The sequence below is a fragment of the Nonomuraea sp. NPDC051298 genome (assembly GCF_055586305.1).
The window spans coordinates 169210-222387 of record NZ_JBVJIM010000010.1 but is presented as its reverse complement, the minus strand read 5'-3'; the positions used below and the strand labels follow the sequence as shown (position 1 = coordinate 222387).

Sequence of the window (53178 nt, the reverse complement as noted above, 5' to 3'; positions counted from 1 at the left end):
CAACATGGAGAGCCGTTACCTCTACCGCGTCATCATGGAGGGCGGCGCGCGCTGCGCCTTTCTGGTTCTCGATACGGAGAACGGAGAGATCTTCTCATCCAACGCCGACGGAGAGACGTTGGGAAACGGGTGGCTGTCTCTGGAAGAGGGCGAGACGCGGCCCGTCACGGACTCGGAGGGCTCCGCTGAAACAAGCGAGATGAGCAGATGGGAGTTCGCTCTCGTCTCCAGCAACGTCAGGAGTGGCTGGGTCAAGGAAGGTACGCCGCCGACGAAGGTCACCAAGTACTACGGCTGAGCCGGGATGCCCCTCTATGCACCCGTGATCCACTTCTCAAACGGTCAATCAGATCCAGAGGTACAGGCCGTGGCCGGCGCGTACGACCGGGTCCAGCCAGTCGAAGAACTCCTCCACCCACGTGTCCCGCCGGCGTCGTCGGCGGCTCGAGGCGGCGGGTCGAGGTCGGGCACGACGGGCGGGGGCGGCAGGGCGAACACGTGGTCGCGGGCCTCGATGAAGGCGGGTTTGCGGGTCCAGGCGTTCGTGCGGTCCTCGGTGGCCCGTGCCGTCGCGAGGAGATCGGCTTGGGTTTCGGCGAGCAAGCGGCTCGTGTCCCACGTACGCAGCCGGTCGTGGTAGTGACGGAACCCGCCGGCAGTCGTCTCGGCGTACCAGTGCCGCCATCTGCCCGACCACTCTGCCAGCTCGTCGGGGAGCAGCGTCGCCCAGGCCGCATCCCGCCACTCGGGCGGAAAGATGGGGTTGATTTCCCGCATGTTGGAAGAGAAGCTCGAAGCGCTCTCGCAGATGATGGCCGAGCACATGGCCATGTCGTTCCCAGCCGACTTCTGCGGCCTCGACATCGAGGGCCAGGACATGGTGATGCTCGACGCGGACGCCTACGGCTTCGCCGGAGGCGTCCTCAAAGGCTCGCTCAGCGAACAACACCGCTCTGGCCTGACGCGGCTGACGTCGGTGTTCGAGGACGTTCTCCCAACAATCGACGGCGAGTATGCGATCAGGTACTACACCCATGTGCGCGACATGGCCGTGTTGGCCGCCGAAATCGAGAGCCTGTGCCACTAGCTCAGGTTGAAAGTACGGGCCAGCGACCGCACGGCAGGCGACGGGCGGGTCTCCTCGTTCCGAATACTCTCAACGAGGTCTCGCGCGACCGCCTGGTGGCGGAACCACACCTGTGACAGCTCGCGGGCCTCCAGCAGCCGCTCAGTGGCCGCGACACGGTGTCGAGCATCCAGGTGGGCCTGGGCCACGTCGATGAGGTGACGGCCGTAGGCGATGCCTTCCAGGCTGCCTGGCTGAATCCGCCTGGCGGCCTGCAACGCCATGGCGGGCTCGTGGAGCACGGTGTAGGCGTGTGTCTCCTGCTCTGCCACCATGGCCGGGCCGAACCGGCTGTTGTAGATCGTGACCGTGTCGCGCAACCGTTCGGCACCGGCAGCGGCCAGGGCTGCGTACTCGGTGATGTCCCGCCCCGCCGCTGCCGCCGGGGCGATGGCGCTGAGGAGAAGTTTGCCCCAGGCGGCGATGTGCTGAGCAGGCGCGGAAAAGGCGGGCTCGATGCGCGTGGCCATGGTGGTGGCCAACTGCTCGGCCTCGGTGAGTCGGGCCTGGTGGAGGAGGACCCACACGTACGTGGCGTGCAAGCAGGCCCACAGCATTTCGTCGTCGCCGCCGTGTGCTGTGGTGATGGCGCGTTCGGCGCCGACGGCGGCCAGGTCTTCCCGCCCAAGGTGAACCATCACGGCCGCTGCCAGGTCGTACGCCATGGCCAACGGGGAGACGGCGGCGGCACCGTGAACGACGTGCGAGAGGCGCGCTTCGGCGAGCAGGCCCGGCAGGTTGGCGATGAGAGTGGGGAAGTCTCCGCGCCAGTAGGAACGGCACGCCTCCCTCACCGCACGCTCGACGTCGGGCAGAGGGGTGGGTTCGCCGTCCAGGCCGTCGTCCAGGCCGGGCAGGAGCGACGGTGTGAGTAGTGCGTCCCGCAGGGCCAGGACGCTCCCACCGTCTCGGTCAGCGCCGAGCTGATCGCGCCTGCCCACCAGCCTGGACAGCTCGACGTCGAGAGCGTTGGCCAGGCGTATGAGCGAGGTGAGTTGGGCCGATCGTCGTTGCCCCTGCTCCAACTTGGCGATCAGGTCCCGTGAAAGGCCTGCTCGCTCGGCAAGTTCTTGTTGAGTCAGGTCACGGTCTCGTCGTACGGCGCGGAGACGCGCGCCCAGCGTATTGGCATCGGTCATAGACCCTGCCGCCTCTCCTGCATGCCTTCATCCACAGGCTACGGCGCAGAACTGTCGAACGCCTCTGTCGCCATCGCCAAGGTCTTCAGAGCGTCGTGAGTGCGTCCGCCAGGTCTTCCGTGCTGGTGACGATGAGGTCCGCCCCCGCGCCGATGCGAACGAGTGCCTGGTCGAGCAGGTGGGGATTCGGCTTCATCAACGAGGGGTCCGCCGCCGCCCGCGCGGAGACGTGTTCCGCCAGACCGCCGAGCCCTTCCCGGTCCAGGTAGGCCGACACAGCGGCCACGGAGTCGCTACTGACGATCGCCACGGGAACTCCTCAGCCGCGTGCCTGTTCCATTCGTGGCCAAGCAAGTCAGAGGCGCTGGAAGGTCAAGTGAGACCCAAACTGAGACCCGGATAGCAAAGGGGCCGACTTGGATGGGGTCGGCCCCTTTGCGTTTACTGCCTCAACCAGGCGCGGAGGATAGGGGATTTGAACCCCTGATAGGTTGCCCTATACACGCTTTCCAAGCGTGCGCCCTCGGCCACTAGGCGAATCCTCCGCCGACGAGCTTACCGGACTTCTCGGGGTGTGCGGACCATGTTTTCGCCGGGGATCGCGGGGGTGGAGCGAACACTGCGGCATCCGGCTAGACTGTCGAAGGACCCCTCGCGCGGCGTCATCCTGTGAACCTCCCCAGGGCCGGAAGGCAGCAAGGATAAGCGGGCTCTGGCGGGTGTGCGGGGGGTCTCTTCGTTGGGAGCCCCCTCGCAGGCGGGATGGTCGTATGAGCCTTGCGCTTTACCGCAAGTACCGACCCGGGACCTTCGCCGAGGTCAAGGGTCAGGAGCACGTCACTGACCCGCTGCGGCAGGCGTTGCGTACGGGCCGCATCAACCACGCCTACCTGTTCAGCGGCCCTCGCGGATGTGGCAAGACCTCCAGCGCCCGCATTCTGGCGCGGTCGCTCAACTGCGAGCAGGGCCCCACCCCCGACCCGTGCGGCGAGTGCGAGTCGTGCGTGGCGCTGGCTCCGACCGGCCCGGGCCACCTCGACGTCATCGAGATCGACGCCGCCTCCCACGGTGGTGTCGACGACGCCCGCGACCTGCGCGAACGGGCGTTCTTCGCCCCCGTCTCCGCGCGCTACAAGATCTACATCATCGACGAGGCGCACATGGTGACCCGCGAGGGTTTCAACGCGCTGCTCAAGCTCGTCGAGGAGCCCCCGCCGCACCTGAAGTTCATCTTCGCGACGACGGAGCCGGAGAAGGTCATCGGCACCATCAAGTCGCGTACGCACCACTATCCGTTCCGGCTGATGCCGCCCGCGACGCTCCGGGGGCTGCTGGAGGAGATCCTCAGCTCCGAGAGCGTGCCCTTCGAGCCGACCGCGCTGCCCCTGGTCGTACGCGCGGGCGCCGGTTCGGCCCGTGACTCGTTGTCGATCCTCGACCAGTTGCTCGCCGGGGCCGAGGACGACGGCATCACCTACGCCAAGGCCGTCTCCCTGCTCGGCTACACCGACGGCGACCTGCTCGACGAGGTCGTCAACGCGTTCGCGGCCAGAGCCGGCGCGCAGGTCTTCCACACGGTCAGCCGGGTGATCGAGGGCGGCCACGATCCCCGCCGCTTCGCCTCCGACCTGCTCGAGCGCTTCCGCGACCTGGTGATCCTGGCGAACGTTCCCGAGGCGGCCTCGAGTGGTCTGCTCGACCGGCCCGCCGACGAGCTGGAGCGCCTGGTCCAGCAGGCCGCGTCGATGGGGCCGGCTGAGCTGACCCGGGCCGCCGAGGTCTTCAACGCCGGTCTCACCGAGATGCGCGGGGCCACCTCGCCGCGACTGCTGCTGGAGTTGATGTGCGCGCGCGTCCTGCTCCCGGGGGCGGCGCAGGGGGAAGAGGCGCTGCTGGCCCGCATCGAGCGCCTCGAACGTGGTGGCGCCGTCGCCCAGATGGCGGCGCGTGCCTCGGCTTCGGCCGGAAGCGGGCCCTCCGTGGTCGGTCCGGTGGGCGTTCCACGGCCGCAGGCGTCCGCGTCCGGTGCGCAGGCTTCAGGTGCCCAGGCTTCAGGTGCGCAGGCTTCGGGTGCGCAGGCTTCAGGTGGGCAGGCTTCGGGTGAGCGGAGCGTGGCACCGGCGGTCGTGGCGAGCGCGCCTGCCGGGACCGCGTCGTCCCTCGCCGCGCCGCCCTCCGCTGCGTCGGCCCCCGCTGTGCCGTCCACCGCTGTGCCGTCGCCTGCCGCGCCGAGTGGGGATGACTGGCCCGAGCCCGCGCGTCCCGGGGCGCCCGTCGTGTCCGCGCCTGCGGCGTCGGCGGGCGGGGCGTCCGCACCCGCGTCGCAGGCCGCCGCTCCGAGCGGGGGCGGTGCCCCGGTGGCCGGGGGAGCGGGGGCCATCCAGGGGCAGTGGGCCGGCGTACTGGCCGCGCTCAAGCAGCGCAGCATCGTCGTCTGGGCCAACGTGAGCACCAACGCCCAGGTGGTGGGCGTGGAGGGCAACCTGGTCACGCTCGGCTTCACCCAGGTCGGCGCGATGAAGAACTTCACAGGAGGCGGCAAGGACGCCGTGGTGGCCAGTGCGCTGGGCGACGTGCTCGGCGGCACCTGGCGCGTGGAGGCGGTCGTCGGAGGCTCCGGGCCTCCGCCCGCCTCCCGTGGTGCCGCCCGTCCCGCCTCTCATGGCGCGGCGTCCGGTGGTCACGGGCCGGTGACCGGGCCTCAGGGTGCTCCGGGGTCTGTCGCGCCGGTTTCCCCGGCTGCGGCGGGCGGTCAGGCCGCAGGAGGGCAGAACGCGCCGGGGCCCCAGGGACGTACGGCCTCGCACGGGGCGTCCCGTGACGACCGGAGCGGTCAGGACCCCGACCAGCCTCCGGCCGCCGCCGCGACGGCCGCACCGGCACACCAGACCACCGACGAGTCCTGGCCCGACGCGCCCGACGATCCCGGCCTGGGCTCCCCGCCCGGTCCCGACCCGACGGAGACCGTCCCGGCGACCCAGCAGGCGGCCAACGGGGGTGCCACGGGCGCCGGGCTGGCCGCCGCGAGGTCGGCGGCGAAGGCGGCGGCTCAGGGAGGCCCACGCGTCCCGGCCGCTCGCAGCGCCGGCGCGGGGGCCTGGCCCGACGCCATTCCCGGCCGGGCCAAGGGGGCCGAGTCCGACGAGGTCGACCCGCTCAACGACGCGGACGCCGACGTCGACGCGGTCTCGGGCATGGCCCTGCTCGAACGGGAGCTGGGCGCCCAGGTGATCGGCGAGATCGACCACACCTGACCACCCACCTGACCACCCACCTGATCACCCACCTGATCACCCACTTGATCGCACGCCTGATCACACGTGTCCGGTCCTTGGATCGCCTCGCGGGCCACCCTGGCCGGGTGAAGGGCGCGTTGAATCACCGGTACTCGGCCCGCTCTGGCCGGGTGATGGGCGAGCCGAAGCAGGCGGGTCGACGCCGAGTCGGATGAGCCGACGCCGAGTGGGGCGGGCTGAATCAGGCGAACCCAGGCGAACTCGGGCGAACCCAGGTGAACGGCCTCAGGACAGGAGGCGGGAGCGGGCGGCCGCTGAGCGGGGGTCGGTGGACGGGAGGGCCGCGAGACGTTCGAGCACCTCGTAGTCGTCGCGCCCGCCGCTCGTCTGCGCGTACGCCCACAGGTCCTCCGGCGCCCCCCGCCGCAGCAGGCAGGCGCGTACCTGCGCCTCCAGCTCGTCCCGCTCCCGCCGGATCTCCTGCGACTCCGAGCGTGGCAGCAGCGGCCCCGGGTACGCCCGCGCCAGCGGACCCGGCTCACCGGCCGACAGGAGCCGGCCCAGCGTCAGGAAGTCGGCCTCCACCGGGCACGTCAGCCGGTACGGCTTGGCCGCGATGGCCTCCCCGAGCTGCGCGCGCAGCCGGTGGATCTCCGCCCGGATCGTGACGGGGTTGCCGTCGTCGCCGTACAGGTGGCAGGAGAGCTGTTCGGCGGTCAGCCCGTGCGGGTGCAGGGCGAGGAGGGTGAGGATCTCCGCGTGCCGCAGCGAGAGCGGCCGGTCGCGGTCGCCGAACGTGGCCGAGGGCGACCGTTCGCCGAGGAACGACAGGGTCAGGACCGGCGGCGCGGCGGTGGCCGAGGGGCGCAGGAGGAAGCCGTCGGAGAACGGTTCAAGCAGGGCCGTGGTGCCGTCGCGCAGGATCATGCGCCGGCCGGGCACGTGGACGGCCCGCTCGCCGAGGTGGACGCGTATGCCCAGGTCGCCGGCAGGGTCGCCGGAGATGACGCGGCCGGTGGCGGACAGCAGGACGCCCGGCCGCCCGCGCAGGGACTCGTAGCGGCGGCGCAGGCGTTCGTCGCGCTCGTGCATGCGCAGGGCGAGCTGCGTCTCGGCGAGCTTGGCCGTGGCGGCGACCAGGGCCACCGTGGCGGGGTGCAGGCTGCGGGCGGTGCCGCTGACGTCGACGCAGCCGATGACCCGGCCGGAGTCGGGGTCGATGATCGGGGCGGCGCTGCACGACCACACGTGCAGCACGCGCATGAGGTGCTCCTCCGAGTAGACGTGTACGGGCCGGCCCGTGGCCAGGGCGGTGCCGATGCCGTTGGTGCCGACGCTGTGCTCGGACCAGTGGTGCCCGTCGGTCAGGCCGATCTGGTCGGCGCGGCCCATGGTGGTGTGGTTGCCGTCGCGCCACAGCACCCGTCCGTCGCAGTCTGTGACAATCATGACATGTCCGGACTCGTCGGCCAGGCCGGACAGCGTCTGCGCGATCATCGGCAGCAGCGGGCGCAGGGGGTGCGCCTGACGGAGGTCCCTCATGTGGGACAGGTCCACGGCAAGTGGGGCACTCTTGCCTTCCGGGTCGATTCCTGCATCCAGCGAACGCCGCCAGGATGCCTTGATCAGGCGGCGGGGCGACTGCGGCGAGGTGAGACCCGTGGCCGCGGCTTCGTGCGCCCCGCGCAGCAGGCGGGAGTACGCGTCTAGGTGGGCGTAACTCATCGGTCACTCCAAGTAGTCATCTAGAGCATCCGTCCTGCGCGCCGGAAGTGCAACCCGTTCAAGGGGGATTGCGGAGAGTGATTGAACGAAAGCAACGTGTGTGCAACGTTCCGCTGACTAGCGTCTCGATCCAACGCGTCGGCGTGGTGCGGCCGCTCCGCCGGCGTGATGGCCGGGTCTCGGACGCTGGAGGGGGGCCGAGACCCGGCCAAAACACGCCGACGCCCGACAGAACCCGAGAAGTCGGGATCGGGGCGGATCGCCTGTTCCGGAGGGAAAACACCCGCAACGGGCGGCGCATGGGGCCGGGTAGGTCGTCCCATACAGGAACCGGGTACGAAACAGGGGGACACCCCAGTACATGACACCGCCCAAACACCGTAGGCTCGTGGCAGTCAAGAACGCGGAGCCACGAGGAGCGCACGACGGTGAACCCAGGGGATGTCAACCTGCAGCAGCTGCTGGAGCAGGCCCAGCTCATGCAGCAGCAGCTTGTGAGCGCCCAGCAGGAGCTCAACGACGCGCAGATCGAGGGCTCGGCGGGCGGCGGCCTGGTCACGGCCGTGGTCAACGGCTCGGGCGAGCTGCTCGAGCTCAGGATCGACCCGAGCGTGATCGACGCCGGCGACGCGCAGGACACCGCCGAGACGATCGCCGACCTGGTGATCGCGGCCGTCCGCGACGCCGTGCGCGCGGCCGCCGACCTGCAGCAGGAAAAGCTCGGCCCGCTGGCCCAGGGTCTGGGTGGCGGCGGCCTCGGACAGTTGCCAGGGTTCTAGGCATGTACGAAGGGGTCGTCCAGAACCTGATCGACGAGCTTGGCCTGCTGCCCGGGGTCGGTCCCAAGAGCGCGCAGCGGATCGCGTTCCACCTGCTGGCGGCCGACCCGGCCGACGTCAAGCGGCTGGCGCACGCGTTGCTGGAGGTCAAGGAGAAGGTCCGGTTCTGCCGGGTCTGCGGCAACGTGGCCTCCGAGGAGGAGTGCCGCATCTGCCGCGACCCGCGCCGCGACACGCACGTCATCTGCGTGGTGGAGGAGCCGAAGGATGTCGTGGCGATCGAGAAGACGCGCGAGTTCCGCGGCACCTACCACGTGCTCGGCGGCGCGATCAGCCCGATCGACGGGGTCGGCCCCGACGACCTGCGCATCCGTGAGCTGATGACGCGCCTGGCCGACGGCCGCGTCACCGAGCTCATCCTCGCCACCGACCCCAATCTCGAAGGCGAGGCGACGGCTACCTACCTCGCCCGTCTGGTCAAGCCGATGGGCATCAAAGTGACACGACTGGCCAGCGGTCTGCCTGTGGGCGGTGACCTCGAGTACGCCGACGAGGTCACCTTGGGCCGCGCGTTCGAAGGACGGAGGCTGCTGGATGTCTGACCAGTGGAGCACCCTCGCGGAGGAGATCTCCGGGCACGCGCAGAACTACGTGGACGGGCTGACCAGGGTGGCGGGCGGCGAGGGCGGAGACGCCATCTGGTCGATCCTGCTGGTGGAGGTCGCCCAGGTGAGCCTGGCGGGAGCCAAGCTGGGCGCGAACCGCGACGTCATCCTCGCCGGCAACTACGAGCCGCCGATGAGCGAGGACCCCGACATCGACGGGGTCCGCACGTCGCTGGCCGAGCGGCTGGAGGCGGTGGACGACTACGCCGAGGTGTTCGATCCGTACAAGGACACCGGCGTCACCCCGTACCGGCTGTCGGACGACCTTACGGCGGTCGCGGCAGACCTCATCCACGGGCTGCGCCACTACCACGCCGGCCGTCCGCACGAGGCGCTGTGGTGGTGGCAGTACTCCTACTTCAACACCTGGGGCAACCACGCGGGCGCCGCGATGCGCGCGCTGCAGGCCCTGGTCGCGCACTCGCGCCTCGACGTGGCCGAGGAGGCCACGACGGTCTGAGCCCGCCGCGACGACCCCTCGCGACGGCCCGCCGCGACGCCCCGCCCGGAGCGGGTCCGGGCACGTCACAGTCTGATCATCCACATAATGGTACGAACCATCAGGCCCGTAAGAGGCCCCCGTTAGACTGGCAGCTCATAGTCCAAACCGGGAGACTCTCGTGGCGCTCGTTGTGCAAAAGTACGGTGGTTCGTCCGTCGCCGACGCGTCCTGCATCAAGCGGGTCGCGCAGCGGATCGTCGCGACGAAAAAAGCCGGCAACGACGTGGTCGTGATCGTCTCCGCCATGGGCGACACGACCGACGAGCTGCTCGACCTGGCCGAGCAGGTGTCGCCGCTGCCTCCGGGCCGCGAGCTCGACATGCTGCTGACCTCGGGAGAGCGCATCTCGATGGCCCTGCTGGCGATGGCGATCGCCAACCTGGGGCACGAGGCCCGCTCGTTCACCGGCTCGCAGGCAGGTGTGATCACCGACTCCACGCACGGCAAGGCGCGCATCATCGACGTGACGCCCGGCCGCATCCAGGAGGCGATCGACCAGGGTCACATCGCGATCGTGGCCGGCTTCCAGGGCGTCTCGCAGGACACCAAAGACATCACCACGCTGGGCCGGGGTGGCTCCGACACCACGGCCGTGGCACTGGCGGCGGCGCTGAACGCCGACGTGTGCGAGATCTACACCGACGTCGACGGCATCTTCACCGCCGATCCGCGCATCGTGTCCGCGGCGCGCAAGATCCCCAGGATCTCCTACGACGAGATGATGGAGATGGCGGCCTGCGGCGCGAAGATCCTGCATCTGCGCTGCGTGGAATATGCTCGCCGATTCGACCTGCCGATTCACGTACGCAGCTCTTTCAGCACCAAGGAAGGCACGTGGGTCGTCTCCGACCCTTACACCGAAGGAACCGAGATGGAGCAGCCGATCATCTCCGGCGTCGCACACGACCGGAGCGAGGCCAAGATCACTGTTGTCGGGGTTCCCGACAAGGTCGGCGAGGCTGCCTCGATCTTCAAAACCCTGGCCGACGCCGAGATCAACATTGACATGATCGTCCAGAACGTCTCCGCCGCCGCCACGGGGCGCACCGACATCTCCTTCACGCTGCCCACGGCCGACAGCCAGACGGCGCTGACGTCGCTGAAGAAGATCCAGCCCCAGATCGGTTTCGAGTCGCTGTTGTTCGACGACCAGATCGGGAAGGTGTCGCTGATCGGGGCGGGCATGCGCTCGCACCCGGGCGTCACCGCGACGTTCTTCGCGGCCCTCGCCGACTCGGGGGTCAACATCGAAATGATCTCCACCTCGGAGATCCGCATCTCAGTGATCGTCGAGCAGGACGGCGTCGACGCGGCGGTGGCCGCCGCGCACCGCGCCTTCGATCTCGACGCCGACCAGGTCGAAGCCGTGGTGTACGGAGGTTCAGGAAGATGAGCGAGAGGCCCAGTCTGGCCCTGATCGGGGCGACCGGAGCCGTGGGCACGGTCATGCGTGACATCGTGTCGACGCGGGAGGACGTCTGGGGTGAGATCCGCCTGGTCGCCTCGCCGCGCTCGGCGGGCAAGGTCCTCCAGGTACGCGGCGAGGACGTCGTGGTGCAGGCCCTGGCCCCCGAGGTGTTCGACGGCATCGACGTGGCCATCTTCGACGTGCCCGACGAGGTGTCGGCCGTCTGGGTGCCGATCGCGGCCGAGCGCGGCGCCATCGCCATCGACAAGTCGGGCACGTTCCGCATGGAGCCCGACGTGCCGCTGGTGGTGCCCGAGGTCAACCCGCTCGACGCGGGCAACCGCCCGCGCAACATCATCTCGACCCCCAACTGCACGACGCTGTCGATGATGGCGGCCATGGGGGCGCTGCACGCCGAGTTCACGCTCACGGAGCTGGTCGTCGCCTCCTACCAGGCGGTGTCCGGCGCCGGTGTGGCCGGTTCCGCGCGGCTCTACGACGAGGCCGAGGCGCTGGCCGGCGACCGTACGGTCGGGCAGGCTGTCGGCGACGTACGCAAGGTGCTGGCCAACAAGCTGCCGCAGGAGTCGCCGTTCCCGGCGCCCATCGCGTTCAACGTGGTGCCGTGGGCGGGCTCGGTCAAGGCCGACGGCTGGGCCTCCGAGGAGCTCAAGCTCCGCAACGAGTCCCGCAAGATCCTCGGCATCCCCGACCTGAAGGTCTCCGCGACCTGTGTCCGCGTCCCGGTGGTGACCACGCACTCGCTGGCCGTGCACGCGCGGTTCGCGCGCGAGATCACGGTCGCCGACGCGCACCGCGTCCTGGAGGCGGCGCCGACGGTGGTCCTCATGGACGACCCGGCCAACGGGGTCTACCCGACGCCCCTCGACGTGGTGGGCACCGACCCGACCTACGTGGGCCGCATCCGCCAGGCGATCGACTTCCCCAACACGCTCGACCTGTTCGTGTGCGGTGACAACCTGCGCAAGGGGGCGGCGCTCAACGCGGCGGAGATAGCCGAGCTGGTCGCTGCCGAGTTCTGATCTGGTTCCCGTGGCTCTCCAGTAGGTCTGTCGAGGGTGTGGCGCCGTGCGCATCGTGCGGCGTCACACCTTTTCCTCGTGCGGGACGGCTTCCCGCACGGTGCGTGCGGGCGGGCCCTGTCACCGGAAGAGGATGTCCCAGTGGTCGCTCTCGTCGGCGAACGTCGTGCCCGAGGCTGACTTGTAGAGCCGGGCGCCGTCGCCGCGCACCCCGGCCTTGTCATGGTTCTTGGTGATGTGCCGGTCGATGCAGGCGTTGTGCGATATGTCCAGCTTGTAGCCGTTGCCGTGGCTGAACTGGCCGGGCGCGTGGCCCCGCTCGGTGCCGCCGGTCACCATGATCGGGCAGCCGCTCTCCTGCTTCAGCTCGATGACCTTGGCGATGGTGCCGGTCCGTACCGAGTCGAGCGAGGTGCAGTGGTGCTGGTGCTTGCTCACGCAGTTGCCGGACGACTTCGTCCGCAGTCCCGCGCTCTTCAGCCATCCCTCCGCGCTCGCGTGGGAGAGTTGAACGGCGGCCCTCCTGGGCAGGACCCGCGCCAGATCGATCTGAGCGCGCTTGTGGGCGACGCGCGTGCGCGCCCGGGGCATCTTGGCCACTCCGGCGCGTACGGGCTTCTTCGGCGCTCTGGCGGCCATCGGCGGCGCCTGGGTCACCTGAGCCAGGGCCGCCTCCGCTACCTCCGCCGCCTCCGCCGGAGCCGCCAGTGCCGCGGTGATGACGTCGGCGCGCTCCTCGACCGTGGGCTTCCAGATCTGCTGAGCGCGAACCTCGTCGGCACGGGCCAGGGCGTGCGCCTCGCCGGCGCGGTGCGCCTCGCCGCGATGGCGGGGAGAGCCGCTCCGCGTCCAGCGGGAGTCGCCGAACAGCCACCGGGAGTCGAGCGTCGCCGGCCAGTGCCGCATCATGTCGAGCCGCTCCCCGGCCACCATGAGGCTGTCGTGCGCCCAGGCGCCGGCCCTGCCCGCGCCCATCTCGTAGGCACCCATCTCGTAGGAGCCCATCTCGTAGGCGTCCGTCAGGAGGGTCGCGGTCGTGCCCCACTGGGCGGGGTCGTCCTGCCAGCCGGTGGGCCTGGCCTGGTGAAGGCCGCCCTGAGCCGCCGTCCCTTGGGGGTGGGTGGCGGCGAAGGCGGTCGAGGCCAGCGCGATTATGGTGATCTCAATGCCGAGGAGCGCGACTACCAGGAGGCGCACTGTTCCACGTATCCACATGTCGATGCCTTTTCGCGGAAATAGCCCTTCCGCCTGAAACGACAATCCCACTAAACACTGGAGATAACTCATGCCGCGAGCGCAACTTTGCCTTGTGGCGGTGATCACCGTGCGGCTTCATGACCGAACCACGATCCACGACGTAAAGTGACGAACGTGTCCGAAGCCCGAAACCGCGGATCGGAGAGCACCCGAGAGGTCATCGTCGAGACGGCCTTGCGACTGTTCAGGGAGCGCGGCTTCGACGCGACCACCATGCGGGCCATCGCCGCCGAGGCGGGGGTGTCCGTGGGCAACGCCTACTACTACTTCGACAGCAAAGAGGCGTTGATCCAGGCGTATTACGACCGCGCCCAGGCCGAGCACGAAGCGGCCTGCGGGGAGTTCCTGGCCACGGAGGAGTCGTTCGCGGCCAGGCTGAGCGGGGTGTTGCGCGAATGGGTACGCGTCTCCGAGCCCTACCACGAGTTCGCCGTCAAGTTCTTCAAGCACGCGGCCGAGCCGACCAATCCGCTGAGTCCGTTCAGCGAGCAGTCGTCCCCGGCCAGGGAGGCGTCCATCGCCATCTATCGGGAGGTCGTGGAGGGCTCGCGCGACCGGATGAACGCCGAGTTGCGCGAGGAGCTGCCCGAGCTGCTGTGGCTGCTGTCCATGGGGATGGTGCTGTTCTGGGTGCATGACACGTCGCCGGGGTGCGCGCGTACGTACCGGTTGATCGAGGTCACGGTGCCGCTGGTGGACCGGCTGGTGGGGTTGTCGCATCTGCCTGGGCTGCGGGGGATCACGAAGGACTTCATCGCGGCGGTCCACGAACTGCGCGCCTAGAGGGACATACCGAGCGGTTGGTATGGTGCCTCCAAACGCTGGAGGCCGTGTATGACGCAGAACTGGGGCATGACCATCCCCTTCCACGACCGCTCGCTGTCCGCGTCGCAGGACCTCGTCGCGGAGCTGCCCGCGCTCGGCTACACCGACGCGTGGTCGGCCGAGGTCAACGGGACCGACGGGTTCGTGCCGCTGGCCATGGCCGCGCAGTGGGCGCCGGGGCTCAGGCTGGGCAGCGCCATCGTGCCCGTCTCGACGCGCGGGCCAGGGCTGCTGGCGATGTCCGCGGCCACGCTGGCGGACCTGGCGCCCGGGCGGTTCGTGCTCGGCATCGGCGCGTCCTCTCCTGCGATCGTCGAGCGCTGGAACGCGGGCACGTTCGCCAAGCCCTACGCGCGCACCCGCGACACGCTGCGCTTCCTGAAGAAGGCGCTGGCCGGGGAGAAGGTCTCGGAGAGGTACGAGACCTTCGAGATCAAGGGCTTCAGGCTGGAACGGGCGCCGAGCACGCCGCCGCGGATCGTGCTGGCGGCGCTGCGTCCGCGGATGTTGCGGCTGGCCGCCGAGGAGGCCGACGGCGCCATCACCAACTGGCTCGCCCCGCGCGACGTGCGCAAGGTGCGGGCCGAGCTGGGCCCGGACACCGAGCTGATCGCCCGCCTGTTCGTCTGCGTGGACGAGGACGCCGAGCGCGTACGCCAGACGGCCCGCTGGATGCTGGCGAGCTACCTGACCGTCCCCGTGTACGCGGCCTTCCACGACTGGCTCGGCCGCGGCGCGGTGCTGCGCCCGATGCAGGAGGCGTGGGCGGCCGGGGACCGGCAGGCCGCGCTCAAGGCCATCCCCGACGAGCTGGTGGACGACCTCGTCGTGCACGGCGACGCCGCCACCTGCCGCGCCCGGATCCGGGAGTACGTGGCCAACGGACTCGACACCCCGGTGCTCGCCCCCATCCCCGGCGGGGACGTCCCCATCGACCAGGCGGTACGCGATCTGGCCCCGAAAGCGCGGGCATAGGCGACCGGGGAGGGCAGGAACTCCTGTCCGTTCCGACGCGTTATATCGTGAGAATCCGGGGGTAAGGGGGAGCACATGATGGCGAAGACCGCACGGGCGGCCGCGGCGTGGCGCACGTACCGCGAGGTGACCAAGCCCGGCTCGCCCAAGCTGGCGACCAGGATCCGCGCCGTCCCGCGCATGGTGCGCGCGGTGGTGCGCGGCGACTACGCGGGCCTGGGCAAGGGCAAGCTGGCCCTGCTCGGCCTGGGCGTGGTCTACCTCGTGTCGCCCTTCGACGTGGTGCCCGACTTCCTCGCGCTGATCGGGGTGGCCGACGACTTCGGCGTGCTCCTGTGGCTCGTGGCCGCGCTGCTCGGTGAGAGCGGGCGCTATGTCCAGCACGAACGCCAGGTGATCGAGGGCCACCTCGAAGAGGCTTAGATCTCCTCCATCCGCAGCCAGGCCCGCGAGGGCAGCGGGTGGCCGAAGAGACGGGCGGCGTTGCCGTAGGCGACTCTGGCGATGTCGGCCGGTGGGAGCGTTCCGAGGTTGCGGGCCACCGCCTTCTGCGTGTCGGGCCAGGTCGAGTCGGAGTGCGGGTAACCGCTCTCCTGGAGCACGTGGTCGAGGCCGACCGCGAGCCGCACGCCCGACAGCGCGTGGTCGTCGAGCGTCCCGAAGAAGAAGTTGCGGCGCAGCACCTCGCTGGGCTTGAGCCCGCCCTCCCACGACGCCTCACCGGCCACGGGGTGGTCGAGGGCGTAGTCGGCGCGCTCGGCCAGCATCGGCAGCCAGCCCACGCCGCCCTCGACGATGAGGATGCGCAGCGACGGGAAGCGCAGCGGCAGCCCCGACCAGAGCCAGTCGGCGCAGGCGAACATCGCGCTGGTCGACATCAGCGTGGTGATGGCCTCGATGGGCGTGTCGGGCGAGGGCACGGGCGACCAGGACGAGTCGCCGGCGTGCAGGCAGACCACGGTGCCGGTCTCCTCGCAGGCGGCGAAGAACGGGTCCCAGTGGCCGGTATGGATCGACGGCAGCCGCAGCCTGGTGGGGAACTCGGGGAAGACGACGGCCTTGAAGCCCCTGGCGGCGTTGGCGCGGATCTCCTTGGCGGCCACGTCGGGGTCGGGCAGCCACGGGAGTTGCAGGCCGATGATCCGTTCGGGGTAGGTGCCCGCCCAGACGTCGATGTGCCAGTCGTTCCACGCCCTGACCAGGGCAAGGCCCAGCTCCTGGTCGCGCGTCCTGGCGAACGGCATGCCCGCCTGACCGGCCAGCATGCCGGGGAAGCAGAGCGCGGCCCAGATGCCCGCGATATCCATGTCGCTGACGCGGGCCTCGATGTCGTGGCAGCCGGGGCGCATGTGCTCGAACCTGACCGGATCGAGCGTCCGTTGCTCTCTCGGTTTGCCGGCGCCCACGTCGATGCCGGCGCACGGGTACGTCGCCCCGGCGTAGCGCCAGACCTGGTGACCCGCCTCCGTCTCGACGACCTTGGGCGCGACCTCGGCGTATTTCTCCGGCAGACGCCCGTCGAACAGGTCGGGAGGCTCGATCAGGTGATCGTCGGCTGAGACGATCACGTAGTCGCGCCGCCTGGGGTCAGGTTCGGGGAGCAGCGGCGTAGTCACGCACGTAACCGTACGACGACGGCATAACGTCGAACAAGCTGCGACGTATCCGTTGGGTTCCGAGATTTGTGACCCGGGACCGCCGGGAGGGGGATGACTGGCGATCCCGGGAGAGCCGGGCCCGTCTCGCGCAGGAACGGTCCCGCATGCTCACTACCCCTCTCCGTTCGAGTCAGTCAGCAGATGGCCGCGGAGTTCCTCGACCGTCGCGGGAGAAACCTGGAGCACCCGGGCGACGTACGCCTCCGCGGAGCCGTGCCGGGCCCTGAGATCGGCGAGGAAGAGCCGCATGGCCTCGGCGGGCGCCCGGCCGAGTCCGGGCCACACGGGCACGTCTGGGTGCCTCCTGCCCCAGTCGGCGATGACGCGTTCGGCGGCCAGGCCGGTGAGCGCGTAGTCCGCCACGATGTCGTCCTCGCTCACGCCCGCCAGCGTCAGGACCAGCGCGGTGAGCACCCCCGTGCGGTCCTTGCCGGCGGCGCAGTGAATGACCACGGGGGCGTTGTCGGCCCGCGCGATCGTCTCCAGGGCGGTCCTGAGGTTGCCGACGCCGTCCTCGCTCACCTCCAGGTAGCGATCGGCGAGGTAGCGGGCGACGCCCAGCTCCTCGTCGTAGGCGTCGACGTCCCAGGGGCGGCCCTCGATCGGCAGGTTCGTGTAGTGCTGGCCCTCGGTCTCGGGGGCCCGTCCGTTCCGTTCGACCTCGTACGGGTGCCGCAGGTCGATCACGCTGCGCACGCGCAGCGCGCTGAAGGTCGCGAGGTCGGCTCCCTGCAGCCGGCCGAGCGAGTCGGCGCGGTAGAGCCGCTGCCACCGGACGGAGCGCCCGCCCTGGGCGGCATATCCGCCTACGTCGCGGAAGTTGCGGAGGTGGGTGAACTCAATGTGGCGGATCACCCCCAATACCTTAATTGGCGGCGGTCTCCGCATTCTGCGGCCCGGCCGTCTCAGTGCTCCCGGCGGTCTCCTGGGCCCTGCGTTCGGCCACCTCGCGCCGGATCAGCAGCGCCCATCCGGCGACCGCGATCCCGATGAACATCCACCACTGCACGCCGTAGGCCAGGTTGAGCCCGCCGCCCGAGCCGACGTCGGGCGCGGGCACCGGGTCGGGCGCGGCGGCGGGCCTGGGCTGCTGCTCGGTCAGCTCGACGTATCCGCCGACCAGCCGGTACGGCAGCCCCTCGCCGATCCGGCCGGCGTCGATCAGCAGCACCTGCCCGGCCGGCAGGCCGGAGAGGTCGCGGATGCCGCTGGACTCCTCGGTCTCGCTGGTCCGGAGCCGTCCGGTCACCGTCACCTGGCCGGTCGGCGGGGCGGGCACCTCGGGGGCGGTGTCGGCGGTGGCGCCCGCGGGGACCCAGCCCCGGTTCACGATCACGGCCGTGTCGCCGCCGGTGACCAGCGGGGTCAGGACGTAGTAGCCGGTGCGGCCCTCCTGCGGGCGGCGGCGTACGAGCAGGGCGTGGGCGGGGTCGTACGTGCCGGTGACGGTGACCTTCCTGAACCGGTCGTCCTCCTTGACCGGCTGCCCCGGCGCGGCCAGCCGCCCCAGGAGCACGGGGGCGGCCTCGATGTTGGCGGTGACCCGTTCGCTGTTGGCCGAGCGTTCCTCGAAGCGCCCGAACTGCCATCGCCCGAGGAACACGAAGGCGGGGATGACCAGGAGCACCACCACGTGGAGTGCGATCCAGCGGGGCGTCAGCAGGAACCGGTACACGCCTTCCAGGTTAGGGACAGGGAGGGGTGCTCCCCAACGCGACCTGGGCTCAGGCGCTCCTGAGGTCGGTCGCGGGCCCCGGCACGGGGGTGACCTCGCGCGGCCCGCCGACCTCGTGGCCCGCGGCGCAGCGGAAGCGCAGCTCGACGGGGGCGCCGCAGTCGCGATGGGTGAGCAGCACCGGCGGGCCCTGCTCGCCCGTCAGGTGTTTGTCCCCCCAGTGCATGAGCGCGACCAGCAGGGGATAGAGGTCGCGGCCCTTCTCGGTGAGGCGGTATTCGTCGCGCTGCCGCTGCCCCGGCTCGCGGTAGGGCTCTTTGCGCAGCAGGCCCTCGTCGACCAGCCGGGCCAGGCGGGCGCTGAGCACCTGCCGGGGGGCGCCGGTGGTGGCCTGCATGTCGGCGAACCTCCGTACGCCGGTGAACGCCTCGCGCAGCACCAGGAAGGTCCACTTCTCCCCGACGATGTCCAGGGTGCGCTCGATCGAGCAGTTGTCCACCCGAAAACCCATGCGGGATGGCACGTTCATCCACGTAGTATATCTGAGTTCAATTGACAGACCCAGCCTTTCGGTAGAGGCTGGGTCTATGCAACGAACTCAGATTCTGCCGGCCCGCCCGGAGGACGAGGACCGGATCCGGCGCTTCCTGGCCGGGTTGTCGCTGCACACCCGGACGCTCCGGTTCTTCACCGGCGTCTCCGTCACGGCCCCCGGGCTCGTACGGGTGCTGCTCGCCCTGGACGAGCGCCGTGACGCGCTGGTCGCCACCACCGACTGCGGCGAGATCGTCGGCCACGCGATGAGCTACCGGGGAGACCGGTCGGACGTGGAGATCGCCGTGGTCGTCACCGACGAGTGGCAGGGGCGCGGGCTGGGGCCCCGGCTGGTCGACACGTTGCTGCTGCGGGCGTCCGTACGGGGTGCCAGGACCGTGGGCATGGACGTGATGGGCGAGAACCGGCGCGCGCTCAGGCTGGTCCGCCGCCTGTGGCCGGATGCTGAGATGAAGATCACATCCGGAACGGTGGAGGTGACCGCTAAGATCGACGAGGCTGGCCTATTTGCGGAACAAGGTTCTGTTGGCACACCATTGACAGTGTGAAGAGTGCCAAGAACGGACGCGACGGCCGTACCCGGATCATCGAGGGCGCCCTGCGGCGATTCAGCCAGGACGGGGTGTCGGCCACCACCCTGGCCAGTCTCCGCGAGGAGAGCGGCGTCAGCGTCGGCAGCTTCTACCACCACTTCGCGAGCAAAGAGCACGTCTTCGGCGTGCTGTACGCCGAGATCCTCGACGCGTACCAGAAGTCCTTCCTCGCCGAGTTGGTCCGCCACGACAGCGCCCGCGACGGCATCGAGGCCATCGTCGCCTTCCACATGCGGTGGGCCGGCGAGCACCCCGAGCGGGCGCGGCTGCTGATCAGCGAGCGGCCCCCGCGCAAGCACGAGCCCGGCGGCACCGAGGTGGCCGAGGCGCGGCGCGGGTTCTTCCGGCAGGTCTCCGACTGGTGGCGTCCCCACATGAAGAACGGCCAGCTCCAGCCCGTGCACGCGACCATGTGCTACGTGCTGTGGCTCGGGCCCGCGCAGGAGATGTGCCGGCTGTGGTTCGCCGGCGCGCACGCCCCCACCGAGGAGGAGATCAAGGGGCTGGGCGAGGCCGCCTGGCAGAGCCTGCGCCAGCCTCCCGCGTGAGCACCTGGCAGAGCCTGCGCCAGCCTCCCGAGTGAGCGCCTGCGCGGGGTTCCGCCCTGCGCGGGGAGCAATGATCCGAGCACCGTCTGTGGTGTTATTGTCGCAAATGTGAGACGACCTCGGGCGCTGGTGCTGCCCACCTTGCCGGAGAGCGCGCTCGCCCGCCTGGGCGAGATCGCCGATCTGACCGAGGTTCCCGCACGACCGAGCCTCGGCTTCACCGACGAGCAGCTCGCCGATCTGGTCATCGAGACCGGCGCGACCGTGCTCATCACCGACGGCGACCAGGTGCGCGCGTCGGTGCTCGGGCTCCACCTGGACGTCGTGGCCACCATGGGACCGCCCGCGAGCGTGGACCTGGCGCTGGCCGCCGAGCGCGGCGTGACCGTGCTGCACGCGGCGGAACGCGACCCGGAGGCGGTCGCCGAGCTGACGCTCGCCCTGCTCTTCGCGGTGAGCAGGAACATCGTCGCCGCCGACCGCGAGGTGCGCAGAGGGCGCGTCTACCACGGCAGGGTGCCGCCCGCCCAGCGCCACCGCGGTCGCAGGCTGACCGGCAGGACGGTCGGCATCGTGGGCCTGGGCCGCGTCGGCCGGGCCCTGCGCTGGCGTTGTGAGGGCCTGGGCATGCGGGTGATCGTCTGCGACCCGTTCGTGCCCGAGGCCACCCACACGCTGCCCGCGCTGATCGCGGAGGCCGACGTGGTGTCGCTGCACGTGCCGCTGACCGAGGAGACGAGGGGCCTGTTCGGCTACGCCGAGTTCGGGGCGATGCGCCAAGGGGCGATCTACCTCAACACCTCGCGCGGGGCGTTGCACGATCTGAAGGCGCTGGTCGACGCGCTGCAATGGGGCCGGGTGGGCGGCGCGGGGCTCGACCACTTCGAGGGCGAGTGGCTCGACCGGGCCCATCCGCTGACCCGGCTGCCGAACGTGGTGCTGACGCCCCGGCTCGGCGAGGCCACCGGGGAGAGCCGGGAGGAGCTGGCGGACAAGCTGGTGGAGGACATCGCGCGGCTGCTGCGCGGGGACCGGCCCGCACAGGCGCGCGCGCCCGCGTAGACCGGAGCGCGACGGTCCGCGCGGGTCAGACGGGCTGGCGGAGCCGAACCGGGACGCGCCAGCTCGCCCGGTCGAGCGAGATGTCCAGCCGCAGGTCACCGCGTTGCCTGCGCAGCCCGGGCACGCGGACCCGGTCGAGCACGTCGAACCTGCCCCGGTGCGGATAGCCGAACCCCAGCTCGCCGGGCAACACGCGCAGGTCGTCGCGGTTGCCGCAGCGCGGGCACGTCCACGAGACCAGGTCGCGGCCGCGGTTGTAGTCGGAGCAGGCGCTGAAGTACTCGTCGGGCCCGAATCGGGACCCGCAGGCCAAGCAGGGGATCAGCATCGGTCCGCTCCTCGGGGTGACGTGCCGGCCCCCTACAGATACCGCGCGTCACTTGTTCCCCGCTTGCGGAACGCTTGGGCGCGTACGTAACAGTATGAGCACCGTCGACACCAGATCATGCGGGGGAGCCCGCGGTGAAAAGATGGTCCTGTGGAACGACTGCGCCATCATCTCCTCGACACCGGCTACACGATCGACGGCGTACGCGAGCGCCTGGGCGCGGTGGCCGCCTCGGCCCTGGCCCGCGAGGAGCTGACGCCGGCCCTGCGCGCGACGGCTGACGGCGATCCGCTCGGCACGCTGATCCGGCTGTGGTGGCTCGGCGTCCCCGTGCCCGCCAAGGCGGTCGCGCCGGAGGTGCTCGCGTCGGGGCTGGTCGCCGCCGAAGGTGACCAGGTCAGCGCCACCGTCCACCTCCAGCCGTGGGAGACCGGCGGCTACCTCGTCTCCGACCGCAAAGTACGCCCGGGCGACCCCGCGCTGCGGCCCGACCACGTGGTGGGCGCCGGCGGCGCCTCGGCCAACCTGGCCCAGCTCGTCAGCCGCCGCCCGGTGGGCCGCGCGCTCGACCTGGGCACCGGCTGCGGCGTGCAGGTGCTGCACCTGGCCGGGCGGGCCGGGCGGATCGTGGCCACCGACGTCAATCCGCGGGCGCTGGAGCTGGCCCGGCTGAGCTGGGAGCTGTCCGGCGTCGAGGGGGTCGAGGCGCGGACGGGGCCGATGTTCGAGCCGGTCGAGGGCGAGCTGTTCGACCTGGTCGTGAGCAATCCGCCGTTCGTCGTCGCCCCGGCGCGCGAGGGCAGGCTGACCTACCGCGAGTCGGGCGCCGAGGGCGACGACTTCTGCCGCGACCTCGTCCGCCGCGTTCCCCGTCACCTCAACCCCGGCGGTCAGGCCCACTTCCTGGCCAACTGGCTGCAGGTCGAGGGCGAGGACTGGCGCGACCGCGTGGGCGGCTGGCTGCGCGAGACCGGCTGCGACGCCTGGGTGGTCCGGCGTGACGTGCAGGACCCGGCCGAGTACGTCGAGCTGTGGCTCAAGGACGCCGCCGAGCAGGGCACCCCGGCCTACGCGGAGCACTACGACCGCTGGCTGGCCTGGTTCGAGGAGCGCCGGGTGGAGGGCGTCGGGTTCGGCTGGATCACCATGCGGAACTCCGGCACGCTCGACCCGGTCGTCCGCGTCGAGCACCTCTCCCACCAGGTCTCGCTGCCGGTCGGCGACTACGTCGACGCGGTCGTCGACGCCATCGCCGCCGCGCATCGGGTGACGGGGCTGGACGGCGCGCGGCTGCGTACCGTGGCCGGGCTGCTCGACGAGCGCGTGAGCCTGCCGGGCGCGGAAGACCCCATCCGCATCGTGCTGCGCCAGACGCAGGGGCTGCGCCGCAGCAGGGAGGTCGGCACGGTGGAGGCCGCGCTGGCCGGGGTGTGCGACGGCGAGCTGGCGCTCGGCCCGCTGCTCAACGTGATCGCCGAGCTGGTGGGCGACGGTGAGCTTCCTGACGCCGACGCGGTCCGGCCGCTCATCGCCGAGGGTTACTTCCTGCTTTGATCCGGTGTTGATTCGACGTTGACACCGCGGGTGGAGGCTCTGGGGAAGACACGGACCTGGGGGGTTCGAGGGCCGTGTCAGGTCCGGCCGGTCGTCTGAGTGAGGCGGCCGGCCGCCGCGCGGAGCATCCGGATGACCGGGCCCCCTAGCGACGCGTGGTGGCCAAGGATGGCCGGCCGGGCTGCACACATTCGATCACGACGATCTTCGTGACTCCCTAAGGACAGCCTTGATCAACCATGTGTGGATGACACGTCTGGACGACGAGCTGTACTCAGGACTCGACGACGGACTGGCCGGCGGACTCAGCGGCGGGGCCGGTGGTGGGGCCGGTGGTGGGGTCGGTGACGGGCCGGGCGGGGACGTTGTCGAGCAGGACCTTGAGATCGCCGGCCTCGGGGGCGCCGAGCCGGGAGAAGATCTCGAAAGCCTGCCGTAGGCACTCGCGGCTGCGGGTCGTGCTGCCGAGCCCGTGCAGCGCCTTGCCGAGCACGGTGAGCGAGAGCGCCTCCCCGTAGGGGTGGCCGATCTCGCGGGAGACCACGAGGGCCTCCTCGGCGTGGCGTACGGCGTCGGGGTAGCGTTCGGCGGCGATGAACGTCTCTGCCAGCCTCGAGCACACCCGCTGCTCCCAGACGCGCTGCTTGCCGGCCCGGAAGAAGGCCAGGCACTCGGCGTGGTGGTGGACGGCCTCGGTCAGGCGGCCCACGCGGCTGAGCACGACGCCGAGGTGGTAGCGGGCGCGGGCGGTGCCGGCGCCGCTGCCGATCTCGGTGAAGATGGCCAGGCCCTTCTCCGCGGCGGTGATCGCGTCCTCCGGACGGTTCAGCCCCAGGTGGTCGCGGGCCGAGTAGCTGAGGACGAGGGCCTCGCCGGCGGGCACGTCGTTCTCGCGGTAGAAGCGCGTCGCGGCGTCGAACAGCGCCAGCGCCTCGGTGTGGCGGCGCTGCCTGCCGACGACGACGGCCAGCGCGTTGAGCACCTCGCCGGTGACGATCCGCTCCGCGCGGGCGCGCGACAGCTCGTCCACGATCCTGAACTGCCGCTCGGCCTCCTTGAGCCGGTTGCCGGCGAACAGCACCCGGCCCAGCACGTAGCGGGCGCGCAGCTCGCCGGCCTGGTCGCCGAGTTTTTGCGCGGTGGCCAGCACGGCGCGGGTGCTGTGGTCGAACTCGCGCGTGTGGGTGCCCGACTCCAGCAGCGGCTCCATCGCCACCAGCAGGTCGGCGGCGGGCAGGAGCTGCTCCGCGGTACGCGCCGCCGCGGCGGCCTGGCTGATGGCCGCGAACAACGAGTCGCCCTCGGAGATGAGCCAGGCCACGGCCTCGTCGGCGGAGGTGAACGTCAGGCCGCTGCCGACCACCACGAGGTTGCCGGGGATCATGCTGCCCTCGTAGGCCAGCGTGTGGGCGGACCGCGCGGAGGCCAGGTAGAAGCCGAGCAGCCGGCGCAGCGCCATGGTCTGGGCCTGGGGCCGTTCTGACTTGTCGAGGGCGCGGCGGGCGAACAGCTTGAGCAGGTCGTGGAAGCGGTAGCGGCCGGGCGCGGGGGCCTCCAGCAGGCTGGCGTCCACGAGCGACTCCAGCATCTCCTCGGCCTCGAACGCGCTCATCGACAACACGGCGGCGGCGGCCCCCGCGGAGATGTCGGGACCGGTGGGCAGCGAGAGCAGCCGGAAGGCGCGCGCCTGGGCGGTGGTGAGCTGGCCGTAGCCGAGCGCGAACGTGGCCTCCACGGCCAGGTGCCCCACCCGCAGCTCGTCGAGCCGGCGCTGCTCGTCGGCGAGCCTGGGCACCAGGGAGGCGACGGTCCACGAGGGCCGCGCGGCCAGCCTGGCGGCCACGATGCGCACCGCCAGCGGCAGGAACCCGCACGCGGCCACCACGTCCATGGCGGCGCCCTGCTCGGCCGCGACCCGCTCGGCCCCGGCCACCGCGGCGAAGAGCCGCAGCGCCTCGCCCGGCTCCATCACGTCGAGGTCGACGAGCCGGGCCGAGGGCAGGTCGGCGAGCTTGACGCGGCTGGTGACGATGGCCGCGCAGCCCGGCGAGCCCGGCAGCAGCGGGCTGACCTGCTCGGCGTCGCGGGCGTTGTCGAGCAGGACGAGGATGCGGCGCTCGGCGAGGATGGAGCGGTAGAGCGCGGAACGTTCCGCCGCGCCGTCGGGGATGACGTCGGGCGGGATGCCGAGCGCGCGCAGGAAGCCGCCGAGCGCCGACTCGGGCGCGGTCGCTCCGTCGGTGTAGCCGCGCAGGTCGGCATAGAGCTGGCCGTCGGGAAAGACGTCGTCGAGCAGGTGCGCCACGTGTACGGCCAGCGCCGTCTTCCCGACCCCGCCGATGCCGGAGATGGCCGCCACCGGCACGCCCTCGGCCGACGACTGGGCCGACAGCAGCGTGCGCAGGCGTACGACGATCTCCTTGCGGCCGGTGAAGTCGCCGGGCGCGGCGGGCAGTTGGGCGGGCCTGGGGAGTTCGATCGGCGGCTGCGGCTCGTCCGCCTCCGCGGGCTCCTCCCGTGGCACGTCCTGGTGGACCTGGACGGGCGCGGCGAGTGTGGGGTCGGCGGCCAGGATGCGCTGGTGCAGGGCGGTCAGCTCGGGGCCGGGCTCGATGCCCAGCTCGTCGATGAGCGCCTCGCGCGTCTCGGTGAACACGTTGAGCGCGTCGCCCTGCCGGCCGCAGCGGTAGTAGGCCAGCATGAGCTGGGCGCGCAGCCGTTCGCGCAGGGGGTGGTCGGCGGTCAGGGCGATCAGCTCGGAGACGATCCTGGCCTGGTTGCCCAGCTCCAGGTCGACGTCCATGAGCGTCTCGACGACGCTGATGCGCCGTTCGACGAGCCGGTCGCGCTGGTGCTCCGCGTACGGGCCGACGGTGCCGGCCAGCGGCTCGCCCTCGAACAGCGCCAGCGCGGCCCGGAGCGCCGCGGCGGCCTCGGGGAGCCGGCCCGTCTTGCGGGCGGTCTCGGCCTGGCCGATGCCGCGTTCGAAGCGGGTGAGGTCGAGCGCGTCCTCCGGCAGCAGCAGCGCGTAGCCGCGGCCGATGGAGGTGAGCAGCTCGGGCCGGGAGCGGGCGGGCCTGCCGGGTTCGAGCACGGTACGCAGCCTGGAGACGTACGTGCGCAGCGCGCCCAGGGCCCGCGGCGGCGCGTCCTCGCCCCACACCGCGTCGATCATCTCGTTGGGGGTGACCGCGTGGCCCGCGCGCAGGAGCAACATGCCGAGGATGGAACGCTGCAGCGGGGTGCCCAGGTCGAGCTCCTGACCATCGCGCCACGCGCGGACAGGACCGAGCACGGCGAACCGCAGCCCGCCCTCATCGCTCTGACCAGCCATGCCGTCTGTCTCCCAGCCAATGGAATGATTTGTTACCAAATGATAGATCCCGAGTCGCTCGTCACCTAGATCCGGGTTGATCCGTTAACCGACTCGTTGATCCGCCTTTAATCAGGTGTTGAGCCCGCCCCTGGATGCTGAAGGTCGGCCAGGCGTGACGCACATCGCGGGGGCGTGTGTCATGTAGAGCGCGCGGAGGCCGCGAAAAATACCGGCCCCGCCCTGGGAATCGGGCGGGGCCGTGGGTGGGTGGTTTCTCAGGCTGCCTCGACCAGTCCGAGCCTCATGAGCAGGCGGTCGCGCACGACCGGCCATTCGGAGTTCAGGATCGAGTAGAACGCGGTATCTCGGACCGTGTTGTCGGCGCCTCGGGTATCCGCTCGCCGCACCCCGTCGAAGTGTGCGCCGAGGGCCTCGATGGCGGCCCGGGATCTGGTGTTGCGTACGTCTGCTTTGAGGGTGATGCGGTGGACGCTCCACGTCTCGAAGGCGTGCGAGAGCATGAGGAACTTGCTCTCCCGGTTGACACCTGTGCCCTGGGCGCTGGCGGCCAGCCAGGTGTAACCGATATCGGCCACGGACGGAATGTCGCCCACCGCACCGCGTGTACCCGGCGGCCAGGGCATGGGGCCCTGCCAATACTCCAGGTGCATGAGACGGGTGGCACCGACCACGCGGTCGGTGTTCAGCCACCGGATGGCGAAGGGCATGGTGCGGCCCTCCGCCTGCTCAGCCATGGCGGCCTCGACGTACGAGACCACCTCGTCCCGCCCATTCGGGACACGAGTGAAGGCATAGGTGGAGCGGTCTTCACTCGCCGCGGTGACCAGGTCATCGACCACCGCGAGGCTGAGAGGTTCCAGGCGCACGGAGCGCCCGGACAGGGTGACAAGAGCGGGCATGAGCACATGATGGGGGCTGCTCGCCGCGCACGTCACCAGGCAGTTGGCCCCAACTTTCCGCGTCGTTCGCGGGCCCCGAGTTTTCGCAGGTCAGAGGCCCCTTTTGGGGGATGGTAAACCCGCTCTTGGGGAAAGATTCGCCTAACCGTGACATGGGGCCGGGACGAGCGCGGGGTGCGGTTCGCCCACCACGCCGTGCCGGATCAGCGACAGCCCCTTCAGACCCATGGACAGATAGTGGAGATTGTCCGCGATCCAGGGGAGTTGGAGTGGATCGGGGCTGGTCAGGGCGGCCTGCCGCTCCTCGGGGGTGTCGCCGTAGAGCAGGCTCACCGCGACGCGTACCCGGGCGGCCGCGGGGTCGTCGCCGAAGGCGTGTCCGGGCAGGACGCCGATGCCGTGTTCCTCCAGCAGCAGCTTGGTGATCTCGACGGAGCCGCCGAGTCGCAGGTGGCTCAGGTCGGGGTAGAGGTAGAAGCCGCCCTGGGGCACGGCCACGCGGGCGCCGATCTCGGCGAAGCGCTCGTAGACGGCCCGCGCGACCAGGCCGTGCAGCCGGCGGCTGCGGACGATGCGGTCGGTCAGCTCGGGCGGGTCGCCGAAGGCGTACGCGGCGGCCTCCTGCACGGGAGCCGCGGGCGCGGACCAGATCTCGCTGGCCACGGCGAGCAGGCGCCTGCGCAGCGCGTGCCCGTTCTCCGGCAGCCGGGCCACGCCGATCCGCCAGCCGCCCAGCGCCAGGCTCTTGCTCAGCCCGGTGGTGATGATCGTGCGCTCGGGCGCGAGGTCCGCCGGCGAGGTGTACGGCAGCGACGGGTCGTGCATGAGATCGCGGTAGATCTCGTCGGAGATGATCATCAGACCGAGGTCGCGGGCGACCCGCACCAGTCGGGCGACGGTGGCCGGCGTGGCCAGGCGCCCGGTGGGGTTGTCGGGCAGGGTCACCAGCACGGAGCTGACCGTCCTGCCCTCCGCCCTTGCCCGGCGCACTTCCGCGGCCACCAGGTCGGGGTCGGGCACCCCGCCCTCTCCTGGCGGTGCGGGCACCAGGATAGGACGCGAGCCCACGAGGTCGGCCTGTGCGGCGTAGCTGACCCAACTGGGCATCGGCAGGACGATGTCGCCGCCGATCGCCAGGAGCAGGCCGTACAGCAGTGACTTGCTGCCGGGGCCGCAGACGACCAGTTCGGGGTCGGTGAGGAGTCCCCGTCGTGTCCAGTAGCCCGCCGCCGCGGCCCGTAGCTCGGGCGCGCCCGCGACCGGCCCGTAGCCGTTGCGTTCTGAGGCGGCGGCCAGCCTGTCGCGCAGCGCCGGGTGGACGGGCAGACCTGCCTCACCGAAGGCCAGGTGCAGCACGCGCTCCCCGGCGCGTCGTCTTCGCTCGATGTCCTCGTTGGCCGCCAGGGTGGCCGACAGAGTTACGGTCATGTTTGTCACGTTCCCAGCGTGGTTGGATGAAGGCATCAGCACAAGCGAGGCTTTTTGTGGGTAGGCATAAGGAAGTCTGATGCTCGAATTGCGGCGTTTGGTCCTGATCTGCGAGTTCGCGAGGAAGGGAAGTATCGCGGCGGCGGCCGAGTCGCTCGGGTACAGTCCTTCGGCCGTCTCCCAACAGCTCGTCGCGCTCGAACGCGAGACCGGCACGGCGCTGATCGACCGGACGGCGCGCAGCGCCGAGCTGACCGACGCGGGCCGCCGGCTGGTCATGCACGCCGAACGCATCCTGTCGATGGTGGAGGAGGCCGAGTCCGACCTGTCCGCGCACGCCGGCACACCGTCGGGGCGGGTCGTGGTGACCGCCTTCCCGACCGCGGCGGTGGCGTTCGCGCCCGCGCTCGCCCGCTCGCTGCGCCGCCACACCGAGCTGACCCTGCGGCTCGGGCAGAGCAGGTCGGGGCGCGGGATGCGCGAGGTGCAGTCGGGGGAGGTGGACATCGCGCTCGTGGACGACTGGTACGGCCGCGTACGCGACAGCGAGAGCCTGCGCGTCTTCCCCCTGCTGAGCGACCCCCTGGTGCTGGTGGTGCCGCGCAAGCACCGCCTGGCCGACCCCGACGTGCCCGTCGTCCTGCGCGAGCTGCGGGACGAGCCCTGGATGGCCACGCCCGACGGCGAGCCCTCGCGCCTGGCGGTGGACCGGCTGCTCGTGGACGTGGGCGGCACCCGGCCGACGCCGTGGGAGTTCGAGGGCCTCGGGACCATTCTGTCGCTGGTCGCCAAGGGCATCGGCATCGCGGCCGTACCCGCGCTGGCGCTGGCCGCCGGAGTGCGGGGGCTGGCCGTACGGCAGTTCCCCGGCAACCCGGTGGGGCGCGACGTGCACGCGGTGGCGCGCGGCTCCAGCGTGCACCGGCCGTCGGTGTCGGTGACGCTGCGGGCCATCCACGTGGCCGCCCGGTACATCGCGGCCGACCTGGAGCCGGTGCGGCCGGCCGAACGGGCACAGAACAACAGACCGGCCGGTGACGACCCGCTGGCCGACCCGGTGCGCTCGGCGAACGACGTGGGCCGCTCGTTCGGCGAGTGACGACGGCGGGTCGCGCGGTGCGGTGCCGTCCTTCGGTGTGCGGCGTGCGAAGTCGCCGGACGCGGTAGCGTCTGCGCTCATGGTGCCGACGTACGACATCGAACAGCTCCTGCTCTCCCAGCCCAGCACCCGCACGGTCGCCGGCGTCGACGAGGTGGGGCGCGGCGCGTGGGCCGGTCCTGTCACGGTGTGCGCCGTCGTCACCGACCTGTCCGAGCCGCCGCCCGGCCTCACCGACTCCAAGCAGGTCTCCGAGGCCAGACGCGGACCCCTGGCCGACGCGCTCACCGGCTGGGCGGCGGGCATCGGTTTCGGCGAGGCCACCCACCGGGAGATCGACACACTCGGCATGACCGAGGCCCTGCGCCGGGCGGCACGCAGGGCGCTGGAGGCGCTGCCGGTGCGCCCCGACGCGGTGATCCTCGACGGCAAGCACGACTACATCGGCGCGCCCTGGCCGGTACGCCTGGAGGTCAAGGGCGACGCGGCCAGCATCTCGGTCGCGGCGGCGTCGGTGCTGGCCAAGGTGCGGCGAGACGCGTACATGGCGACGATCGGATGCGCCGACTACGGCTTCGCCGAGAACGCCGGCTACCCCTCGCCCCAGCACCAGGAGGCACTGGCACGGCTGGGGCCGACCCCGCACCACCGGCTCTCCTGGTCCTACCTCGACGACCTGCCCCGGTGGCGGCACCTGAAGCGGCACCGCGACCCGCTGGTGGGCGAGGGCCAGGACAGCCTCTTCGCCTGACCGCCGCGCGCGCGGACGGTACGCATCCGCGGCGGTGTTCGGCCATCATTCGGGGAATGCGGATCGGGATCTTTGTCGTCGCGGGGCTGTTCCCCGGCCAGGAGTCCGGGAAGGTGCTGGCGAACGCGCTGGAGTGGATCGTCGCGGCCGAGGAGGCGGGCTTCGACGACGCGTGGATCGCCGAGCACCACTTCATGCCGTACGGGGTGTGCCCTTCGCCCATCACGCTGGCCGGGGTGGCGATCGGCAGGACCACCCGGATCGGGCTCGGTACGGCCGTGAGCGTGCTGTCCACCCAGCACCCCGTGGCGCTGGCCGAGCAGGCCGCGATGTTGCACCACCTGTCGGGCGGGCGGTTCACGCTCGGCGTGGGCAGGGGCGGGCCGTGGGTGGACCTGGAGGTGTTCGGCACCGGGCTCGAACGCTACGAACGGGGCTTCGGCGAATCGCTCGACCTGCTGGTCGCCGCGCTGTCGGACGGCTCGGTGGCCGCGGACGGGGAGTTCTTCCGCTTCAGGGAGGTGCCGATGGTGCCGGCGGCCCGCCTGCGGCCGGTCGTCGCGTGCACGTCCGAGGGCACGGTGGCGATGGCGGCCGAGCGCGGGCTGCCGATGCTGCTCGGCCTGCACATCGGCGACGAGGAGAAGGCCGCCGTGGTCGGGCGGTACCGCGAGCGCGGCGGGCCGGTGACGGGGCACGTGGCGGCGGGGGTGGCGTACGTGGCCGACTCCACGGCGGCGGCCGTCCGCGAGCTGAAGGAGGCGATGCCCGCGTGGCTGGGGCCGGGGCTGGCCGGTTACGTGCCGGTGGACGGCCGGCCGCGCGCCAGGCGGGACGTCGGCGCGTACGTGGACCTGCTGACGCGGATCCACCCGGTGGGGTCGGCCGAGCACTGCGCCGAGACGCTGCGGCGGACGGCCGAGGAGACCGGCATCGAGCACTTCGTACTGCTCGTGGAGGGCCTGGGCGAGCACCGGCGGACGCTGGAGAACATCAGGAGGTTCGGCGCCGAGGTGCTCCCGCTGCTGCGGCCTGGAGAGAACTGGTAAGGGGCGAGCCGGCCGCAGGGGCCGGCTCGCGGGGTGGGGCTCAGCAGTCGACGAGCTCCGGTTTCTGGTTGAGGATCTGAGCGCGCGGGGTGACGAAGTCGGCCAGGGCCTTCGTCGCCGCCGGGTCGAAGACCGCGACCCGGTGGCAGTTCTGGAAGGCCAGGCGCACGCCGTGGTGACGCTCCAGCGCGCCGCGCATCGAGTCGCTCGCCAGGCAGCGCAGGAGCTGGCCGCGAGCCTCCTCGGACGGCGGCGGCACCTCGTTGTCGGCGAACTCGGCCCCGCTGTGCTCACGCTGCTTGACCAGCTCGCTGATCAGCGACCACGCGTAGGGAAGTGAGTCGCGGACGCAGGCGAGGAACGCCGCGTCGTCCACCTCACCGGCTCTGGCCTGGTCGAGCAGATCGTTCGGAACGGTCAGCGACATGCTGTCTCCTCTCGAAGGGGTCGAATCGGACGTTAGGTCCCCGGAGCGGCCCGCTCCAGAGTCCTGGCGGGAACACTCGTGTGGTCAGCGGCCGTAGACGAAGCCGGGGTCGACCTGCTCGGCGAGGTCGAGACCGGTGCGGTCGTCGGCCCACGCGCGGGCGTTGCGCAGGTGGAACTCCACCGTCTGCCGGCCGAACCTGGCCCAGTCTTTGACCTGCTCGTCGAGGGTCTTGTGGAGCAGCGCGAGCGCGTCGGCGTTGGCCGGCTCGAGGTCGTCGAGCGTGAGGTGGCGGCCCTGCTCCATCGCGCGGACGGCGGCGGAGTGCTCCATCCAGGTGAGGAGATCGTCACCCACGTGCTCGCGCAGGAACTCGACGTCGGACTCGCCGTGCACCTTGTTGCCGATCACGGCCAGCGCGACGTCGTATCTGGCGGCGTGGTCGCGGTACTGGCGGTAGACGCTGACGCCCTGCCTGGTCGGCTCGGCGACGAGGAAGGTCAGGTCGAAGCGGGTGAACAGGCCGGAGGCGAACGAGTCGGCGCCGGCGGTCATGTCGACCACGACGTATTCGCCGGGGCCGTCGACCAGGTGGTTGAGCAGCAGCTCCACCGCGCCGACCTTCGAGTGGTAGCAGGCCACGCCCAGGTCGTCCTCGCTGAACGGGCCGGTGGCGAGCAGGCGCAGGCCGTCGGGGGTGGTCAGGCCGTAGGGGTCGGCGGCGAGGTCGTCGAAGCTCAGGATGGTGGAGCCGCGGCCGGGCGGGGTGGTCTTGACCATGGCCTCGGCCGAGGGGATGCGCGGGTTGGCGCCGCGCAGGCGGTCTTTGATCTCGGTGAGGTGGGCGCCGAGCGGCTCGGGCTGGGCGTCGAGGCCGAGGACGAGGGCAAGGTGCTGGTTGATGTCGGCGTCCACGGCGACCACGGGGGCGCCCTGGACGGCCACGTGCCTGGCGAACAGGGCCGACATCGTCGTCTTGCCGCTGCCGCCCTTTCCGACGAACGCCACTCTCACTGCGGTCCTCCCGATGGTGATGAAAATCGTTTCCGTTCTGGACGGTCACCATCATGCCACAGCCGGTGCACGCCGGCGGAGCTTTCCCGGCCCGGGAGGTCACCGGGAGCGGACGGGGTCCCGGTCGCGGTGGGTATGCGCGATCAGGCGCAGGTGGTGTCGAGGTTGATGGGGACGTTCGGGCTGAGGGCGGGGCTCGGGGACGGGGCGTAGGGGTCGACGGCCGTCCCGCTGGGCTCCTCCTGAGCCGTGGGGGAGGGCGAGTGCTCCTCGAGGGCCTGGGTGACCTCGCGGCGGATGAGGTACCAGTCCGGGTCGGCGGTGTTGATCAGCGGCGGTACGAAGCTCAGGCTGCGCATCCTGGTGTCCTTGACCTTCTGCGCCAGGTCCACGGCCGCGGGCAGGAGATCCTGGGGGAGGTCGGTGGAGATGGCGCGCTTGGTGGCGGCGGCGAGGCTTTCGAAGCTGTTGAGCACCGTCATCGGGTCGGCCTGCTGGGCGACGGCGTTGAGCAGGCACTTCTGGCGCCCCATGCGCACGTAGTCGTCACTGTCGGTACGGGACCGGCCGAACCAGAGGGCCTCCTCGCCCGACAGCTTGCGGGTGCCGGCCGGGAGGAGGCCCTCGCGGCGCTTGCCGTACACGATGGGGGCCTTGATGGTGACCCGCACCCCGCCCATGGCGTCGACGATCTCGGCGAAGCCCTTCATGTCCACCATGGCGTAGTAGTTCACGGGGAGGCCGAGGATGTCGCCGATGGTCTGCTTGATCAGGGTGGGGCCGCGTCTGCCGTCCTCGACGCCGGGCACCATGCTCGGGTTGTCCTCGGCGAACTGGAAGATCTCGTTGAGCAGGCCGGGGGTGTCGGGGCCCGTGCCGGTGAAGCCGAAGGGGTAGAGGTCCCTGGCCGGGCCGTAGGGGAACTGGACCTGCTGGAGGTTGCGCGGCAGGCCGAACAGGACGGTCGCGCCGGTCTCCACGTCCACACTGGCCACGGTCATGCTGTCGGTACGCACCCCCGGCCGCCCCGGCGCGGCGTCGCCGCCGATGAGCAGGAAGTTGACCCGTTCCGCGCCGTTCCACGGGTCCTGGGCGAGCACGGGCGTGGTGTTGTCGCTGGGGGCGAACAGGGTGGTGACGACGTCGCGCGACACGTACGCCAGCCGCGCGGCGTACACGGTGGGCACCAGGACGAGCGCGCACAGCGCGATCGTCAGGACGGTGGTCAGGAAGCGGCTGACGGTGTGGGAGCGGTCGGGGCGGACGAGGAGGAACGACCAGATGATCACACCGGTCCAGATCAGCGCGATCACCACGAGCGCCACCGTCAGCCAGGTGAGCCAGCGCGGCTGGACGGCCAGGGACAGGAGGTTGGCGCTGAAGGCGGTGAACACGCCCAGCACGGCCGTCAGCATCAGCACGTAGGCGAACATGAGCGTCAAGCCGGTCTTGCGCCGCTCGGCGGCCAGGTGCGCGACGCCCCACAGCATGGTCGAGGCCACCGTCAGCGCGATGCTCGCAACCAGCCCGAATCGCCGATCTACCCCCATCATGCCTGGTCAATCCCCCACTGTGTGCCCATCCAGGTCACCGTAGTAAAGCGTTGTGCTTGATAGGCGGGACGAAAGGGAAGGGGTTGGTCAATTCCCCGTCAAGACGAGCTTGAGCTGGAAAGTGAACGTGAGCAAGCGACACGGCAGCTACGGTTTCGACGCGCCGTGGGCAGTGGCCGGCTCGCTCCTCGGAGCGGTCGTGCTGGGCGCCCTGGCCGCGCTCTCCTTCTCCCTCGACATCCTCGCCGCGGGCCTGGCCTTCCTGTTCGGCGCGCTCTACACGCTGGCCGGCGCGGTCAGTCACGTCTACACCGTGCGGCGCGGCAAGTTCGCGGTCTGGGCCGAGGAGCTGCGGCGGCTGCGCGGCGACGAGCGCCTGCTCGACCTGGGCTGCGGCCGGGGGACCGTGCTGCTGCTGGCCGCCGGGCGGCTGGCGAGCGGCCGGGCGATCGGCGTCGACCGGTGGCGCTCCCGAGGGCGGTCGCGGGCGCGCCCGCCCTCGGCCAGGGTGAACGCCGAGGCGGAAGGCGTCGCCGAGCGGGTGGACCTGGTGACAGGCGACCTGCGCGACCTGCCGTTCGGTGACGAGGTCTTCGACGTGGTGGTGTCGAGCCGGGCCGTGCACACCGTCCGCGACGCCGACGGGCGGGCCGAGGTCGTTCGCGAGGCCCATCGGGTGCTGCGGCCCGGCGGCCTGATGCTGATCGCCGACGCCGGTCACACCGCCGCGTACGAGGAGACGCTGCGCGGGCTCGGCGTCGTCGACGTCCGTCGGCGCGACGCGGGCTGGCGCTTCTGGTACGGCGGCCCCTGGTCCGGCACCGTAATCGTCGAGGCCAGGAAGCCCGCCGGATAGAAATCCCGATCTCCGGGTAGCCGCGTGAGCCTATGAGCGACGTGGAAACCGGTACCGTCACCACCAAGGTGCCCGCGCGGCTGGACCGGCTGCCCTGGTCCCGCTGGCACTGGATGATCGTCGTCGGTCTCGGCACCGTCTGGATCCTCGACGGGCTCGAGGTCACCATCGTCGGCAACCTCTCCGCCCAGCTCGCCAAGCCGGGCAGCGGCCTGGAGATCACCCAGGCCCAGGTGGCGGGCACGGCCGCGGCGCTCTACGTGGCGGGGGCGTGCTCGGGCGCGCTGTTCTTCGGCTGGCTGACCGACAGGTTCGGCAGGAAGAAGCTGTTCATCATCACGCTGGTCGTCTACCTGGTGGCCACGCTGATGACCGCGTTCTCGTTCAGCGCGTGGTGGTTCTTCCTGTTCAGGTTCATCACCGGTTTCGGGATCGGCGGCGAGTACGCGGCCATCAACTCGGCCATCGACGAGCTGATCCCGAGCCGGCACCGCGGGCGCATCGACATCATCATCAACGGCAGCTACTGGCTCGGCGCGGCCGGCGGCGCGCTGCTGACCGTGCCGCTGCTGAACGACCTGCCGCTCGCGATCGGCTGGCGGGTCGCGTTCGGGCTGGGCGTGGTGCTCGGGCTGGCCATCCTCCTCGTACGGCGCAACGTGCCGGAGAGCCCGCGCTGGCTGTTCATCCGCGGCAGGGGCGAGGAGGCCGAGCGGATCGTCGACGACGTCGAGCGCGGGATCGGCAGGGACGACCTCCCGGAGCCCGAGCGGTCGATCACCGTGCACACGCGAAAGTCGATCGGGTTCGTCCGGATCGCGCACACCATGGTCGCGCTCTATCCCAGGCGGACGGTGCTGGGGCTGTCGCTGTTCGTCGGGCAGGCGTTCCTGTACAACGCGATCACCTTCGGGTACGCGCAGATCCTGTCCACGTTCTTCCGGATCGACACGTACACGGGGTACTACTTCGCGGTCATCGCGGTCGGGAACTTCCTCGGGCCCCTGCTGCTCGGCCACCTCTTCGACACCGTGGGGCGGATCCCGATGATCTCGGCCACGTACATCGGGTCCGGGGTGCTCCTCCTGGGCACGGCCTGGCTGTTCGACCAGGGCGTGCTCACCGCGGTCACGCTGACGGCGTGCTGGTCGGCGGTGCTGTTCGTGGCCTCGGCGGGGGCCAGTTCCGCGTACCTGACGGTCAGCGAGATCTTCCCCATGGAGACCAGGGCCATGGCCATCGCGTTCTTCTTCGCGGTCGGCACGGCGGCCGGCGGCATCGCGGGGCCGCTGGTGTTCTCGTCGCTGGTCTCGAGCGGGGTGCCGAGGGACACGGCGCTCGCGTTCGTCATCGGCGGCCTGGTGATGATCGCCGGTGGGCTGGTGGAGCTGTTCCTCGGGGTCAAGGCCGAGCGCAGGGCGCTGGAGGACATCGCGGAGCCGCTCACGGCGGCCGGGGCGACGCGGGGCGCATGACCTCCAGCGCCTGCCTGGTGTCGGACAGGTAGAGGTGCGGCACGTCCACGAACACCCGCATCGGGCCCGGCTCCGTTCCGAGCTTGGCGGCCATGGCCGCGTGCACCTCCGAGAGCGGCAGGTAGTTGAGGTAGCTGGTGAAGGCGTTCTGGGAGCGGAAGGTGGCGGTCATGACGAGCGCGCCCTCCCTGATCCGGAACGCCAGCCCGATCAGGCACGGCACCGCGTCGTACTCCTCGCCGGGAGCGGTCAGCGAGATCCACGCGCTCTTGCTGTACGGCCTGACCCGCAGCAGGTCGGCGGCCCACCCGAGCTGGCCCGCGAGCCTGGCCCCGTAGCTGTACTTGAACGGCGGCACCACCACCTCCTCGCTGAACTTCCTGCGGTAGAGCGCCAGCCGGTCCGCGTCGCCGTACCGCGCGATGATCGGGTCGTCCCCGCTCACGCGCGCGATGTCGAACAACACCGCCGGCCCCTCGATGACCGGTCCCCGATCGTCGTCGGCGGGTTTGCCCGCCGACCAGACATGGCGCATCAACCAGATCCACGCCTCCCCACATGACGCCCAATGTGCTGGGCTGGGCATTTATCCCTCCAAATTCGGGTTGTGAGGAAACCGGCGTCGCCTTGTGACGTTGCAGCGCACGTAGTAGACGGCGTAGTGGACCAGCGCCACGAGCAGGATGCCGGTCACGAGCAGGAGCAGGTTGGGCTCCTGGCCGCTCAGGCCGGTGACGCCGACGGTCAGGTAGGTCGAGTTGACCGTCGCGAGCACCATGACGTTGATGCCCGGCCAGGCCAGCGGCGCGTACGTCTCGGGGAAGCGCGGGTCGATCGGCAGATTGGGGCTCCAGCCGAGCTGGTCCCTGAGCTTCGTGGCGTACAGGAGGCGGAAGTTGTTGATCGCGCGGGCCGTCCTGGCGTGCGCGTCGACCGCCTCGATGAGGCGTAAGAACGGCAGCACGCTGAGCAGGCCGAACGCGGTGACCAGCGCGAACAGGTACCACGGCACGTGCTGCCACTGGGTCAGGGTCTGCGGGTCCACGACCTTGGCGCCGGCCAGGGCGACGGCCGCGAGGAACGGGCCCGACAGCAGGCTCAGCGCGAGCCTGGTCATTTTCAGCCGCTCGTCCTTGGCGGCGAGGTGGACCGCGTAGATACCGGTGAAGTCCACGGTGGCAAGCTGGAGGAACTGGCTCGGCGCCAGGTCGTCCTCCATGGCCATGCGAGGGGGGATCTTTCGCATGAGCGGGCTCCTGGTCTGTGTACCCCAAGTATGAGTACTCTTTCCAGGTTTTGCCGCTGATTATTACCAATTGTTCCAACAAATCTCAACCGACCGGGGTCAGCGCGGTCATACGCTCCACGTGGTCGATGTAGGCGGACGGGAGCGTGTACAGCAGGCCCGCCATCTCCTCGTCGTGGATCACCGGCAGGGCGGCCAGCGCGTCGGCGGCCAGACCACGGCAGTACTCGATCGTATTGACCGTCATCCGGCTCGCCCGCAGCCTGCGCAGCACCTCCGCCACCTGCTCGTCACCCATGTCCCGGGTCAGCAGGCCGCCGAGGTCGGCGCCCGACATGAGCAGCGGCAGGCTGTAGACGCCCTGCCGCAGGTCGTGCCCGGCCGGTTTGCCGAGCTGCGCGCTGGACGCGGTCAGGTCGAGCAGGTCGTCGAGCACCTGGAAGATCAGCCCGAACCTCTCCCCGTACGCCGCCACGCGCGCCCTGTCCTCGGACGTGGCGCGGGCGCACACCGCCGCCACCAGGCACCCGGCCCTGAACAGGGCAGCCGTCTTGCCGGTGATGGAACGCAGCGCGCTGTCCCTCGTACGGGCGGTGTTGAACAGCTCGGCCGTCTCCAGGTACTGCCCCTCGGCCAGCTCCACCACGGCGGCCGCGAGCACCTCGGCGACCGGCCTGGACACGCTGGTGATGGCCGCCAGCCCGGCCCTGGCCAGCATGAAGTCCCCGATGACCAGCGCCTTGCCGTCGCCCAGCTCGGCGTTGAGCGTCGGGGCGCCGCGGCGCTCGGCGGCGCCGTCCATGAGGTCGTCGTGGACGAGCGAGCCCGCGTGGACAAGCTCGACGCAGGCCGCCGCGGTGATCACGCGGCGGTCGGGGGCCTTGCCCAGCGCGAGCGACGTGGCCAGCGTCATCGCGGGGCGCAGCCGCTTGCCGCCCGCCGCGACGATGCGCCCGGCGCCGGCGTTGATGGCGGGCAGCGCGGAGGAGCCGCTCAGCCGCCGGATCCTGGCCTCCACCTTGACCAGCCCCGCGGCGATGGCGGGGTTGCGCAGCAGTTGATCCATGTCTCCAGACTGCGTCGCGCTCGCTGTGCCCGGCCTGAGAGTTCCTGAGGAGCCTCTCAGCCGCACTGCCCGCCCTTCTCGGTCCCCGCGCTCTCGGTCCCCGCGTCGGCGGAGAATGGCGGGGAACGTCGTCGTGTCCCTGGGAGTGGATCGCGTGAACGCATCGCCGGGTCGGACCCTCTACGTCGTCGTCTGCGCGGCCGGGGCGGCGGCCGAGGTGGGCCGGTTGATCGACCTGGCGCAGGACGACGGATGGGTCGTGCAGGTCGTGGCCACCCCCTCCGCGCTGGACTTCATCGACGTGGCCGAGCTGGAGAGGCGGACGGGACGGCCCGTGCGCAGCCGTTACCGCAAGCCGCACGAGCCCAAGCCGCCCAGGGCCGACGCCATGATCGTGGCGCCGGCCACGTACAACACGATCAACAAGTTCGCCCTGGGCATCACCGACACCTATGCCCTGGGCGTGCTGGCGGAGGCGCCGGGGCTGGGCATTCCCGTGGTCGTGCTGCCGTTCGTCAACAGCGCGCTGGCCGGGCGCACGCCGTTCGTGCGCAGTGTCGAGGACCTGCGGGCGGACGGCGTGCGCGTGGTGCTGGAGCCGGGCGCCGACCCCTGGGCGCGGGCGCTGGCCGAGCTGGGCGTCAAACCCGCGCGCGTCCCCGATCAGGGGTGAGCCTCGGTCAGAGGGTGAGCAGGACGCGGCCCGTCACGGTCCGGCTCTCCAGGAGGCGGTGCGCCTCGGCGGCCTTCTCCAGGGGCAGCGTGCGGGCGACGTACGCCTCGCTCCGTCCCGACGCCAGGCGGGCCAGCATTTCCGGGTAGTGCGTGCCGAACACCTGGGCGGCCCAGGCGGGGCCGCTGCAGCCGGTGATGGTCACCCCGCGTTCCATGAGGTCGGCGGCGGTGACGGCGGCGGGCTCGCCGCTCAGCAGGCCGTAGGAGAGCATGCGGCCGGTGCCCGGGGTGAGGTGGCCGAGCACCTGAGCGGCCGACGCGCCGCCGATGGCCTCGAAGGCCACGTCCACGTCGGGCAGGTCGCCGGGCCAGCCGGGCGCGCCGTGGTCGAGCACGGTGTCGGCGCCCAGCTCGGCGGCCCGGTCCCGCTTGCCGGGCGACCCGGCGGTGGCGATCACGTGGCCGGCGCCGAACTCCTTGGCGTGCTGGACGAGGTAGGTGCCGACGGAGCTGGTGCCCGCCTCCACCAGGACCGTCTCCCCGCCCGCGAACCTGGCGCGGTGGAGCAGGCCGAGCGCGATCGCGCCGGGCGTGGCCACCGCCAGGGCCTCCTCCGGGGTCACACCGTCCGGTACGGGGCAGGTCAGGGCGGCAGGGAGGAGCACGTACTCGGCGTACGCGCCCACTCCGCCCGTCATGCCCACCACCATGCCGCCGATCGGCCGGTCCGTCACGTCCGGGCCCGCCTCGACGACCTCGCCGACCGCCTCGGCGCCGATCACGGCAGGCAGCTCCAGCGGGAACGGCAGCGTGCCCGCGCGGATCTGGGTCTCCGCGTAGCTGACGCCGACGGCCTGGGCCCGGATGAGGAGCTGCCCCTCGCCCGGTTGGGGGCGCGGCAGCTCGGCGGGCTCCAGCCGCTCGGGCCCACCCGTGGCCGTCAGGACGATCGCGCGCATGATTTCCTCCAGATATCTGAACCAGTGGTCCGGTTAATATATGGACCAGCGGTCAAGTTTGTCTATGCGAAAGAATGACCGGATGGAACGTCGAGAGCGGGCCGACGCCGCGCGCAACCGGCAGGCGATCCTGCGGGCGGCCGAGGAACTGCTGCGGCGGCACCCGCCCGAGCAGGTCTCCGTCGAGCGGGTGGCCGCGGCGGCGGGCGTGGGCAAGGGGACGGTCTTCCACCGGTTCGGCAGCCGTACGGGGCTCATGCTCGCGCTCATGGCCGAACGGGCCCGCGAGTTGGAGCAGGCCGTGGCCGAGGGGCCGCCGCCGCTCGGACCCGGTACCGGGCCCGCCGAGCGGCTGGTCGCGTTCCTCGCGGAGGTGGCGGCGCTGGGGGCGCGCAACGGCAACCTCATGGCGGCGCACGAGCACGCGATCGTCACCAGCAAGAGCGCCGCGGAACAGCCCAGGGAGGCCAACCCGATCTACGCCTCCTGGCACCGGCACGTCTCCGGGCTGATCGCCGAGGGGCGGCCGGACGTGGACGCCGAGCAGATCGCCCACATGCTGCTCGGTACGCTGCACATGGAGCCGATCGCGGGCCAGTTGCGGGCGGGGAAGCCGGAACGACTCGCCGCGGGCTTCGCCGTCCTGATCAGGGGGTTGTTCGGGGAGGGCGGCCGGTGATGGCGGTGCTGGTCAGAGGGGGAGGTGGGGGATGGCGGCGCGGAAGGCGGTGATGGCGGCGCGGATCGCCGGGTGTTCGCCGTTCCCCCGCCGGAAGGCGGCCAGCGTGCGGCGGCTCAGTGGCAGGCGGGTCAGGCGTACGCCCTCCGGCGGGCCGGTGGCCGCCAGGCGGGGCACGAGCGCGACCCCCTGACCGGCCGCGGCGAGGGCCAGGACGGTGTCGAAGTCGTCGATGTGGTGCCGTACGAGGGGCTCGAAACCGGCCGCCTGGCAGGCCCGGATCGCCATCGTGTGGCAGAGGGTGCCCGGCTTGCCGGTGATCCACGGGTCGGTGCGGGCGGCGGCGACGGAGGGGCGGCCGGTCAGGTACATCGCCTCGCTGAACAGCGGCTCGGTCTCGATCGAGGCGTCGGTGACGGGCGGGACGAAGTCGTACTCGTGCACGAGCGCCACGTCCAGTTCCCCGGCCCGCAGCGCGGCCGAGACGTCGGCGGGGTCGATCTCGCAGACCATCGGCTCCAGCCCCGGATGTGCGCCGGTCAGGTCGGCGAGGGCGGGCGTCAGGAGCACGCGGGCGGCCGTCGGGAAGGCGCCCACGCGCAGCGGCCCCGAGGGCCCGCCTCGGACCGCGGCCAGCGCCGCCGACGCGCGTTCGAGCTGCTCGAGTACGGCCTGCGCGTGCTCCGCCAGCAACCGCCCGGCGGGCGTCAGCGTCACCGTGCGCCCCGTGCGCTCCAGCAGCGGCACGCCCGCCTCCCGCTCCAGCGCGCTGAGCTGCTGTGAGACGGCCGACGGCGTGAACGTGACGGCCTGCGCGACCGCGGCGATCGTGCCGCGCCGGGCGAGTTCGCGGAGCAGGTGGAGCTTGCGCGGGTCGAGCATAAGTTCAGCTTAAGCTCAAACAAAGAAATCCGCGCTGGACCTAACGTGTCCCGGGGCGGCAGTATCGGAGCATGCTGAAGGGAATCCACGTACCGCTGGTCACGCCGTTCGACTCCGCGGGCGAGGTGGCCGTGGACGCGATCGAGAAGCTCGGCCGGCACGTGCTCGACAACGGCGCGGACGGACTGGTCGCGCTGGGCACGACCGGCGAGGTGGCCGTGCTCGACCCCGAAGAGCGTGCGCGGGTGATCGAGGCGTGCGTGCGGGTCTGCGCGGGGCGGGCGGTGCTGACGGTGGGCGTGACGGGCAACGACACCCGTTCGACGGCCAGGGCGCTGCGCGAGCTGCCCAAGGGGGTGCACGCCGCGCTGGTGACGGTGCCGTACTTCCTGCGGCCCGGCGAGCGCGGGGTCGTCGCCCACTTCGAGGCGCTGGCGGAGAAGACGCCGGTGCCGCTGGTGATCTATCACGTCCCCTACCGCACCGGCCAGACCCTGAGCATCGCCACATTGCGGCGGCTGGCCGCCCATCCGAGGATCGTGGCGATGAAGTACGCGGTCGGCGGGATCGATCAGGACACGGTCGAGCTGCTCGGGGAGCCGATCGACGGGTTCGACGTGGTGGGCGGCGACGACGTCCTCATCTCGCCGATGCTCGGGCTGGGGGCAGCGGGCGGCATCCTGGCCTCCGCGCACCTGAAGACCGAGATGTTCGCCAACCTGGTCTACTACTGGCGCACCGGGGACGCCGAGGGAGCCAGGCTCTCCGGTCACACGCTGGCCCGGCTCTCGGCGGCGTTGTTCGCCGAGCCCAACCCGGCCGTGCTCAAGGGCGTGCTGCACGCCCAGGGCCTGATCCCGACCCCGGACGTACGGCTGCCGCTGCTCCCCGCGAGCGCCGAAGCGGTGGCCCGAGCCCTCGCCATTCACGAGGACACCCTTTGACACGTCCCGCGTGGCGAATGTTTTACGTGAAACCTCGGTCACCCGGGGACGCTTGACCTCAAGCACTCTTGAGGTGCCACGCTCGAAGGCATGACGGAGACGATGAGGGCCGCGGCGTTCGCCGAGCCGGGCGGCCCCGAAGTGCTGAAGGTGATGGAGCTGCCGGTCCCGCACGCCGGCCCAGGAGAGGTACGGGTCCGGGTGCGGGCGGCCGGCGTGCAGCCGTTCGACACGGCGGTACGCACCGGTTGGTTGCCTCCCTACATGGAGGAGGTCCCTTACCCTCGCATTCCGGGCAACGAGTTCGCGGGCGTGGTCGACCAGGTGGGCGCGGGCGTGACAGGGGTGGCGGTGGGTGACGAGGTGCTCGGGTTCTCCCGGCTGTTCTCGTACGCCGAGTGCATCGTGGTGCCCGGCACCGACGTGGCGCCCAAGCCCGCGGGAGTGCCGTGGGAGGTGGCCGGCGGGCTCACCTCCGGCGTGCAGACGGCCGAGCTGGCCATCGACACCATGGGGTTGGCGCCGGGCGAGACGCTGCTCGTGCACGGCGCGGCGGGGTCCGTGGGCACGGCGGCCGTGCAGATCGCCCGGCGGCGCGGGGCCACCGTGATCGGCACCGCGCGTGAGGTGAACCACGACCACCTGCGTGAGCTGGGCGCCGTCCCGGTCGCGTACGGGGAGGGGCTGATCGATCGGGTGCGCGCGCTGGCGCCCGGCGGGATCGACGCCTCGCTGGACGGCGCGGGCGGGCACGCGCTGGAGGTCTCGCTCGAACTCGTCCGCGACCCGGCGCGCATCGTCACCCTGGTCGAGCACGACAAGGCCGCCGGACTCGGCGTGAAGCTGGTGCGGGGGGAGCGTTCCGCCGAGCGGCTCGGGCGCTACGCCGCCCTGTACGCCGAGGGGGCCTTCGCCTTCCCGGTGCGGCGGGCGTACCGGCTGGAGGGGGCCGCGGACGCGCACCGCGAGATCGAGACCGGGCACGGCCGGGGCAAGGTCGTCCTCACCATCTGAGCCGTACGGCCTCGGCCACCGCGAGCTGGACCTCGCTGAGTTCGAGCGCGCCGTCCGCCACGTCCCACAGGCAGTTCTGCAGGACGCGGCCGAACGTCCACCCGGCCGCCCGCCGCCGGTCGAGGCCGAGCCCGTCGACCATGAAGTCGAAGCGCCGCAGCACGGCCCGCGGCACGTCGCCGGTCGCGACCACCTCGTCCCACCGGTTGTGCAGGGCGGGCAGCAGGTCGAACCCCGGGTCGCCGACCAGCGGCTTGGGGTCGATGGCCAGCCACGGCTCCCGGTCGGCGGCCAGCACGTTCTCGTAGTGCAGGTCCCAGTGCAGCAACCGATCGCCCGGGTCGGGGACCAACTCGGCGACCGCCCCGGCGCACCACCGCAGCCAGTGGCGGTCGCGCTCGCGCGGCAGACGTTCGAGTGCGCCGTCCACGTCGTCCAGCATGGCCTGGGCGAGGTCGCCGAGCCTTCTGACGTCCGCGGGCCCGGGATGGGCGACCAGGCGGCGCAGCAGCGTGGTCAGCACGTCGAGTGCGGCCATCACGTCGGGCACGGTGGCCAGCGAGCGGTCCGCCTCCAGTCGTTCGAGCAACAGGGTGCCGGTCTCGGGATCGGAGTCGAGCAGCAGCACCGAGCCGTCGCCCGCCCAGGCCCGCAGGCTCGACGCCTCCCAGGCGGTCTCGTCGGTGACCGGCTGCAGCTTGAGCGCCGCCTTCGTGCCGTCGGCGCGGACCACGGGCAGCACGAGCGCGACGAACCCGTGCCTGGACTCGCCGTCCGGCCGCAGCTCCCACTCCTCCAGGAACCGCTCGGCCAGCGCGGGCAGCCCGGCCGACCAGGCGCGCCCGGCGGCACCGTCGTACTTCACGTGAGACTCGGTCAACGCCCGCGGCACCGTGATCCTCATGACCCCAGTCTGCCAACGGCGCAGGCAGGGCCGGACGGAGGCGTCTCCAGGGCGGGCGGCTAGAAGTGCCAGGGGAACGGGGACCAGTCGGGCGCGCGCTTCTCCAGGAACGAGTCGCGCCCCTCGGCCGCCTCGTCCGTCATGTACGCCAGCCGCGTCGCCTCACCCGCGAACACCTGCTGCCCCACCAGCCCGTCATCGATGGCGTTGAAGGCGAACTTGAGCATCCGCTGCGCCGTCGGCGACTTGCCGTTGACCTTGCGGGCCCACTCCAGGGCCGTCTTCTCCAGCTCCTCGTGCGGCACCACGGCGTTGACCATGCCCATGCGGTGGGCGTCGGCGGCGCTGTAGGTGTCGCCGAGGAAGAAGATCTCGCGGGCGAACTTCTGCCCGACCTGCCGCGCCAGGTACGCCGACCCGAACCCGGCGTCGAAGCTGGCCACGTCGGCGTCGGTCTGCTTGAAGCGGGCGTGCTCGGCACTGGCCAGGGTGAGGTCGGCCACGACGTGCAGGCTGTGCCCGCCGCCCGCGGCCCAGCCCGGCACCACGCAGATCACGATCTTGGGCATGAAGCGGATCAGCCGCTGCACCTCCAGGATGTGCAGCCGGCCGGTCGAGGGGGTGCCGTCGGCGTACTGGTAGCCGTCTTTGCCCCTGATGCGCTGGTCGCCGCCCGAGCAGAACGCCCAGCCGCCGTCCTTCGGCGAGGGACCGTTGCCGGTCAGCAGCACGCAGCCGACGTCGGTGGTCTGCCGGGCGTGGTCGAGCGCGCGGTAGAGCTCGTCGACGGTCTGCGGGCGGAAGGCGTTGCGTACCTCCGGGCGGTTGAAGGCGACGCGTACGGTGCCCTGGTCGACCGCCCGGTGGTAGGTGATGTCGGTGAAGTCGAATCCCTCGACCGCCTGCCACGCCTTGGGATCGAACAGCTCGGAGACCATGGCCGAGAGCCTAACGGATCAGGCTTCCGGTCCCTTCGACCCCACCGGCCTTCGCTAGGTGACCTCGGCCCGCAGCTCCGCGAGCAGTTCGCCTTGGTCGGCCAGCATGTCGGTGAGGATGCGCCGGGCGGCGCCCAGCAGATCGGCGAGTTCGGGCGTGGCCAGGGTGTAGACCACGGTGCTGCCCTCGCGGATCGCGCTCACGATTCCCGCTCTGCGCAGGACGGCGAGCTGCTGGGAGAGGCTCGATGCCTCGATGTCGATCTGGGCCAGCAGGTCCCTGACGGGTAGTGGCCCTTCCTGGAGTAGCTCCAACACTCGGATGCGAGCGGGGTGGCCGAGCGTTCGGAAGAAGTCGGCCTTGGCCTGGTAGACCTCCACGTGCATATTGCCAGACTAATCCAGTGCAGTTGCATAATTCTTCAAGTCGTAACGTTGTTGGATAGCATGACAGCGGGGACTAGGGAGTAGCCATGGGCCGAGGAAGAGCCAAGGCGAAGCAGACGAAGGTCGCTCGCCAACTGAAGTACACCAACCACAACATCGACTACGACCGGCTCCGCGAGGAGTTGGGCGCCGACACTCGGAGCGAGGAGATCTACCCGCCCACGCCGTCCGAGCAGGAGTCCGAACGCGGGCGGTGACGCGGGTCGGTTCGCGGGGGTGAGGTTGACGTCCTTCGACCGCCCGGCCTCCGGCGCCTGACCGGGCGCCGCGAGTTCCGCGCGGTCGCGGCACCTCGCGAACGACGACGCGCGGCTCAGGGAGCGCCGGTCGCGCTCCCACGCGGAAGCGCCGCCCGCCGCCGAACGGCATCCGGCCCTGCTCGGGTGCCCTTCACCACGAACCGCTCAGGACCGAACTGTCCGGGCGCGGAGAAGGCGGCGGGATCACGGTGCCCCAGCGCCAGGGGCCCCAGGAGCGATCAGGTCGCGCACGTGTCGTGCGTGGCGTCGAAGCCCTTGATCGCCTCTGTGTCGTCCGTACGCAGGGGCTTGAGGCCCCTCCAGTCGTCCCCGATCACCAGCACCAGGCGGCTCGTCCGCGCGCCCGCCACCGCCCGCGAGGCGGCCCGCAGCACGTCGCCGGAGAGCGTGGGCACCCGGGTCTCGCCGTTGGGCCCGTACAGGATCGTGGTCTTCGCCTGCGGCTTGCGCGCCGTGTCACCGATCTTGGCGATGTGGTAGCCGCGCTGCTCGAGGAACGCCGCCGCCTCGGTGGCCAGCCCGGAACGCCAGGTGCCGTTGCGCAGCTCGACCTGGATCTTCGACCGGCCCACCTTGGCCTGGCCGCCCTTGACCCCTTCGACGCTCTGGTCCTTGGCCACGATCTGGAACAGCCGTCCCGCCTGCGGCTGCACCCACTCCACCCGGCCGGGCTGGGTGAGCGAGTAGTGCCAGGGCGTGGTGATGAAGCGGATCCTGCCCGCGTCGATCCCCTGCAGGCTGGTCGCCAGGTCCTTCATGACGCCGAAGGTCAGCCCGCGGTCGGTGGTGACCGCCTGGGTGCCCGCGTCGAGGATGCCGAGGAGCTTGGCCGGATCGGTGAGCGTCTCACCGCTCATCACCTTCTTGACCATCGAGGCGATGAACATCTGCTGCCGCTGGATCCGCCCGATGTCGGAGCCGTCGCCCAGGCTGTAGCGGGCGCGTACGTAGCCGAGTGCCTGCTCCCCGTTGAGCGTCTGGCGGCCCGCGGACAGGTGGAGCAGGGCCTTCTTGTCGTCGATCGGCTCGGGCAGGCAGACCTCGACGCCGCCGACAGCGTTCACGATGCCCTTGAAGCCGGTGAAGTCGACCTTCACGAAGTGGTCGATGTGGATGCGGGTGAGCGACTCGACGGTCTTCCAGGTGCAGCCGATGCCGCCGGAGTTGAACGACTCGTTGATCATGCCGAGGTGCGCCTGCTGTCCGGGCAGCCCGCCGGCGGCGCGGCAGGCGGGCAACTGGACCAGCGAGTCGCGCGGGAAGCTGATCACCATCGCGTTGTCGCGCTGCGACGACACGTGCACGAGCATGATCGTGTCGGTGCGCTCGCCCGCGAACTGGCCGTACTTGGCGTTCTTGCCGTCGCGCTGGTCGGAGCCGACGACCAGGACGTTCATCGCCGTGCCCGCCACCTTGGGCGGCCGGGTGGCGCCGAGGTCGTCGACGGTGACGTCCTGGTGCTTGACGTTGCCGGTGAGGCGGGTGACCACGCCCACGGCCGTGCCCGCGCCGAGGAGCACGACGGCCGCGGCGATCGCGACCGTCCAGCGCAGCCAGCGGCGGCGGCGCCGCGGCGACTGCGCGCCGGGCCCGTCGGTGGGTTCGGTGGTCGGCGCGTCGACAACGCTGCTCACGTGACTCCAACAGGGACGGGGCCGAGGGCCGCCGCCCTGGCCAAGAGCCTCGCCGTACAGATCTCGGCCGTTGAACGTGCCCGATGGTACTCGTTCGGGCCTGATCGCGTGCCCCGTCCCGTCAGGTCGGTCCGGAAAGGGGGGAAAGGGAGGTCAGCGGCCCGTCCTCGGGGTGACCAGCCCCGACTCGTAGGCGAACACCACGAGCTGCGCCCTGTCGCGGGCGCGCAGCTTGGTCATCGCCCTGCTGACGTGGGTCTTGGCGGTGGTCGGGCTGATCACCATGTGCGCGGCGATCTCGTCGTTGGACATGCCGCGGGCCACCAGGGCGGTCACCTCCCGCTCCCGGTTGGTGAGCACGTCCAGCCCCGCGGGCTCCGGCTCGGGGCGGCGGGCGACGTACTCGCCGATCAGGCGGCGGGTGATCGCGGGCGAGAGCAGGGCGTCGCCGCGGGCCGCCACCCGGACGCCCTGCAGCAGGTCGGCGGGCTCGGTGTCCTTGACCAGGAATCCGCCGGCGCCCGCTCTCAGGGCGTTGAAGACGTACTCGTCGAGGCCGTAGTTGGTCAGGATCACCACGTGGACGCCGCTCAGCCGCTCGTCGGCGGCGATGCGCCGGGTGGCCTCGATGCCGTCCATCACGGGCATCTGGACGTCGATGAGCGCCACGTCGGGCAGGTGTTCGAGGGCGAGGGCGACGGCCTGCTCGCCGTTCGCGGCCTCGGCCACCACCTCGATGTCGTCCTCGGCCTCCAGCAGGGCGCGGAAGCCGCCGCGGATGAGCGCCTGGTCGTCCACGAGCAGCACGCGGATCACGATCGTTCCCCCTGCGGCAACTCGGCGGGCGCGGGTTCGTCCGAGGGGGGTCCGGCGAGTGCGGGTTCGTCCGGGCGTAGTTCGGCGGGGGCGGGTTCGTGCAGGGGGAGTTCGGCGCGGACGGTGAAGCCGCCCTCGGCGCGGGGTCCGGCCCGCAGCCGGCCGCCGAGCGCGGCGACGCGTTCGCGCATGCCGAGCAGGCCCACGCCGGGCACGGGAGGCGTGTCCACCTGCGCCGGGCCGTCGTCGTCGACCTGCACGGCCAGCTCCTGACCCGCGTAGTCGACGCGTACGCGCGCGGCGGCCCCGCCCGCGTGCCTGGAGACGTTGGTGAGCGCCTCCTGGACGATCCGGTACGCGGCCCGGTCCACCTCGGCGGGCAGCTCACGACGCCGCCCCGAGACGGTCACCGTGGCCGACAGCCCGGTCGAGCGGGCCCGCTCCACCAGGTCGCCGAGCCGGTCGAGGCCGCTGGCCGCCGGTCCGTCGTCGTCCCGCTCGCCCGGGTCGCGCAGCACCTCCAGCGTCGTACGCAGCTCGCGCATGGCGTCGCCGCTGGCCTCCTGGATGGCCAGCAGCGCCGCGGGCACCTCGTCGCCGCGCTTGCGCGCCAGATGGACGGCCACGCCTGCCTGCACCTTGATGATCGAGATGCTGTGGGTCAGCGAGTCGTGCAGTTCCCTGGCGATGCGCAGCCGTTCCTCACCCGCGCGGCGACGGGCGGCCTCCTCGCGGGTGTGCTCGGCGGCCAGCGCGCGCTGCTCCGCCTGCTCCAGGTACGCCTGCCGGTGCCGGCTCACCGTCCCCGCCACCCCGGCGGCCAGGAACCAGCCGAGCAGCAGCGTCGTCGCCTGGGCGATCTCCAGTGGCGGCCGATCGCCCGCGTTGGCCAGGTTCACCGCCAGGCTGGAGCCCAGGAACACCGCCCCGGCCAGCGCGGGCAGCAGCCGGTGGCCGGCCTGGACGCAGCCGTACACGGAGATCATCACGGGAAAGGCGGCGGACGGGCCGGGCTGGGCGTGCTCCGCGTACACGAGCATGCAGACCGTGGTGACCGCCAGCGGCACCAGCGGCGCCCGGCGCAGGGCGACGAGCGAGGCCGAGCCGACCAGGACCGCGACGAGGTCGAGGGCTCCCGCCGCAGGGTTGGTCAGCACGGTGGCGGACAGCATGACGGCCAGCACGGCGGCCAGGGCGCCATCCATGGCGATCGGGCGCCATGGACCGCCCGAATCCGGCCATCCGCGCCACCCGTGCCATCCGTGCGACGAGCTCATCCCTGCACATTAGAGCCTGTTCCTGGACCCGGTCGTCGGCGTCCGGGCGGAATTTCGCACTACTTCCGGCGTGGTACTCGGCCCGGTCCTACTGTCCTGGTCGTAGCGGCAGGATTCGCCCGGTGCACGACGACCGGCGGCCGGTCCGGGGAGCACGATTCCAACATGCACACGATCCGTACGTCGGGAGACTCCTCATGACCGCGCAACACACGCTCGCCGCCCGCCCCGCGCAGGCGTCCTGGACCATGCAGGCGCTCAGGGCCATGGCACTCCTGCACGTCGTCGCGCTGCTGTTCCAGGCGGTGACGGCGGGCATGCTGCTCTCCTCGCCGGGTGGACGGGCACTGCACGCCACCTCCGCGATGGCCCTGGCCGTCATCGGGCTCCTGCACCTGGTCGCGGCGATCCTGGCGCGGTGGCCGGGCGGCGGGTCCGCCAGGTTCATCGGCCCGGCGGCGGGGCTGCTGGTGTTCACGGTGGTGGCGGCGGTTCTCGGCGTGGCGCATGTGAAGGTCGTTCACCTGCCGCTCGGGGTCCTGTTGTTCGGCGGCGGTGTCGTCCAGCTCATCAGGGTCATGGCCCGGCCTGGAAAGGCATGAGCCCGACCCGGCGCGAGGTGCTGCGGCTGCTCGGGCTCGGCGCCGTGGCGGCGGCCGGGGCGCAGGGGTGCTCGCTGATCGCCGGCACCCCGCAGCCGCAGCTCCTGACCAGCGCGGCCCCGCTGCCCAAGCCGTACGCGGTGCCGCTGCCGGTCCCCGAGGTGGCCCAGCCGGTCCGCGACGCGGGCGGCGTGGACTACTACGAGCTGACCGAGCGGGTGGCGCAGGCGGAGCTGCTGCCGGGGCTGCGCACCCCGATCTGGGGGTACGGCGGCACCTTCCCCGGCCCCACCATCCGGGCCCGCAGCGGCCGGCGTACGGTCGTGAAGCTCGTCAACCAGCTCGGCGAACCGACCGTGCTGCACCTGCACGGCGGGCACACCCCGCCCGAGTCCGACGGCTTCCCCACGGACCTGGTGGCCCCCGGGGCCTCTCGCGAGTACGCGTTCCCGCTGGAGCAGCGGGCCGCCACGCTCTGGTACCACGATCACCGCATGGACCACACGGGGCCGCAGGTGTGGCGGGGCCTGGCGGGGATGTTCCTGATCGGCGACGCCGAGGAGAAGGCGCTGCCGCTGCCGTCCGGGGAACGCGACCTGCCGCTGCTGATCTGCGACCGGTCGTTCGCGGCCGACGGCACCCTGCTGTACCCGGCGCTGGAGGGGCGGCCGGGGGTGCGGGAGGCGTACATGGGGGGTGTGCTGGGCGATGTGATCCTGGTGAACGGGGCGCCCTGGCCGGAGTTGCGGGTGGCCAGGGCGCGTCACCGGCTGCGGTTGTGCAACGCGTCCAACGCGCGGGCGTACGAGCTGTCGACCGGCGGGCCGATGATCCGGATCGGGGGCGACGGCGGGCTGCTGGCCGCGCCGCGTACCGTGCGGCAGGTCAGGCTCGCGCCGGGCGAGCGGGCCGACGTGGTCGTGGACTTCTCGGCGTACCGGGTGGGGCAGCACGTCGAGCTGCGGAACCTGGCGGGGGAGGGCGCTCAGGCGCGGGTGATGCGGTTCGCGGTGGACCGCGACGAGGCCGACGACTCGGCCGTGCCGCAGCGGCTGTCCACGGTCGAGGCGCTCGACCCGGCCAGGGCGGTGGTGACGCGGGACTTCGAGTTCGCCAGTGGGAGCATGCACGGGGGCACCGGCTGGCTGGTCAACGGCCGGCCGTTCGACCCGAAGCGGATGGAGGCCAGGCCCAAGCTCGGCGACATCGAGATCTGGCGGCTGACCAGCGACGTCGCCCATCCGGTGCACCTGCACCTCGACCACTTCCAGGTGCTGTCGGTCAACGGGGAGCGGCCGGAGGGGCCGCCGGAGTGGAAGGACACGGTCGAGCTGCGCGAGGCCCAGACCGTTGAGATCGTCACCCGCTTCACCGACTACCGGGGGCGTTACGTCCTGCACTGTCACAACCTCGAACATGAGGACATGGCGATGATGGCCGCCTTCGAGGTGGTCTGAGCCCTCGCGGGTGGGGGTGGTCAGGAGGGCAGGCGGTCGGAGCGGGGCCAGAGGTAGTCGAGGTCGTCCGGCTCGTCACCGAAGATCGGGCGGTAGTGGCCGGGGTCCTTGCGCAGCAGTGCCGAGCGGTGGCTGAGGTGCAGCTTCTCGTCGCCGAGCCAGGGCGGCAGCTCGCCGGCCGCCGCCAGCTCCTGTTGCGCGCGTACGCCGGGCGTGCCGCGGTGCCGGGCCAGCTCGTCGGCCAGCGTAGCGGCGCAGGTGTCGGACCTGCCGATGGAGCACCAGCGGTGGCACACCTCCAGCCCGTACCGTACGAGGGCCTCCTCGTACCCGGCCCACATCTTCACGACGGGGTGGTGGCGCCAGCCGTACCCGGGGACGGTGAGGGCGCGCAGGATCTGGAGGGTCTCGACGCGCTGCTTGCCCAGCCGCAGCGGGTCGAGGACCGCAGCCGTCGCGGTGAAGTCCGGATATGGCAGGAATGTTTGCATCGATACTCCCGGACGTGCCCTTTCCCGCGGATCGTATGGACCGTCCGGCAGGCGGCGCTCACGATCAGGCCATGGGAGACGCCTATGCCGGCGTACGGACGCCGCGACGGGAGGTCGCGAGGCTGGACCGGAAAGGGCAGGTACGTCGGCGGAGTGAGCCGGCCGCGGGTTTCAGGCCGCCCCGGGTCCGCGCGGCCGGGTGAGGTCTTCGAGGTCCTTGCCCGACTCCAGCAGCGCCTGCTCCAGCGCCTTGCGTCCGGCGGGCTTGGGCTCCTGCGGCCGGGGCTCGTGCGGTCTGGGCTCGTGCGGTCTGGGGTCGTGCGGCCTGGGCTCCGCGGGCCGTCGC

56 protein-coding genes, 1 tRNA gene and 1 other RNA gene (2 of these 58 cut by a window edge) are annotated in these 53178 nt (G+C 71.4%); 28 read left to right on the top strand and 30 right to left on the bottom strand.

The genetic code is table 11. The features are described from left to right. Nucleotides 1–298, top strand: the 3' portion of a protein-coding gene (locus ACZ6S0_RS27805) for a hypothetical protein (RefSeq protein WP_465922255.1). Its footprint begins 32 nt before the window's first position; the window shows 298 of its 330 coding nt (coding positions 33–330); the start codon falls outside the window, past its left edge; its stop codon occupies nucleotides 296–298. 44 nt (nucleotides 299–342) lie between these two features. On the opposite strand, the gene ACZ6S0_RS27800 is transcribed toward ACZ6S0_RS27805, so the two are convergent. Then, complete coding sequence (locus ACZ6S0_RS27800) at nucleotides 343–777, bottom strand: hypothetical protein (protein ID WP_465922254.1); 435 nt, start codon at nucleotides 775–777, stop codon at nucleotides 343–345. Here ACZ6S0_RS27800 and ACZ6S0_RS27795 point away from each other — a divergent pair. Further along, nucleotides 776–1087 carry a hypothetical protein gene (locus ACZ6S0_RS27795; protein ID WP_465922253.1) on the top strand — a complete coding sequence of 104 codons (312 nt, stop codon included), beginning with the start codon at nucleotides 776–778 and terminating at the stop codon, nucleotides 1085–1087. The genes ACZ6S0_RS27800 and ACZ6S0_RS27795 overlap by 2 nt on opposite strands. Here the strand turns inward: ACZ6S0_RS27795 and ACZ6S0_RS27790 are convergent. The 3 genes from ACZ6S0_RS27790 to ACZ6S0_RS27780 form a co-directional block, all read right to left on the bottom strand. Next, on the bottom strand, nucleotides 1084–2265 hold the full coding sequence (locus tag ACZ6S0_RS27790) for a helix-turn-helix domain-containing protein (protein WP_465922252.1): 1182 nt from the start codon (nucleotides 2263–2265) through the stop codon (nucleotides 1084–1086). The genes ACZ6S0_RS27795 and ACZ6S0_RS27790 overlap by 4 nt on opposite strands. A gap of 85 nt (nucleotides 2266–2350) precedes the next feature. Beyond that, nucleotides 2351–2575: a hypothetical protein gene (locus tag ACZ6S0_RS27785; RefSeq protein ID WP_465922251.1), complete on the bottom strand. Its 225-nt coding sequence runs from the start codon at nucleotides 2573–2575 to the stop codon at nucleotides 2351–2353. A 150-nt stretch (nucleotides 2576–2725) separates the two neighbouring features. Continuing rightward, nucleotides 2726–2810: transfer RNA gene (locus ACZ6S0_RS27780), tRNA-Ser, on the bottom strand. A 98-nt stretch (nucleotides 2811–2908) separates the two neighbouring features. Between ACZ6S0_RS27780 and ffs the strand changes: the two genes are divergently transcribed. Then, nucleotides 2909–3004: signal recognition particle sRNA small type (gene ffs, locus ACZ6S0_RS27775), an RNA gene on the top strand. Nucleotides 3005–3035: 31 nt separating this feature from the next. Further along, nucleotides 3036–5519 (top strand): DNA polymerase III subunit gamma and tau, encoded by a 2484-nt coding sequence (locus tag ACZ6S0_RS27770; protein ID WP_465922250.1) that lies wholly within the window; start codon nucleotides 3036–3038, stop codon nucleotides 5517–5519. Nucleotides 5520–5786: 267 nt separating this feature from the next. Here the strand turns inward: ACZ6S0_RS27770 and ACZ6S0_RS27765 are convergent, their stop codons facing one another. Beyond that, the gene (locus ACZ6S0_RS27765; RefSeq protein WP_465922249.1) at nucleotides 5787–7226 is read right to left on the bottom strand and encodes a helix-turn-helix domain-containing protein; all 1440 of its coding nucleotides are present in this window, start codon (nucleotides 7224–7226) and stop codon (nucleotides 5787–5789) included. Between the two features lie 428 nt (nucleotides 7227–7654). Between ACZ6S0_RS27765 and ACZ6S0_RS27760 the strand changes: the two genes are divergently transcribed. From ACZ6S0_RS27760 to ACZ6S0_RS27740, 5 genes are all read left to right on the top strand, one after another. Next, nucleotides 7655–8005 (top strand): YbaB/EbfC family nucleoid-associated protein, encoded by a 351-nt coding sequence (locus tag ACZ6S0_RS27760; protein WP_465922248.1) that lies wholly within the window; start codon nucleotides 7655–7657, stop codon nucleotides 8003–8005. Nucleotides 8006–8007: 2 nt separating this feature from the next. Next, nucleotides 8008–8607: a recombination mediator RecR gene (recR, locus tag ACZ6S0_RS27755; protein ID WP_344879063.1), complete on the top strand. Its 600-nt coding sequence runs from the start codon at nucleotides 8008–8010 to the stop codon at nucleotides 8605–8607. Beyond that, nucleotides 8600–9130, top strand: a complete 531-nt coding sequence (locus tag ACZ6S0_RS27750) for a DUF5063 domain-containing protein (RefSeq protein WP_465922247.1) — start codon at nucleotides 8600–8602, stop codon at nucleotides 9128–9130. Before recR ends, ACZ6S0_RS27750 begins: the two co-directional genes overlap by 8 nt. Before the next feature lie 160 nt (nucleotides 9131–9290). Continuing rightward, a complete protein-coding gene (locus tag ACZ6S0_RS27745; RefSeq protein WP_344879069.1) occupies nucleotides 9291–10565 on the top strand; it encodes an aspartate kinase in 1275 nt (424 codons plus the stop codon). Continuing rightward, nucleotides 10562–11623, top strand: coding sequence for an aspartate-semialdehyde dehydrogenase (locus ACZ6S0_RS27740; protein ID WP_465922246.1), 1062 nt, complete (start codon nucleotides 10562–10564; stop codon nucleotides 11621–11623). The genes ACZ6S0_RS27745 and ACZ6S0_RS27740 overlap by 4 nt, the downstream gene beginning before the upstream one ends. 120 nt (nucleotides 11624–11743) lie before the next feature. Here ACZ6S0_RS27740 and ACZ6S0_RS27735 read toward each other — a convergent pair whose 3' ends face one another. Then, nucleotides 11744–12820, bottom strand: a complete 1077-nt coding sequence (locus ACZ6S0_RS27735; protein ID WP_465922245.1) for a hypothetical protein — start codon at nucleotides 12818–12820, stop codon at nucleotides 11744–11746. Nucleotides 12821–12994: 174 nt separating this feature from the next. On the opposite strand from ACZ6S0_RS27735, the gene ACZ6S0_RS27730 reads away from it, so the two are divergent. From ACZ6S0_RS27730 to ACZ6S0_RS27720, 3 genes are all read left to right on the top strand, one after another. After that, nucleotides 12995–13663 carry a TetR/AcrR family transcriptional regulator gene (locus tag ACZ6S0_RS27730; RefSeq protein ID WP_344879078.1) on the top strand — a complete coding sequence of 223 codons (669 nt, stop codon included), beginning with the start codon at nucleotides 12995–12997 and terminating at the stop codon, nucleotides 13661–13663. A gap of 51 nt (nucleotides 13664–13714) precedes the next feature. Beyond that, nucleotides 13715–14680, top strand: coding sequence for an LLM class F420-dependent oxidoreductase (locus ACZ6S0_RS27725; protein WP_465922244.1), 966 nt, complete (start codon nucleotides 13715–13717; stop codon nucleotides 14678–14680). Nucleotides 14681–14755: 75 nt separating this feature from the next. Next, on the top strand, nucleotides 14756–15103 hold the full coding sequence (locus ACZ6S0_RS27720) for a YkvA family protein (protein ID WP_465922243.1): 348 nt from the start codon (nucleotides 14756–14758) through the stop codon (nucleotides 15101–15103). On the opposite strand, the gene ACZ6S0_RS27715 is transcribed toward ACZ6S0_RS27720, so the two are convergent. The 4 genes from ACZ6S0_RS27715 to ACZ6S0_RS27700 form a co-directional block, all read right to left on the bottom strand. Then, complete coding sequence (locus ACZ6S0_RS27715; RefSeq protein WP_465922242.1) at nucleotides 15100–16296, bottom strand: amidohydrolase family protein; 1197 nt, start codon at nucleotides 16294–16296, stop codon at nucleotides 15100–15102. The two genes, ACZ6S0_RS27720 and ACZ6S0_RS27715, sit on opposite strands and share 4 nt — an antisense overlap. 153 nt (nucleotides 16297–16449) lie before the next feature. Beyond that, entirely contained in the window at nucleotides 16450–17193 is a 744-nt protein-coding gene (locus ACZ6S0_RS27710) for a tyrosine-protein phosphatase (protein ID WP_465922241.1), read from the bottom strand. Between the two features lie 10 nt (nucleotides 17194–17203). Beyond that, nucleotides 17204–18013: an SURF1 family cytochrome oxidase biogenesis protein gene (locus tag ACZ6S0_RS27705; RefSeq protein WP_465922240.1), complete on the bottom strand. Its 810-nt coding sequence runs from the start codon at nucleotides 18011–18013 to the stop codon at nucleotides 17204–17206. 49 nt (nucleotides 18014–18062) lie between these two features. Beyond that, the gene (locus ACZ6S0_RS27700; RefSeq protein ID WP_465922239.1) at nucleotides 18063–18542 is read right to left on the bottom strand and encodes a winged helix-turn-helix transcriptional regulator; all 480 of its coding nucleotides are present in this window, start codon (nucleotides 18540–18542) and stop codon (nucleotides 18063–18065) included. A 58-nt stretch (nucleotides 18543–18600) separates the two neighbouring features. On the opposite strand from ACZ6S0_RS27700, the gene ACZ6S0_RS27695 reads away from it, so the two are divergent. The 3 genes from ACZ6S0_RS27695 to ACZ6S0_RS27685 all read left to right on the top strand — a co-directional run bounded on the left by ACZ6S0_RS27695 (nucleotide 18601) and on the right by ACZ6S0_RS27685 (nucleotide 20771). After that, entirely contained in the window at nucleotides 18601–19116 is a 516-nt protein-coding gene (locus tag ACZ6S0_RS27695; RefSeq protein ID WP_465922238.1) for a GNAT family N-acetyltransferase, read from the top strand. Then, nucleotides 19113–19709 carry a TetR/AcrR family transcriptional regulator gene (locus tag ACZ6S0_RS27690; RefSeq protein ID WP_465922237.1) on the top strand — a complete coding sequence of 199 codons (597 nt, stop codon included), beginning with the start codon at nucleotides 19113–19115 and terminating at the stop codon, nucleotides 19707–19709. The genes ACZ6S0_RS27695 and ACZ6S0_RS27690 overlap by 4 nt, the downstream gene beginning before the upstream one ends. 108 nt (nucleotides 19710–19817) lie before the next feature. Then, nucleotides 19818–20771 carry a 2-hydroxyacid dehydrogenase gene (locus ACZ6S0_RS27685; protein ID WP_465922236.1) on the top strand — a complete coding sequence of 318 codons (954 nt, stop codon included), beginning with the start codon at nucleotides 19818–19820 and terminating at the stop codon, nucleotides 20769–20771. Nucleotides 20772–20796: 25 nt separating this feature from the next. On the opposite strand, the gene ACZ6S0_RS27680 is transcribed toward ACZ6S0_RS27685, so the two are convergent. Next, the gene (locus tag ACZ6S0_RS27680; RefSeq protein ID WP_465922235.1) at nucleotides 20797–21099 is read right to left on the bottom strand and encodes a hypothetical protein; all 303 of its coding nucleotides are present in this window, start codon (nucleotides 21097–21099) and stop codon (nucleotides 20797–20799) included. A gap of 150 nt (nucleotides 21100–21249) precedes the next feature. Here ACZ6S0_RS27680 and ACZ6S0_RS27675 point away from each other — a divergent pair, with 150 nt between their 5' ends. Continuing rightward, nucleotides 21250–22653, top strand: a complete 1404-nt coding sequence (locus ACZ6S0_RS27675) for a DUF7059 domain-containing protein (RefSeq protein ID WP_465922234.1) — start codon at nucleotides 21250–21252, stop codon at nucleotides 22651–22653. Between the two features lie 274 nt (nucleotides 22654–22927). Here the strand turns inward: ACZ6S0_RS27675 and ACZ6S0_RS27670 are convergent, their stop codons facing one another. From ACZ6S0_RS27670 to ACZ6S0_RS27660, 3 genes are all read right to left on the bottom strand, one after another. Beyond that, nucleotides 22928–25987, bottom strand: a complete 3060-nt coding sequence (locus ACZ6S0_RS27670; RefSeq protein WP_465922233.1) for an AfsR/SARP family transcriptional regulator — start codon at nucleotides 25985–25987, stop codon at nucleotides 22928–22930. Nucleotides 25988–26244: 257 nt separating this feature from the next. Continuing rightward, complete coding sequence (locus ACZ6S0_RS27665) at nucleotides 26245–26889, bottom strand: GNAT family N-acetyltransferase (protein WP_465922375.1); 645 nt, start codon at nucleotides 26887–26889, stop codon at nucleotides 26245–26247. 141 nt (nucleotides 26890–27030) lie between these two features. Next, complete coding sequence (locus ACZ6S0_RS27660; RefSeq protein ID WP_465922232.1) at nucleotides 27031–28317, bottom strand: pyridoxal phosphate-dependent aminotransferase; 1287 nt, start codon at nucleotides 28315–28317, stop codon at nucleotides 27031–27033. Nucleotides 28318–28396: 79 nt separating this feature from the next. Here ACZ6S0_RS27660 and ACZ6S0_RS27655 point away from each other — a divergent pair, with 79 nt between their 5' ends. From ACZ6S0_RS27655 to ACZ6S0_RS27645, 3 genes are all read left to right on the top strand, one after another. Continuing rightward, nucleotides 28397–29416: a LysR family transcriptional regulator gene (locus ACZ6S0_RS27655; protein WP_465922231.1), complete on the top strand. Its 1020-nt coding sequence runs from the start codon at nucleotides 28397–28399 to the stop codon at nucleotides 29414–29416. Nucleotides 29417–29495: 79 nt separating this feature from the next. Further along, nucleotides 29496–30167, top strand: coding sequence for a ribonuclease HII (locus tag ACZ6S0_RS27650; RefSeq protein ID WP_465922230.1), 672 nt, complete (start codon nucleotides 29496–29498; stop codon nucleotides 30165–30167). Between the two features lie 56 nt (nucleotides 30168–30223). Beyond that, on the top strand, nucleotides 30224–31216 hold the full coding sequence (locus tag ACZ6S0_RS27645; protein WP_465922229.1) for an LLM class flavin-dependent oxidoreductase: 993 nt from the start codon (nucleotides 30224–30226) through the stop codon (nucleotides 31214–31216). A 40-nt stretch (nucleotides 31217–31256) separates the two neighbouring features. Here ACZ6S0_RS27645 and ACZ6S0_RS27640 read toward each other — a convergent pair whose 3' ends face one another. From ACZ6S0_RS27640 to ACZ6S0_RS27630, 3 genes are all read right to left on the bottom strand, one after another. Continuing rightward, nucleotides 31257–31643: an SCO5389 family protein gene (locus tag ACZ6S0_RS27640; RefSeq protein WP_465922228.1), complete on the bottom strand. Its 387-nt coding sequence runs from the start codon at nucleotides 31641–31643 to the stop codon at nucleotides 31257–31259. Between the two features lie 84 nt (nucleotides 31644–31727). After that, nucleotides 31728–32657 carry an ATP-binding protein gene (locus ACZ6S0_RS27635; protein ID WP_465922227.1) on the bottom strand — a complete coding sequence of 310 codons (930 nt, stop codon included), beginning with the start codon at nucleotides 32655–32657 and terminating at the stop codon, nucleotides 31728–31730. A 143-nt stretch (nucleotides 32658–32800) separates the two neighbouring features. Next, on the bottom strand, nucleotides 32801–34210 hold the full coding sequence (locus ACZ6S0_RS27630; protein ID WP_465922226.1) for an LCP family glycopolymer transferase: 1410 nt from the start codon (nucleotides 34208–34210) through the stop codon (nucleotides 32801–32803). Nucleotides 34211–34337: 127 nt separating this feature from the next. On the opposite strand from ACZ6S0_RS27630, the gene ACZ6S0_RS27625 reads away from it, so the two are divergent. After that, nucleotides 34338–35066, top strand: coding sequence for a class I SAM-dependent methyltransferase (locus ACZ6S0_RS27625; RefSeq protein ID WP_465922225.1), 729 nt, complete (start codon nucleotides 34338–34340; stop codon nucleotides 35064–35066). A gap of 32 nt (nucleotides 35067–35098) precedes the next feature. Further along, nucleotides 35099–36541 carry an MFS transporter gene (locus ACZ6S0_RS27620; protein ID WP_465922224.1) on the top strand — a complete coding sequence of 481 codons (1443 nt, stop codon included), beginning with the start codon at nucleotides 35099–35101 and terminating at the stop codon, nucleotides 36539–36541. On the opposite strand, the gene ACZ6S0_RS27615 is transcribed toward ACZ6S0_RS27620, so the two are convergent. The 3 genes from ACZ6S0_RS27615 to ACZ6S0_RS27605 all read right to left on the bottom strand — a co-directional run bounded on the left by ACZ6S0_RS27615 (nucleotide 36510) and on the right by ACZ6S0_RS27605 (nucleotide 38853). Continuing rightward, complete coding sequence (locus ACZ6S0_RS27615; protein WP_465922223.1) at nucleotides 36510–37076, bottom strand: thymidylate synthase family protein; 567 nt, start codon at nucleotides 37074–37076, stop codon at nucleotides 36510–36512. The two genes, ACZ6S0_RS27620 and ACZ6S0_RS27615, sit on opposite strands and share 32 nt — an antisense overlap. Nucleotides 37077–37127: 51 nt before the next feature. Then, on the bottom strand, nucleotides 37128–37787 hold the full coding sequence (locus ACZ6S0_RS27610) for a hypothetical protein (protein WP_465922222.1): 660 nt from the start codon (nucleotides 37785–37787) through the stop codon (nucleotides 37128–37130). An 85-nt stretch (nucleotides 37788–37872) separates the two neighbouring features. Further along, the gene (locus ACZ6S0_RS27605) at nucleotides 37873–38853 is read right to left on the bottom strand and encodes a polyprenyl synthetase family protein (RefSeq protein ID WP_465922221.1); all 981 of its coding nucleotides are present in this window, start codon (nucleotides 38851–38853) and stop codon (nucleotides 37873–37875) included. 154 nt (nucleotides 38854–39007) lie between these two features. Here ACZ6S0_RS27605 and ACZ6S0_RS27600 point away from each other — a divergent pair, with 154 nt between their 5' ends. Next, the gene (locus ACZ6S0_RS27600; RefSeq protein ID WP_465922220.1) at nucleotides 39008–39526 is read left to right on the top strand and encodes a flavoprotein; all 519 of its coding nucleotides are present in this window, start codon (nucleotides 39008–39010) and stop codon (nucleotides 39524–39526) included. A gap of 7 nt (nucleotides 39527–39533) precedes the next feature. Here the strand turns inward: ACZ6S0_RS27600 and ACZ6S0_RS27595 are convergent, their stop codons facing one another. After that, the gene (locus ACZ6S0_RS27595; protein ID WP_465922219.1) at nucleotides 39534–40487 is read right to left on the bottom strand and encodes a quinone oxidoreductase family protein; all 954 of its coding nucleotides are present in this window, start codon (nucleotides 40485–40487) and stop codon (nucleotides 39534–39536) included. Between the two features lie 82 nt (nucleotides 40488–40569). Here ACZ6S0_RS27595 and ACZ6S0_RS27590 point away from each other — a divergent pair, with 82 nt between their 5' ends. Further along, nucleotides 40570–41166, top strand: coding sequence for a TetR/AcrR family transcriptional regulator (locus ACZ6S0_RS27590; RefSeq protein ID WP_465922218.1), 597 nt, complete (start codon nucleotides 40570–40572; stop codon nucleotides 41164–41166). Nucleotides 41167–41178: 12 nt separating this feature from the next. Here the strand turns inward: ACZ6S0_RS27590 and ACZ6S0_RS27585 are convergent, their stop codons facing one another. Beyond that, the gene (locus ACZ6S0_RS27585; RefSeq protein ID WP_465922217.1) at nucleotides 41179–42048 is read right to left on the bottom strand and encodes a LysR family transcriptional regulator; all 870 of its coding nucleotides are present in this window, start codon (nucleotides 42046–42048) and stop codon (nucleotides 41179–41181) included. Between the two features lie 71 nt (nucleotides 42049–42119). Here ACZ6S0_RS27585 and dapA point away from each other — a divergent pair, with 71 nt between their 5' ends. Together dapA and ACZ6S0_RS27575 are read left to right on the top strand one after the other, a co-directional pair. Continuing rightward, complete coding sequence (gene dapA / locus ACZ6S0_RS27580; protein ID WP_465922216.1) at nucleotides 42120–42992, top strand: 4-hydroxy-tetrahydrodipicolinate synthase; 873 nt, start codon at nucleotides 42120–42122, stop codon at nucleotides 42990–42992. Nucleotides 42993–43094: 102 nt separating this feature from the next. Next, nucleotides 43095–44006 (top strand): NADP-dependent oxidoreductase, encoded by a 912-nt coding sequence (locus tag ACZ6S0_RS27575; RefSeq protein ID WP_465922374.1) that lies wholly within the window; start codon nucleotides 43095–43097, stop codon nucleotides 44004–44006. Here the strand turns inward: ACZ6S0_RS27575 and ACZ6S0_RS27570 are convergent. From ACZ6S0_RS27570 to ACZ6S0_RS27560, 3 genes are read right to left on the bottom strand one after another with little or no spacing between them, the layout of a single operon-like run. Continuing rightward, the gene (locus ACZ6S0_RS27570; protein WP_465922215.1) at nucleotides 43996–44910 is read right to left on the bottom strand and encodes an aminoglycoside phosphotransferase family protein; all 915 of its coding nucleotides are present in this window, start codon (nucleotides 44908–44910) and stop codon (nucleotides 43996–43998) included. The two genes, ACZ6S0_RS27575 and ACZ6S0_RS27570, sit on opposite strands and share 11 nt — an antisense overlap. A 59-nt stretch (nucleotides 44911–44969) precedes the next feature. Further along, nucleotides 44970–45848 carry a 1,4-dihydroxy-2-naphthoyl-CoA synthase gene (locus ACZ6S0_RS27565; RefSeq protein WP_465922214.1) on the bottom strand — a complete coding sequence of 293 codons (879 nt, stop codon included), beginning with the start codon at nucleotides 45846–45848 and terminating at the stop codon, nucleotides 44970–44972. Between the two features lie 54 nt (nucleotides 45849–45902). Continuing rightward, nucleotides 45903–46235 (bottom strand): ArsR/SmtB family transcription factor, encoded by a 333-nt coding sequence (locus tag ACZ6S0_RS27560; RefSeq protein ID WP_043615149.1) that lies wholly within the window; start codon nucleotides 46233–46235, stop codon nucleotides 45903–45905. Between the two features lie 86 nt (nucleotides 46236–46321). Between ACZ6S0_RS27560 and ACZ6S0_RS27555 the strand changes: the two genes are divergently transcribed. Next, a complete protein-coding gene (locus ACZ6S0_RS27555) occupies nucleotides 46322–46492 on the top strand; it encodes a DUF3073 domain-containing protein (protein WP_344879181.1) in 171 nt (56 codons plus the stop codon). 281 nt (nucleotides 46493–46773) lie between these two features. Here ACZ6S0_RS27555 and ACZ6S0_RS27550 read toward each other — a convergent pair whose 3' ends face one another. The 3 genes from ACZ6S0_RS27550 to ACZ6S0_RS27540 all read right to left on the bottom strand — a co-directional run bounded on the left by ACZ6S0_RS27550 (nucleotide 46774) and on the right by ACZ6S0_RS27540 (nucleotide 50210). Beyond that, a complete protein-coding gene (locus tag ACZ6S0_RS27550) occupies nucleotides 46774–48189 on the bottom strand; it encodes an LCP family protein (RefSeq protein ID WP_465922213.1) in 1416 nt (471 codons plus the stop codon). A gap of 153 nt (nucleotides 48190–48342) precedes the next feature. Next, on the bottom strand, nucleotides 48343–49005 hold the full coding sequence (locus ACZ6S0_RS27545; RefSeq protein WP_465922212.1) for a response regulator: 663 nt from the start codon (nucleotides 49003–49005) through the stop codon (nucleotides 48343–48345). After that, nucleotides 49002–50210, bottom strand: a complete 1209-nt coding sequence (locus tag ACZ6S0_RS27540; protein ID WP_465922211.1) for a sensor histidine kinase — start codon at nucleotides 50208–50210, stop codon at nucleotides 49002–49004. The genes ACZ6S0_RS27545 and ACZ6S0_RS27540 overlap by 4 nt, the downstream gene beginning before the upstream one ends. A gap of 269 nt (nucleotides 50211–50479) precedes the next feature. Here ACZ6S0_RS27540 and ACZ6S0_RS27535 point away from each other — a divergent pair, with 269 nt between their 5' ends. Together ACZ6S0_RS27535 and ACZ6S0_RS27530 are read left to right on the top strand one after the other, a co-directional pair. Continuing rightward, nucleotides 50480–50884: a hypothetical protein gene (locus ACZ6S0_RS27535; RefSeq protein WP_465922210.1), complete on the top strand. Its 405-nt coding sequence runs from the start codon at nucleotides 50480–50482 to the stop codon at nucleotides 50882–50884. Next, complete coding sequence (locus ACZ6S0_RS27530; RefSeq protein ID WP_465922209.1) at nucleotides 50881–52341, top strand: multicopper oxidase family protein; 1461 nt, start codon at nucleotides 50881–50883, stop codon at nucleotides 52339–52341. Before ACZ6S0_RS27535 ends, ACZ6S0_RS27530 begins: the two co-directional genes overlap by 4 nt. Before the next feature lie 20 nt (nucleotides 52342–52361). Here ACZ6S0_RS27530 and ACZ6S0_RS27525 read toward each other — a convergent pair whose 3' ends face one another. Together ACZ6S0_RS27525 and ACZ6S0_RS27520 are read right to left on the bottom strand one after the other, a co-directional pair. Then, nucleotides 52362–52832, bottom strand: a complete 471-nt coding sequence (locus tag ACZ6S0_RS27525; RefSeq protein WP_465922208.1) for an MSMEG_6728 family protein — start codon at nucleotides 52830–52832, stop codon at nucleotides 52362–52364. 171 nt (nucleotides 52833–53003) lie between these two features. Continuing rightward, nucleotides 53004–53178 carry the 3' portion of a hypothetical protein gene (locus tag ACZ6S0_RS27520; RefSeq protein WP_465922207.1) on the bottom strand. 86 nt of this gene lie beyond the right edge of the window, so the window shows 175 of its 261 coding nt (coding positions 87–261); its start codon lies off the right edge, out of view; the stop codon is at nucleotides 53004–53006.

Bases quoted from the DNA above. Each gene is read 5' to 3' on its own strand.
- dapA (WP_465922216.1), top strand. From the start codon at position 42,120: ATGCTGAAGGGAATCCACGTACCGCTGGTCACGCCGTTCGACTCCGCG.
- ACZ6S0_RS27595 (WP_465922219.1), bottom strand. From the start codon at position 40,487: ATGCGCGCGATCGTCCTGACGGCCACGGGTGGGCCCGAGCGGCTGGAG.
- ACZ6S0_RS27700 (WP_465922239.1), bottom strand. From the start codon at position 18,542: ATGAACGTGCCATCCCGCATGGGTTTTCGGGTGGACAACTGCTCGATC.
- ACZ6S0_RS27645 (WP_465922229.1), top strand. From the start codon at position 30,224: ATGCGGATCGGGATCTTTGTCGTCGCGGGGCTGTTCCCCGGCCAGGAG.
- ACZ6S0_RS27765 (WP_465922249.1), bottom strand. From the start codon at position 7,226: ATGAGTTACGCCCACCTAGACGCGTACTCCCGCCTGCTGCGCGGGGCG.
- ACZ6S0_RS27640 (WP_465922228.1), bottom strand. From the start codon at position 31,643: ATGTCGCTGACCGTTCCGAACGATCTGCTCGACCAGGCCAGAGCCGGT.
- ACZ6S0_RS27585 (WP_465922217.1), bottom strand. From the start codon at position 42,048: ATGCTCGACCCGCGCAAGCTCCACCTGCTCCGCGAACTCGCCCGGCGC.
- ACZ6S0_RS27535 (WP_465922210.1), top strand. From the start codon at position 50,480: ATGACCGCGCAACACACGCTCGCCGCCCGCCCCGCGCAGGCGTCCTGG.
- ACZ6S0_RS27720 (WP_465922243.1), top strand. From the start codon at position 14,756: ATGATGGCGAAGACCGCACGGGCGGCCGCGGCGTGGCGCACGTACCGC.
- ACZ6S0_RS27525 (WP_465922208.1), bottom strand. From the start codon at position 52,832: ATGCAAACATTCCTGCCATATCCGGACTTCACCGCGACGGCTGCGGTC.
- ACZ6S0_RS27725 (WP_465922244.1), top strand. From the start codon at position 13,715: ATGACGCAGAACTGGGGCATGACCATCCCCTTCCACGACCGCTCGCTG.
- ACZ6S0_RS27665 (WP_465922375.1), bottom strand. From the start codon at position 26,889: ATGCCCGCTCTTGTCACCCTGTCCGGGCGCTCCGTGCGCCTGGAACCT.
- ACZ6S0_RS27555 (WP_344879181.1), top strand. From the start codon at position 46,322: ATGGGCCGAGGAAGAGCCAAGGCGAAGCAGACGAAGGTCGCTCGCCAA.
- ACZ6S0_RS27575 (WP_465922374.1), top strand. From the start codon at position 43,095: ATGAGGGCCGCGGCGTTCGCCGAGCCGGGCGGCCCCGAAGTGCTGAAG.
- ACZ6S0_RS27590 (WP_465922218.1), top strand. From the start codon at position 40,570: ATGGAACGTCGAGAGCGGGCCGACGCCGCGCGCAACCGGCAGGCGATC.
- ACZ6S0_RS27795 (WP_465922253.1), top strand. From the start codon at position 776: ATGTTGGAAGAGAAGCTCGAAGCGCTCTCGCAGATGATGGCCGAGCAC.
- ACZ6S0_RS27660 (WP_465922232.1), bottom strand. From the start codon at position 28,317: ATGACCGTAACTCTGTCGGCCACCCTGGCGGCCAACGAGGACATCGAG.
- ACZ6S0_RS27650 (WP_465922230.1), top strand. From the start codon at position 29,496: ATGGTGCCGACGTACGACATCGAACAGCTCCTGCTCTCCCAGCCCAGC.
- ACZ6S0_RS27570 (WP_465922215.1), bottom strand. From the start codon at position 44,910: ATGAGGATCACGGTGCCGCGGGCGTTGACCGAGTCTCACGTGAAGTAC.
- ACZ6S0_RS27740 (WP_465922246.1), top strand. From the start codon at position 10,562: ATGAGCGAGAGGCCCAGTCTGGCCCTGATCGGGGCGACCGGAGCCGTG.
- ACZ6S0_RS27565 (WP_465922214.1), bottom strand. From the start codon at position 45,848: ATGGTCTCCGAGCTGTTCGATCCCAAGGCGTGGCAGGCGGTCGAGGGA.
- ACZ6S0_RS27790 (WP_465922252.1), bottom strand. From the start codon at position 2,265: ATGACCGATGCCAATACGCTGGGCGCGCGTCTCCGCGCCGTACGACGA.
- recR (WP_344879063.1), top strand. From the start codon at position 8,008: ATGTACGAAGGGGTCGTCCAGAACCTGATCGACGAGCTTGGCCTGCTG.
- ACZ6S0_RS27680 (WP_465922235.1), bottom strand. From the start codon at position 21,099: ATGCTGATCCCCTGCTTGGCCTGCGGGTCCCGATTCGGGCCCGACGAG.
- ACZ6S0_RS27770 (WP_465922250.1), top strand. From the start codon at position 3,036: ATGAGCCTTGCGCTTTACCGCAAGTACCGACCCGGGACCTTCGCCGAG.
- ACZ6S0_RS27630 (WP_465922226.1), bottom strand. From the start codon at position 34,210: ATGATGGGGGTAGATCGGCGATTCGGGCTGGTTGCGAGCATCGCGCTG.
- ACZ6S0_RS27750 (WP_465922247.1), top strand. From the start codon at position 8,600: ATGTCTGACCAGTGGAGCACCCTCGCGGAGGAGATCTCCGGGCACGCG.
- ACZ6S0_RS27560 (WP_043615149.1), bottom strand. From the start codon at position 46,235: ATGCACGTGGAGGTCTACCAGGCCAAGGCCGACTTCTTCCGAACGCTC.
- ACZ6S0_RS27530 (WP_465922209.1), top strand. From the start codon at position 50,881: ATGAGCCCGACCCGGCGCGAGGTGCTGCGGCTGCTCGGGCTCGGCGCC.
- ACZ6S0_RS27540 (WP_465922211.1), bottom strand. From the start codon at position 50,210: ATGGATGGCGCCCTGGCCGCCGTGCTGGCCGTCATGCTGTCCGCCACC.
- ACZ6S0_RS27670 (WP_465922233.1), bottom strand. From the start codon at position 25,987: ATGGCTGGTCAGAGCGATGAGGGCGGGCTGCGGTTCGCCGTGCTCGGT.
- ACZ6S0_RS27620 (WP_465922224.1), top strand. From the start codon at position 35,099: ATGAGCGACGTGGAAACCGGTACCGTCACCACCAAGGTGCCCGCGCGG.
- ACZ6S0_RS27605 (WP_465922221.1), bottom strand. From the start codon at position 38,853: ATGGATCAACTGCTGCGCAACCCCGCCATCGCCGCGGGGCTGGTCAAG.
- ACZ6S0_RS27800 (WP_465922254.1), bottom strand. From the start codon at position 777: ATGCGGGAAATCAACCCCATCTTTCCGCCCGAGTGGCGGGATGCGGCC.
- ACZ6S0_RS27695 (WP_465922238.1), top strand. From the start codon at position 18,601: ATGCAACGAACTCAGATTCTGCCGGCCCGCCCGGAGGACGAGGACCGG.
- ACZ6S0_RS27610 (WP_465922222.1), bottom strand. From the start codon at position 37,787: ATGCGAAAGATCCCCCCTCGCATGGCCATGGAGGACGACCTGGCGCCG.
- ACZ6S0_RS27655 (WP_465922231.1), top strand. From the start codon at position 28,397: ATGCTCGAATTGCGGCGTTTGGTCCTGATCTGCGAGTTCGCGAGGAAG.
- ACZ6S0_RS27615 (WP_465922223.1), bottom strand. From the start codon at position 37,076: ATGCGCCATGTCTGGTCGGCGGGCAAACCCGCCGACGACGATCGGGGA.